Below are 57,671 nucleotides of genomic sequence, written 5' to 3'. Positions count from 1 at the left end.
AGGCTATAAATGAGATCCAACAAAAAGCTGGTTTAATCATATAAAAAAAATCATTTGAAATCTCAAAAGAATACTATGCGATAGAATCATTTTTGTTGCATCACATGGTATCTTATAACGCTATGAAAAAAGACACTCCATTTACTATAGCAGGCAGAACTTTTAACTCTAGACTCCTCGTTGGCTCTGGAAAATATAAAGATTTAGAAGAAACTAAGCTAGCCACTGAAGCCTCTGGTTCAGAGATTATTACTGTGGCAATTCGTCGCGTAAATATTGGTCAAAATCTAAACGAAGAAAGTCTTCTTGACGCTATCTCACCTAAAAAATATACTATTCTTCCAAATACTGCAGGCTGTTACAACGCAAAAGATGCAGTTAGAACTCTCCTTCTAGCAAGAGAATTGTTAGACGGACATAACCTCGTTAAATTAGAGGTTCTGGGTGATGAAAAAACACTTTATCCTAATATTGTAGAAACTCTTGAAGCATCTAAAATACTAATAAAAGAAGGTTTTGATGTCATGGTTTATACTTCGGATGATCCTATAGTAGCTAAAGAACTTGAAGAGATTGGTTGCTGTGCAATTATGCCATTAGCCTCTCTTATTGGATCAGGCCAGGGAATAGCTAATCCTTTTAATATTAAGCTAATTAAGGACCAGGCTAATGTTCCTGTCCTAGTTGATGCTGGGATTGGCTGTGCCAGTGATGCAGCAGAAGCAATGGAACTCGGGTGTGACGGCGTACTTATGAATTCTGCAATTGCAAATGCAGAAAACCCTATACTAATGGCAAGCGCAATGAAGCATGCTATTATAGCTGGGCGTGAATCCTATCTTGCAGGCAGAATGATTAAGAAAAGTTATGCAAGCGCTTCCTCACCTATGGAAAATTTAATATAGCCTTAAGATGTTAATGCAATGAACTTCTCAAAAAAAATAAGTGATATTGCGCAGAATCACTTATTACGTTTAAGAAGAATTGCTAATAGTGCCCAGGGCGCTATTATGGAAGTTGATGGCAAGAAAATTGTCAATTTTTGCTCAAATGACTACCTATCTCTTGCCAATCATCCTAAAATTAAAGAGGCACTAATTGAAGGAGTAAAGCTATATGGAGTTGGATCTGGAGCGTCTCATCTAGTAAGTGGTCACTCAAAATCACATCATATATTTGAAGAAGCATTAGCTGAGCATACTGGCCAGCAAAGAACACTGCTTTTTTCATCGGGCTATAGCGCAAATCTAGGAATATTTTCTGCTCTAAGGGATGAAATCAAATGGTCACTTCAAGATAAATTAAATCATGCATCATTAATCGATGGCGCCAGGCTAGTTGACCTTCCAATTCAAAGGTATCTCCATAAAAATCTTGTCTCACTTCAAAAGAAGTTACAAAAACAAACTGGTCCTGGTCTGGTTGTGACTGATCATATTTTTAGTATGGATGGAGACGAGGCAGATATTTCAGAAATTGATAAAATTCTAAACCAAACTGATGCAATATTAATGCAAGATGATGCTCATGGATTTGGCGTTTTTAACCCAACAATCCCTAAGCATTCTATTTACATGGCTACGCTAGGAAAATCTGCTGGTGTTATGGGGGCCTTTGTAGCTGGAGATGATGACTTTATAGAATTTTTAATCCAAAAATCAAGGCCATATACCTACACTACTGCAATCCCTCCTAGTTTTTGTCATGCAGGCCTTATGAGCCTAGAGTTAATTAAAAAGGGTGAGCAAAAAAATAAGTTATTAGCTAATATTAGTCACTTTAAGAATATTTATAGGCAGTTAGGTCTTCAATTTGAAGACTCTGATAGTGCAATTCAACCGCTTGTTGTAGGCTCAAGTAATGAAGCTCTCAAGCTAAGTAACAAGCTATTTGATGAAGGTTTTTATGTTAGTGCTATTCGGCCTCCTACAGTTCCTCCTAACACCGCCCGACTTCGATTTACATTATCAGCGGGGCATAGTGAAAAGCAAATTGAAATACTTTTAAAAAAGGTAAAAGATGTTATGGCATAAAACTATTGGCGATGGCCCAAGTCTAGTTTTATTGCATGGATGGGCCTTTAATAGCGATATATTTCAAAGCTTGATAGATAAATATAAGGCAAACTATCGAATAACAGTTATTGATCTTCCTGGCCACGGAAGAAGTAGAGATATAGATGGAAATATTGAAAGCTGGTGTAATGAACTAACTAAGTTAATCCCAGAGCAATCAATCTTACTTGGTTGGTCTTTAGGTGGCTTACTTTCAACCTATATTGCAAGTCAAATTGAGATTAGAAAGTTAATTCTAGTTGCCGCAACCCCCTGTCTTGTAAATAATGAAAACTGGAACTATGGAATAAGTAGTGAGGTATTTGATCAATTTGCAATTAATTTAAAAAATGATAGTACTAAATCACTCAAACGTTTCGTAAGCCTTCAAAGCAAAGATAAGTCTCAACTTCAAGAGCTTTACAAATCAATTCAAAAATATCCAGCCTCACATAGTGCGCTAAATACTGGATTAGAAATAATCATTAATTCTGACTTACGAGATATTTATAAAGATATTGCAGTACCTAAAACTACTATCCTTGGCTCACTTGATACTCTAGTCCCAGTAAAAATTAAAGAATGGTATGAGGCAGTTGGCTCAAAAACCTCTATTATTCGCTCTGGTCATCTTCCTTTTATTGATAAAGACTTTAAACTTTAATCGCCAGCTCTTTCCAGATTAGTTTCAATTCTAATAACTATCTTGTTTTTGGTATAATTCAAACAATTTCCTCACCAAAATCAAAATGAGTGCACTAGTTGGAGTTATTATGGGCTCAAAGTCAGATTGGCCCACAATGAAAATTGCCACAGAGATGCTTGACGAATTAGGTGTTCCTTATGAAGTCAAGGTTGTTTCAGCCCATCGCACTCCTGATTTAATGTTTGAATACGCCGAAACAGCTCAAGTAAGAGGCCTTGAAGTAATTATTGCTGGCGCTGGTGGTTCTGCCCACTTACCAGGGATGGTTGCTTCAAAAACAATTATTCCAGTCTTAGGAGTGCCAATTCAGTCTAAAGCATTAAGTGGTCACGACTCTTTATTATCCATTGTTCAAATGCCTGGTGGAATTCCTGTGGGCACGCTTGCCATAGGGGAAGCTGGCGCAAAAAATGCTGGAATTTTAGCAGCCCAGATCGTTGGCAATCATAATGAAGAAGTAAGACAAAAGGTTGCTAAATTTCGTTTAGAGCAGACTCAAAGTGTTCTCAACAATCCTAATCCTGACAAATAACTTATGAAAATTGGGGTTCTTGGTGCTGGTCAATTGGGAAGAATGCTTGCGCTATCGGCCTATCCTTTAGGTCACCAAATGAGATTTTTAGCGTTATCTGAAGAAGACCCGTCTTCACTGCTTGGAAAAACATTTATCCATAATAATAATCCAGAAATGGTTAGTAATTTTGCTGATAGTTCGGACATTGTGACCTATGAAAGCGAAAATACTGACGTAACTATTGTTAATGAAATTAGTAAAAATACCAAAGTTTTTCCTAGTGATAAATCTCTATATATTTCTCAACATCGCGGCAGAGAAAAAGCACTTCTAGATGCATTAAAAATACCTTGTGCGCCCTATCAAATGGTAAATAGTCTTGATGATTTAAAAAGTGCAATTAAGAATATTGGAATCCCCTCCATACTAAAAACAGCAACAGATGGCTATGATGGTAAAGGTCAGTTTTTAATTAAATCTGAAACTCAGATCCATGAAGCTTGGGAAAAGATGGCTGGTGCTGACTCAATCCTCGAGGGCTTTATAAATTTTAAGCGAGAGCTATCTTTGATTGCAGTTAGAGGTATAGATGGTAGCCTTAAATATTATCCTTTAGTTGAAAATTCTCATCATGAGGGAATACTAAGATTGACAATAGCGCCTGCACAAAATATCTCAGCGTCTCTTCAAAAAAAAGCAGAAGTATATATGAGCTCTATTCTTAAAGAAATTAAACATGTTGGAGTTTTAACCATTGAACTCTTTGAATCTGATGATCTTCTAGTTAATGAGATAGCTCCAAGAGTTCATAATTCTGGCCATTGGACCATTGAAGGCACACAAACCTCTCAATTTGAGAATCATATAAGAGCTATTACTGAATCTCCCTTAGGGCAAACAACTATTACGTCAAAGTTCAGTGCTATGATCAATATAATTGGAGTCCATGGACCAATCCAAAAAGTACTTAAAACTAAAAATGCTCATCTTCATTTATATAATAAAGAAGAGCGAAATGGAAGAAAGTTAGGCCATATAACTTTAACTTCTAACTCAATTGATGAATTAAATAAAACGATAGAAAGCTTAAAAGAGTATTTACCTTAATCCTCTTTTAGATCTGAAAGACTTCCATTAATACTACCGCCTAGCTCTTCTTGATAAAACTGCTCTGCTAGCTCCTCTTCATAGTGATATGCTGATTGCTCACTGACTTCAACACCTGCTAAAAATTGACACACATGTATCATTTCATGACACAGGGTAATAATGAATTTTTTTCTATCTAATGATTCTTCAATTTCTATAAAGAACTTACCGTCGCCCTCATAGTCTGTCCAAGCAAGCGCATCATCTACTTTTTGGATAGTTAGATCAATATTTGGAATATTATTTGCTTGAAACAAGCCGTTACTGCAGAAACTAAATAACTGCTGCGAAAGCACTATTTGCTCTTTATTACCGCCACGAATATAAAGCATTTTTATAAAAAATTAAATGGTTTATGAAAAGCGCTCATCCAGGTACTTAATAATATCATTCGATTCATAAATCCAAGTAGCTTCACCAGCACCCTCTAGCTTTAAGCATGGAACCTTAATCTTTCCACCACTTATTTCCAGCTCTTTTCTGAATTTCCCGGCAGTTTGAGCATCACGAGTCTCAACTTTAAGATTTAAACGTTTAATTGCTCTTCTAGTCTTAACGCAAAATGGGCAAGCATAGAACTGATAAAGCTTTAGAATTTTTGTTTCCTGATCAACCTTAGCTTGCTCTTCATCATTTCTTTTTACTACTGAAGGCTTAAATAACCAGTCAATTAATATCAATACTCTGCCAGAGCCTTCTCTTAATAATCTTAGAAAAAATCTCATAAACTTTGCCTGTAAGCTATCAATGTATTTTCTAAAAGCGTTGCAATAGTCATTGGCCCAACTCCACCAGGAACTGGCGTTATAGCTCCAGCTTTATCTTTGACTGCATCAAAGTCTACATCTCCAACTAGAGAGCCATCTTCCAATCGATTAATACCTATATCTATAACGATAGCTCCATCTTTAACCCAGTCACCTTTGACCATTTCTGGAATTCCAACACCTACAACAACAATGTCAGCTTGCCTAACTTTTTCAGCTACATTTTTAGTTTTACTATTGCAAATAGTTACAGTTCCTCGCGCATTTAGAAGCTCCATTGCCATAGGCCGACCGACAATATTTGAAGCACCAATAACTACACAATTCATACCTTCCACCTTACAATCAACTGATGCCAACATAGTCATAACGCCCTTTGGAGTGCATGGCCTTAAATGGGATTTATTTTGCATTAACTTTCCAATATTTTCACTGTGGAATCCATCAACATCCTTATATGGTGAGATGTGCTCAATAACCTTATTTGCATCTATATGTTTAGGCAACGGAAGCTGCACTAAAATGCCATCTATATAAGGATTATTGTTAAGTCTCTCCACCTCTTCTAATAACTGTTCTTCTGTGATATTCTCTGATTTAATAATCTTATCTGAAAAAAATCCTGCCTGCTTACATGCCAGCTCTTTATTTCTTACATAGACTGCTGAAGCAGGATCTTCACCTACTAGAATTACAGCTAGACCAGGAGGTCGTTCAAGCATTTTTACTTCTTCAGCAATTTTTAAACGCAGATTTTTTGCAATCTCTTTTCCATCAATAATATTCATTTTTTTAATTCCTCTTTAACTTTTTTCAAATCAAATTCTGTATCAACACCATAGCCTGTTGGAGCGCAAGAAATATCAACATTAATATCGATTCCTTGGTTTAATATAGTTAACTGCTCCAATTTCTCAGCTAGTTCTAGCTCAGATTTACCCATTTGCAAATATTGCTTTAAAAAACTAACTCGATATGCATATAAGCCAACATGGCGAAAACAAAAATCCAAATTAATCTCACTACTATTCCTAAAAGCAGGAATCGGTGATCTTGAGAAGTACAATGCTTTGCCGCGCGAATTATATACGACTTTAACGCAATTAAGATCAAAGTAAGATTCTTCACTTTCAATTTTTTCGCACAATGTTGCAACACTCATTCCACTTTTAATCAAGTTAGAGGCAACCTGATTTATTGCATTAGGACTCATCATGGGCTCATCACCCTGAACATTAACAACCACTTCATCCTCATTAAAATTTAGAGAGGTGACTGCCTCTGATAAGCGAGAAGTACCAGATGTGTGACTTGAGTCAGTCATACAAACCTCAGCACCAAAATCCTTAGCAACCTTACTTATTCTTTCATCATCCGTTGCAATAATTACACGTTTGGCAGAACTCATAACTGCATTTGAATAAGTATGCTCAATAAGTGTTTTGCCATTTATTTTTTCTAGTAGCTTTGCCGGTAAACGGCTTGAGGCATATCGAGCAGGAATAATTACTGAAAATTCCATTACTTTTCAGAATTAGTTTTTCGAGCCTCTTCTAAAAGCAGAATTGGAATGCCATCGATGATAGGATAGGCTAACTGACTTTTTTCACACACTAATTCTTCACCAACTAACTTAAGAGGCGCTTTACTTTCTGGGCAAACTAACATTTTTAATAAATTTTCATCAATCATAATTTAGACTCGAGTTGCTGATAAAAGTCAGAACTAATTTTTGCATCCACAGACAAATACCACATTTGGCTTGTTGCAAACTGTTTACATTTTACACAATCCTTGGCTGTCATTAAGATTGGATAACCACCTTTAAATTCGAAATCCTTCTCAATAAATTTATGATGATCTGCAAATGTTTTAGTAATTAAATTAACTCCAAGCTCCTCAAGCAATGAATAAAAATTATCTGGATTTCCAATTCCAGCGATAGCAAAGCATTTTTTACTTTTAAAAAAATCAAGATCTTTTTTTTCATTGGTAGCTAGATTAATATAACAGTTTGCTTCAATTTTGCTTGATATCTCTCCTTCCATATGAGAGCCATTATTGATAATAAAATCAACTGACTTGAGCCTTTTTTTTGTCTCTCTTAGAGGTCCTGCTGGAAGAAACCACCCATTTCCTAATCGATTGTGTCCATCTATAACTGCTATTTCAATATCGCGTCCCATAGCATAATGCTGAAGACCATCATCACTAATAATTAAATCTACTGAATAATTTTCAGTTAAAAACTTTACTGCATTGCTTCGTTTTTTAGCCACTACAACAAAAGCTTCAGTTTGTTGCTTTATTAACAAAGGCTCATCACCGCAATTAATTGGATCACTTGTCAAAGTAACCTCTAATGATTCTTGGGTGTATTCTCCTCCATAGCCCCTGGAAACAACTCCTACTATTTTATTGCGAGATGCAAAATAATTAGCGACTGCAATTACAATTGGCGTCTTTCCAGTTCCACCTGCTGTTATATTGCCTATAACAATAACTGGAACTGATGACACGCTTACTTTTAATAACCTTACTTTGTAAAGACAAAGACGTATATAACTAAAAATGAAGAAAATAGCGGAAAAAGGCAAAAGCAAAAAATTAACCAGGCCAAACTTACTGTGATTGATAAAACTTGTAATACTTAGCATTTTGATAATTTTAATCACTTTTAAAACATTAATTATGACAAAATATTCCGACCATGAGTGTTGAATTTCATATTTCTAACCAATATTTAAGATCCAATCGAAAAAAAGGCTTTGTTTCTTTTATTTCTGGCGTCTCTATGGTTGGTCTTGTTCTAGCTGTTATGTCTCTTATTACTGTCTTGTCAGTAATGAACGGCTTTCATGAAGAGTTAACAAATCGAGTTTTAAACACGATTTCTCACTCCTACATAACAGAAACTGATGATACTCTTGATAATTGGCAAGACCTTAGAAAAAAAATTGACACGCAGGACCAAATTATTGCGTCCTCTCCTTTTGTTGAAGACTTTGCCTTGATGACTTCAAAAAATGCATCGCAAGGAGTAAGTGTTAGGGGCATCCTTATAGATTTAGAATCAACAACCTCTGCCTTATTAGATGATATTAAATATGGAAGTCTTAGCCTTAATGAAGACGATTCATCAATATTAATTGGTGTTGGCCTAGCAACACTTATGGGAACAGGAATTGGCGATAAGCTTACTCTGATAGCCCCCTCTAGAAATTCAATTGGCAAACTAGTTCCCCAGTCACAATCTTATACAGTGAACGGTATATTTAATGCTGGTGTAAATGATTTCAACAATAACCTTGCATTTATTCACCTTTATGATGCTCAAGATTTATTCGCTCTTGGAAATCAAGTATCTGGAATTCGTCTTAAAGTAGACAACTTATTTGAAGCTAATAAAATTACAGATAGTGTTATTAAATCCCTCGGTAATGGTTATTATGGGGTTGATTGGATGCAACAACAGCGAAACTTTATCAGAGCTTTAAATCTTGAAAAGCAAATGATTGCAATTATTCTTTCTTTGATAATTGCTATTGCTGCTTTTAATATAGTCTCTATGATGGTTATGGTGGTTACTGACAAAAAGTCTGACATTGCGATCCTAAGAACCATCGGGATGACTCCAAAAAGAATTGTTAGAATATTCTTCTACCAAGGGCTCAGTATTGGCTTTATTGGTATTACTATAGGAACAATTCTTGGGTTAATATTAGCTCTTAATATTGAATCTGTAATTTCTGGAATTGAAAGTATTATTGGCTTCCAATTTTTCCCTAAAGATTTATTTTATATTAGCCGATTTCCATCAAAAATTCTACTTAGCGATGTGGTTAGTATAGTCCTGGGAGCTTTTACATTAGTAATCATTGCCGCTATTTATCCAGCAAAACGTGCTGGAAAAGTTAATATTTCAGAGGTTTTAAGGCATGAGTAATATAATTGAATGTCGCTCTGTTAGCTTTTCATATAATGAGGGCAGTAATCAAACATCTGTTTTAAAAAATTTAAATTTTGAAATTAAGTCTGGAGAAACAACTGCAATTATTGGTCAATCAGGATGTGGAAAATCAACGCTACTTAATTTAATGGCTGGCCTTGATACTCCTACTGAAGGTGATGTGCTCATTGCTAATACCAATATTTCAAAAATTAGCGAAAAGGATAGGACAGAATTACGAGCGAAAAACCTTGGCTTTGTTTATCAATTTCATCACTTACTAAATGATTTTTCATCAGTATATAACGTTGCCTTACCATTGTTAATTATGGGTGTTGATAAAAGTGATGCACTCTTAAAATCTAAAAAAATATTAACAAAGGTTGGGCTAGAAAATCGATTGAATCATAAGCCGTCAGAGCTGTCAGGTGGAGAAAGGCAAAGGGTTGCAATTGCAAGAGCTATGATAACTGAACCAACTTGTCTCTTGGCAGATGAGCCAACAGGTAACCTAGATGCGGCAAATGCAAAAGACGTATTAGAACTTATCATAGAGCTAAATACAAACAAAACTACAACACTGTTAATTGTTACTCATGACCTGTCTATTGCAAATAAAATGAGTAGAAAGCTGACCTTAACCAATGGCGAAATAAGCGAAACATAAAGCTGGTTTGTTTTATGGGGTTAAAAACGTAAGGGTTCTAAATTATTTACTAGCCTAGAAATTGAATCATTATACCTGCAGCGATTGCTGACCCTATAACTCCAGCTACATTAGGTCCCATTGCATGCATAAGAAGGAAATTATTTGAATCAGCTTCAAGGCCAACTTTATTAGAAACACGAGCAGCCATTGGAACTGCTGAAACTCCTGCAGAGCCAATTAATGGGTTAATTTTATTTTTACTAAACACATTCATCAATTTTGCCATCAACAAGCCGCACATTGTTCCAATAGAAAAAGCAACCAAACCTAAAAGCAATATTCCTAAGGTATCAAGTTGAAGAAACTTATCGGCCATCAATTTTGAACCTACTGCAAGGCCAAGAAAAATAGTTACTATATTAATCAAAGCATTCTGAGTAGTATCACTAAGGCGATCAACAACTCCAGATTCTTTCATTAAATTACCAAAAGCAAACATACCTAATAAAGGAGCTGCTGCAGGCAGAAGAAGAGCAACAAGTAATAACAAAATAATTGGGAATATAATTTTTTCAACCTTAGAGACCTCACGTAACTGAACCATCTTAATTTTTCTTTCTTTTTCAGTAGTCATCGCTCTCATAATTGGCGGTTGAATAAGAGGAACTAATGCCATATATGAATAAGAAGCTACAGCAATTGCTCCGAGTAATTCTGGGGCAAGAATTGAAGCAACATAAATAGATGTTGGACCATCAGCGCCCCCAATAATTCCAATTGCAGCAGCTTGCTTCAAACTAAAGTCAAATACACCAATTACTGATAATCCTACCGCCCCTAATAGTGTGGCAAAAATTCCAAACTGAGCAGCAGCTCCAAGTAAAAGAGTTTTAGGATTTGCAAGAAGTGGGCCAAAATCTGTTAAAGCACCAACACCCATAAAAATGATCAAAGGAAAAGCGCCAGACTCAATACCAACAACGTAGAATAGATTCAAAATTCCACCATCAATAGCTAAATTAGCGCCTGGAATATTGCTTAAAAGAGCGCCAAACCCAATAGGCAGAAGTAAAAGAGGTTCGAATTTTTTTACAATTGCTAGATAGATTAACAATATGCCTACAAGAAGCATAAGACCTTGGCCCCAATCCATCTGATAAAGGCCTGTATTAACCCAAAGGAGTTTTAGTTGTTCCATAGTTAACCTAAAGAAAGAAGGAGTTGACCAACAGTTACCGAATCACCCTCTTTAACACCAACATTTAAAACGACACCAGATCGTGTTGCTTTGATTTCAGTTTCCATCTTCATAGCCTCTAAAATAAGCAAAGTATCACCTTTTTTAACATTCTGATTAGGACTAACTAAGATTTTCCAAATAGTACCCGATAGTGGCGCTGAAATATCCTCTTTTCCATTCATCAAAGGCTCTGAACTCACTTGTGAGTCTTCGGAACTTAATTCTAAAGTATCTGAGGAAGTGCCCACAGATTTTATTGTGCCACCCGCTGAAACGTTAACTGTGTAAGACTGCCCTTTAAATGAAACAGTATATATTCCTTCATTTTCCTCGGTAGTTGAAGAACTGATTGGCATCTGAGGAACTGGCTCAAAGAAATCTGGATTATCTCTATTTTCTAAGAACTTAATTCCCACTTGAGGAAATAGAGCATAAGTCAATAAATCATCAATTTTCTCATCTGCTACTCTAATACCCTTCTCTAAAACAAGCTTATCAAACTCAGATTCAAGAACATCCAGCTCAGGCTCAATATTATCTGCAGGCCTGCAAGTAATTGCTTCTGAGCCCTCCAAGACTCTCTCCTGAAGCTCTTTGTTTACTGGGGCAGGAGCAGAACCATATTCACCTTTAAGTATTCCAGCTGACTCTCTGGTAATAGTTTTATAGCGCTCACCAGTTAGAACATTGAGCACGGATTGAGTACCTACAATCTGAGAAGTAGGAGTTACTAAAGGTATGTAACCTAAATCTTTTCGAACTCGAGGTATCTCCAACAAAACTTCGTCCATTTTATCAAGTGCATTTTGCTCTTTTAATTGGCTTTCCATATTAGTCAACATACCGCCCGGAACTTGAGATGTAAGAATTCTTGAATCGACACCCTTAAGTGACCCCTCAAACTTAGCATATTTAGCTCTGATTGGCTTAAAGTACTGATCAATTTCTTCAAGTTTTTTTAAATCTAGACCAGTTTTACGTGGGCTCGCCTCTAAAATAGAAACAACAGAGTTAGTTGCAGAATGGCTGTAAGTCATACTCATCGAACCAATACAGGTATCAACTCGATCAATCCCAGCCTCAACTGCTTTGATAATGCAAGCAGTAGAGAGGCCAGTAGTTGCATGAGCATGCAGCTGAATAGGAATATCAATCGCTTTTTTTAATTTTTTAACTAAATCATATGCAACATAAGGCTGTAATAAGCCAGCCATATCCTTAATGCACAATGAATGTGCGCCCATATCTTCAATTTTTTTAGCCATCTCAATCCATAATTCAGTTGAATGGACTGGACTCACTGTATATGAAATCGTGCCTTGAGCATGCTGGCCAACTTTAACTGTTTGATCAATGGCAGTTTTAAGATTGCGCGTATCATTCATAGCGTCAAATATTCTTAGGACACCAACACCATTATCGGCGCATCGATCAACAAATTTTCTAACTACATCATCACTATAGTGGCGGTAACCCAACAAATTTTGAGCCCTAAGGAGCATTTGTTGAGGAGTGTTAGGCATAACCTTTTTGATTTCACGAATTCTTTCCCAAGGATCCTCTCCAAGAAAACGAATACAAGCATCAAATGTAGCACCGCCCCAAGATTCCATTGACCAATAACCTATTTTGTCTAGTTTTTCTGCAATAGGAAGCATGTCATCAATGCGCATTCTAGTTGCAAAAAGTGATTGATGCCCATCCCTAAGGACTAGTTCAGTTATTTGGACTGGTTTATTATTTTCTTTGATAGACATATATTTATCTCTGTGTATGCATTTTTATTGCTGCCTCAATAATTGCTCTTGTTTTTTCGTCAATCTCAGTTATTGGGTCAGAATCTAATGCAGAAGTGTTATTAGATGTAGGCTGGATTTTTGCTACAAGTAGCGACATTACTTTTGTGACAACAACCATCAGCGCAAGAAATACAAAAACAAAACCCATACCAAACATGGTCAAAGTTAGTGCATCAGTTACAAAGTTGTTATCCATTTCATTTCATCCTAAACAAGTTTGGTACCAGTGGCCGGGCTCGAACCGGCACTCCCGTGAAGGAACCGGATTTTGAATCCGGCGTGTCTACCAATTCCACCACACTGGCTTATCTAAGGTTTATTTATGTCTGAAAGTAATTCTTCCTTTAGTTAGATCATAAGGAGTCATTTCAACAGTTACCTTGTCGCCAGGTAGTATGCGTATGTAGTGCTTACGAATCTTTCCAGAAATATGAGCAAGAACGCTATGTCCATTTTCTAATTCAACTTTAAAAGTTGTATTAGGTAATTTTTCTTTTACGACGCCTTCTAACTCAATGTAATCACTTTTTGACATATTTATTTAATAAGAATATTAATTTAAAAACCAAGTAGCATTATACCTAATTACTCTTCATTTTTACAAAATGAAACAACTCGAGAGCGACTCATCAATAGTCATAAAAACTAAAAATTAAAGATTAATGGAAGTGTCTTTTTGAATGAACCCAGCCCTGGAGCTTTTGAAAGTCAGTTTTCTTACTAGGCTGTACGATTTTTTCTAACTCAACTAACCTCTCATTTAACTCATTAAAAGCATTCGTGTAATGCTTGCTTTTAATAGACTCTTGATATAATTTTGATTTCAAAGTAGCAATTACAGATACTAGATCTTGATCATTAGTGGCATCACTAACTTGCTCTCCATGACTTAATTTGACCTGAGTATCTTGAAAGCGCTTTAAGTGAAGTGTAGCTTCTGAATCATCAAAATCATGAACAGCTAAATTGTTAGGATTAAAAGGAATAATTCTTTCAGAAATATTTAAATCTTGGAGGGAACCACGAGTTGTTGGTTGTTGTACGGTAAAACCACTGACGCCTAATAAGCGTGCTACCCATGAAATACCGAATCTAATCACTTGAACTCCCGATATAGTTTAATGTATGTTACCCAATCATTTTCTACTTGTGAGTTTTTTTTAAATTATTAATTCATTTATTAGATCTTGGTCAGAAGGATTTAGTGTGACTTTTATATTTTTAAAACCTAGACTCTCTGCCAAAACCTTAATTTTTTGACTAAAAACAATAAGTTTTCTAGTCTTAAATTTATTAAAAGTATCAGATGAATCAAGATTCAGTAGGCGAACAATGTTAGCAAGGCTTTCATTACTTCCTGCCATTAGCACGCCATTTGTAGAATTTAAAAATACTTCAATCGACTGCGCATGAAGTGATGAAAACTCACAAGGCACTCGCTCATAAACTTCGAGATAATCAACCTGATTAAATTTTCCCAAATTATCCTTTAATATTTCTGATCCTCCCCTTCCTCTTACAATTAAAATTTTCTTATCGATCAATTCTGAGCACTCTTGCATTGCCAATAATTCCAAACTTGAAGCATTAAATTTAGGAAAGCAATCAACTTTAATATCTTTATCAATTAATCTTTTTGCTGTAACAGGTCCTACTGCAAATACCTTAAATATTCCAGTAAAGATTTTATTAAAGTAATCTTCAGCAAAGTTAACCGCATTAACACTTATAAAAATAATAACATCATAATGCTGCTTTAAAACTTCAGAACTTATTTTTTTAACTTCGAAAGTGGGGAAAAACACATACTCAATATCAGACGCCTCTAAAAGCATTTTAAGATTTGCAGTCTGAGCTAATGGTCGAGTTATAAGTATCATTGACTCATTATAAATACATGCTTTTGAGATTGTCTTTAATGTTTCTTAAAAAACTTCTAATCTAATATTAGTAAATTAGAAGTTCTGTTTTCTAAATTTTAACTTAGATAACTTTATAATAGACACCATAATCATTCTATATAACTAAATGTTACTATCAATTTTATCTCTACTAGCAGGCTTTATCTTACTAATGTGGAGCGCAGATGCTTTCACTGATAATGGAGCCAAAATTGCACGAATATTTAACATCTCGCCTCTAGTAATTGGCCTACTCATTTTTGGATTTGGCACGTCGGCTCCTGAAATGTTAGTCTCTGGCCTTGCAGCATATAATGGTCATCCTGAGATGAGTATAGGAAATGCATTCGGTTCGAACATTTTTAATATAGGCTTGGTTTTAGGAGTTACATCAATTATTCTTCCAATTACAGTTGAAAAATCTGTATTAAAAAAGGAATGGTTATTCTTATTTTTATCAACTCTAATTGTAGGTTTTTTATTATTAGACGGTTATTTAAGCTTTACCGATGGCTTGATACTCTTATCCTTATTACTGCTATTCCTTATTTATGTATTTAAAGAATCTAAGAAAAATATCCTAACAGATAGTGATAGTCTCGAAATTAACTCCCAACAAAATGGCAAGGGAAGGACTTGGCTTCTCTTAATTGTGTCTCTTATAATATTAGTTTCTAGTGCACGTCTTGTAGTATGGGGCGGAACTAATCTTGCTCTATCCTTTGGTGTTGGCGACCTAATTATTGGCCTAACCGTTGTAGCCCTTGGAACAAGCCTCCCTGAACTTGCAGTTTCTATAAGTAGCGCATTGAAAAAGCAACATCAAATGGTTATTGGAAATATTATTGGATCAAACCTTTTTAATACTCTTGGAGTCCTTGCAATTCCAGGTTTAATTCTGCCTTTTCAAATTCCAACAGAAATAATGAGTCGTGACTTCTTCTTTATGCTAATGTTTACTCTTCTAGTTCTCATTCTTTCGATGAGACTTAAAATTAGTCGTTTTGGTGGCTTCATTCTATTAACTGCATTGACTATTTACTTATTTCAATTGTTTTGGATTTAGACCTTAAAAATCTTCAAGGAACCCAAGAGCTTGCTAAAAAGCTTGCTCAATGTTGCTCTGACTTACAAAGCTCATGCGTAATCTACTTAATTGGTGATCTTGGGGCTGGAAAAACTACGCTAGCGCAAAGTTTTATTGGGCACTTTGGGTTTGATAAAGTAAAGAGTCCCACTTATACTTTAGTTGAAAGTTATCAAAATGAATTAATAGATATTCATCATTTTGATTGCTACCGACTTAGTGATCCTGAGGAATTAGAGTACATTGGTATTCGTGAATACCTTAAACCAAAAAGCCTTCAACTAATCGAGTGGCCAGAGTTAGGCAAAGGTGCTATTGCACACTCTGATTTATCTATCAATATTAGTGGAAATGGCGACATAAGAACAGTAAATATCTCGTCTCAAACTAAAATAGGAAAATTAATTTTAGAATGCGCTATTGGATAAGTTTGATTATTGCTGTATTTGCTACCTCTTCATTTAGTGAAGATAAGACTACACTTTATGATTTTAGGTACTGGACAGCGCCAGATCAAACTCGAATTGTTATTGATAAAGAGCAGGACACCCTCTTTAATATAACCAACACTGACAAGGTGGTGATTATCAGTTTTGATGATGCTGAAGTATTGTCTAAAACTTTTTCAAATATTTTTTTTAAGGATGACAGGATACAAAAAGTTCTTATAAAGCGTGATAAAAAAACTATTAAGTTAATCGTGCATATTAATAAAAAATTCAGAGTAAAGCACTTCACCCTTAAGCCTAACACAAAATATAAGTTTCATCGACTCGTAGTAGATATTATTGACCTCGAGTCTCAGATAAAAACACAAGACATAAAAGTTACAAAAGCAGTAAAAAATGTAAAAAAATTAGCTCAAATAAGTCAAAAAATTATCTTAGTTGATGCCGGTCATGGCGGTGAAGATTCAGGAGCTATTGGTAAAAATAAATCACAAGAAAAGTCTGTAAATTTAGCAATTGCCAAAAAACTTGTAGCAATCATTAATAAAAATAGCAATCTAAAAGCTGTTCTAACTAGGAGTGGTGACTACTATATACCGCTGACTAAAAGAATAACAATAGCGCAAAAAGAAAATGCCACCATGTTTATTTCTATTCACGCAGATTCTGTAGAAAGTACAACTGCGAAAGGTGCTTCGATCTATACCTTAAGCGAAAAAGGAAATAACAGCAAACTAGCTCAGCAATTAGAACAATCGCAGAATCTAGTAGATCAGTTTGGAGGCGTTGAAACTGTAATTGATAATGATCAATTTTTGAAAAATATTTTGACAGATTTTTCAAGAAAAGATCGAGACATGCAATCATTTAACCTTGCCAAGGAGATAATCAGTGAACTTGAAAAAATTGGGCCAATCCATAAAAAAATACCTCAAAAGGCTAACTTTGTAGTTCTAAAATCTCCCGCCATACCTTCAGTTTTAGTTGAAACTGCCTTCATATCAAACCCAACTCAAGAGAAGCGTTTAACCAATAACAAGCAGCAGCATAAGATTGCGGCCTCAATATATCAAGGAATACTTAATTACTACCAAAAACTAGAATAGTTATTTATAGCTTCTAGCTTAAGTTTCTGAATCTTTAGTTAAAATAATTGCATCACTTACCAATTGATGAACACTTACAATCATGTATGGATCAAAATCATAATTTGGCAATACCTTAGAAAACTGTGATTTACATATAGCGCAGATTGCTGCCAATGTGTTTACGCCATTGTCTTGTTCACTTTGCTTTAGGGCATGCATTCTTGGTTTTGCTCCCTTTATTCTTAAATCAATAAGATCATCGGTAAGAAGTCCACCACCTCCACCACAACAAAAGGTAGCAGATTTTATTGTGGATTTATGCATATCTGAAAAGTTATTACATGCGGCCTTAATGACCTCTCTTGGAAGAATAAACTGGCCATTTTCAATATCGCCCATATTACTTCCACGCGCAACATTACACGAGTCATGGAAAGTTACAACTCGATGGTCATTCTTGGACTTGTCAAATGACAATTTATCTCTTTGGATTAAATCATACGTAAATTCAATCATATGTTGTGGCTGAGGATAATTACTATCTAATTGGTTTTGAAGTTTTAATGAATATTCATCACTTCCTCCACTACCCAAGCCGGTAAGGGTATTCCAAAAACTGTAAGCTACTCGCCATGCATGTCCACACTCACCAACCACAACACGTTTAACGTTCAAGTCAAGTGCTGCCTTACGAATTCGCAATGCTCCCTGCCTCATAACATCATAGTTACCAATAAACATCCCAAAATTTGCAGCCTCAGAGGCATAAGAACTTAATGTCCAGCTTACACCGCTTTGATGAAAAACTTTAGCATAGCCAATAAGCCCATCAATATGAGGTTCGGCAAAGAAGTCTGCTGAAGGAGTGACCATTAAAACTTCAGAATTTTTAATATCAAGAGGCAACTTAACACATACTCCAGTCTCCTCTTCAATCTCCTCCTCTAAGTCAGCTAAAGTATCTCTAAGAGCTGGCTCTGGCATCCCTAAATTATTTCCAATTTTATTAATTTTTCCTAGAATTTGATTCGGGTATTTTTGTCCCACACCAATTGCATTCATTACTTCACGAGCTGCCATTGAAATTTCAGCAGTATCAATTCCAATCGGACAGAATACCGCACATCTTCGACATTGCGAGCACTGATGAAAATAGTTATACCAATCATCTAGCATATCCTCATCAAATTCTTTAGCACCTACTAGTTTTGGAAAATACTTCCCAGCAAAAGTAAAGTGTCTCCTATAAACGCTTCTAAATAAATCTTGCCTAGCAACTGGCATATTTTTAGGATCAGCCGTTCCTAAATAATAGTGACACTTATCAGTGCAAACACCACACTTCATGCAGGAATCCAAAAATACTTGAACAGACCGATATTTGGATTTAGTTTCCGCAATTTTATTGATTGCTACTTGCTGCCAGTTATCTATTTTTTTGCCTGGAAATCCTAGGTCTTTTTGAATATCTATACTCGCCTTAAAAGGCCCTTTACCAGCCATTGAGTCTTTTTTTAATGGCGGAATCGCAAGATACGTAGGAAGTTTTTCGATACTATTTTTAGACATAATTAGCTCCCGTTATCCTTATTGTGCTCGAGATCAATTTTGGTATTTTTTTCTTTTTGCATAGCCCACTGAGAGATATGCCTAGTTTTACGTGCATCATCTACTTGATTAAGCGTTGGAGCAAAAAATATACCTGGGCCATGTAATAATTTTGATATTGGGAAAATAGCTATAAGAAAGAAGACTGGAGCAATATGAACTAAGAAAATTACTTCTGATGGCAATTCAGACCACTTAAAAGTAATTAAACCTTCTGCAAAATTTTTCACAAGGAGCATGTTTGGATGATTATTTGCAAAGGTCATTAACATTCCACTTGCACCAATCAAAATTATTAATAGCAACATAAGATAATCTGATGGCGCTGAAATATATCTAACCCTATCAACAAAAATCCTTCTACCTAGTAATCCAAGTAAACCAAAAATAAGTGGATAAGCAGCGTATTTTAATGGTTCAGTTTTAAGCAATATTAACGGAATTTCGCCAGGCCAAAAATAAACCAAATGACGAAAAAAAAGAATGACTAGAGCAAGGTGAAAACTCCAGCCAAAAAGCCAAGTCCACTTACTTGATTTAAAAAGAGTTGCAAATAAAAAAACTTCTTTAGTAAACCTTAAAAATACTCCAGATTTTGTTAATGGAGCAGGTGCAATAGGTATTTTAAGCGGTGCAGGGGTATTCCAATATTGAACAATCTTATAAGAAAGTCCTGTAATAAAGATTAATACAGAAAAGTAGAAAAAGAGTGTAAAAAAAATGCTGATTAATGACATATGACTTATTTTTTATCTCAAAATGAAAGCTAAGATTAATTTTTCATCTTAAACACAGCCTGTTGGTTTAGGGAGGCCAGCGAATCGACATCCCTGCTTCGCAGGACCATATGGAAAAAGCGAGTAGAGGTAACGAGAATTTCCTTTATCATTACCCAGTTTTTTAGCTATTGCCTTTGTAAGAACTCTTACTGCAGGGGCAAACTCATATTCTTTATAATACGCCTGAAGAAAATTAATAACTTCCCAATGCTCAGTGGAGAGATTTATACCATCCTCTTCAGACATCGCATTCGCAATCTCAACACTCCAATCTGAAACATTTAATAAGTAGCCCTCTTCATCTACTTCCGCGCCTAGTATTTCAGCCATAGTATCTCTCAATCCTTTAAGAGTTTACTAGAAAATTATTTACACTATTTGCAACACCACGACCTTCATTGATTGCCCAAACCACAAGTGACTGACCTCTTCGGCAGTCTCCAGCAGAGAAGATTCCTTTTTGAGAAGTAGTATACTCACCATGCTTAGCTTTATAGTTTCCGCGTTCATCAATATCAATATTTGCATCTTCACTTAAATAGTGCTCGGGAGAAAGAAAGCCCATTGATAGAAGAACCAGCTCAGCATCCCAGGTTTTTTCAGTTCCATCAATTTCATTTAATTTACCATCTACAAGTTCAACATTAACTGTTTTAATTCCGCTCACATGTCCATCCTTGTCTTTAATAAAAGACTTTGTGAGTAGTTGATATTGCCTTGGATCTTTACCAAAAACTTTGTTAGACTCTTCATGACCATAATCAATACGAAAAATTACTGGCCACTCTGGCCAAGGATTAGTTTCAGAGCGAACCTCTGGGGGCTGACTCATTAATTCAAAATTGGTTATAGACTTAGCACCCTGGCGAAGAGAGGTGCCTATACAATCAGTTCCTGTGTCACCGCCACCAATTACAATTACATTTTTGCCTTTAGCAGAGAGCTCACTGTTGTCTGCATAGCCCTTATCCAAAAGACTTTTAGTATTGGAAGTCAAGTACTCCATAGCAGGATAAATCCCAACAGCATTTCGATTTTCAGCTGGCAAGTCTCTTGCCTTTGTTGCGCCAGTTGTAAAAACAACAGCATCAAATGATTTTTTCAAATCTTTCGTTGAAATATCTTTACCAATATCAGTATTAATAATAAACTCAACACCCTCTTGTCTTAATAAATCTACCCGGCGATCAACAACATCTTTGCCTAGCTTCATATTAGGAATGCCATACATTAGAAGACCGCCAATTCGATCACTTCTCTCATAAACAGTTACAGAGTAACCTATTTGATTAAGCTCATCAGCAGCAGCTAAGCCTGCAGGCCCAGAACCTACTATTGCCACTTTTTTTTCAATTCGAGTATTAACTGATCTCGGCTTTATCCAGCCCTCTTCAAATCCTTTGTCAACAATAGCTAACTCAATATTTTTGATTGTAACCGCTGGATTATTTAATCCAAGAACACATGAACCCTCACAAGGAGCAGGACAAACTCTTCCTGTAAACTCTGGAAAGTTATTTGTCTTTTCTAATCTTTGTAATGCCTCTTCCCATTCATTATTGTAAACAAGGTCATTCCATTCAGGAATCAAATTATCTATTGGGCATCCACTTGAAGACTGGCAGAATGGAACACCGCAATCCATACAACGAGCCCCCTGTTCTTTAAGCTGATCTAAATTATGGGTATCGGCAAATATCTCACCAAAATCCTTTATACGAATTTCTACTTCACGATAGGATTCAACTTGCCTATCTAGCTCTAAAAACCCCGTTACTTTGCCCATTTTTTGTTTTTTAAAAATATTATTTCGATTATCTCATATTATGGTTAAAGCATTTAAAAAATAATATGATTAATATCTATTTAATAGCCCTTAGCTTCTTGTGTAGGATAGAAAAAATATGTATAATTACGGCTTTTTCAGAAACCCTTAAAAGGTAGAAACGTGAATTTAATTGATCAAATCGAAAGTGAACAACTAAGATCAGACATTCCTGAATTTTCTTCAGGAGATACTGTAGTAGTTCAGGTAAAGGTCCGTGAGGGAACTCGTGAGAGATTACAGGCCTTTGAAGGTGTTGTTATTGCAATAAAAAACCGTGGTATAAGCTCTGCGTTTACTGTCCGGAAAATATCTCATGGTGAAGGAGTTGAGAGAGTCTTTCAAACTCATTCCACTATGATTGATAGCGTAACAGTTAAACGAAGTGGTAAGGTTCGCCAAGCAAAATTATATTATCTTAGAGGACTTACTGGAAAAGCTGCCCGTATTAAAGAAAAACTTAAAAAGAAATAAACATATTATTTAGTTCTAAATGCCAGTTTTACTGGCATTTTTTTTGCCCTATTTACAAAATACTCACGTAGAATAATCCCTTATGAATAGTGATCTGATAGACCAATTTATTGATTTCTATTGGCTAACAACTGGTGCCAGTAAAAATACCTTAAGTGCGTATCGCTCTGATCTTAAAATTTTTAGTAAGTGGCTTAATAATAATTCGCTTATAGATGTTGATAAGAAACAGATACAAGATTATTTTTCATATAGAAAAGATTCAAATATAAGTGCCTCAACTCAGTCTAGAATGCTAACTTGTCTTCATTCTTTCTATCAATATTTATCTGACAAACAGAACTTAAAAATTGACCCAACTGAACAATTAGATTATCCAAAATTAGAAAAAAAATTACCTGTGTTTTTAAATATTCAAGAAGTTGAACGCTTGCTAGAGGCGCCAAATAGTAAATCATTATTTGGTCAGAGGGATCGAGCAATGCTTGAATTGTTATATTCATGCGGGCTTCGGGTTTCTGAGCTAATTAATTTAAGTTATCATAACATTAATCTAAAAGATGAATTTATACGCATTCATGGGAAAGGGAATAAAGAAAGATTACTGCCAATGGGTGAAATTGCAATTGATTATTTAACAAAATATGAGCTCAATTCAAGGCCAACACTATTAAAAAATGGTCAGAGTGATAGCTACTTTTTATCAAATAGAGGAAGGGCAATGTCTCGACAAAATTTCTTCTATATTATTAAAGATTATGCATCAAAAGCAGGAATAGATAAGCCACTCTCGCCTCACTCTCTAAGGCATGCTTTTGCTACCCACCTTGTTCAAAAAGGAGCTGATCTTCGCTCTGTTCAATTGATGCTTGGACATAGCGATATTTCAAGCACTCAACTCTATACACATATTCAAAATGCACAGCTTAAGACGCAGCATCAAAAGCATCACCCTAGAGGATAAATCATTAGACTAAAGTTTACGAGCAATCAAGATTATCTAGCTTGTATAGCAGGGGCTTTGTTAAAGCTGAAAGTGAGACTATTGGCCGCCCTTGTTTATCAAAATTGCTACTGGATAGGAACTTTTTAAAGCAATCTTCAACTTTTTTCCACTCCTTATCTATAAGTGCAAACCAAGCCGTGTCACGATTTTGACCCTTTACGATGGCCATCTGCCTAAAGACACCCTCATATGAAAAACCGAGTCTTTGAGCTGAGTTACGTGATCTTAGATTAAGAGCATTACACTTCCACTCATACCTTCTATAGCCATTATCAAATGCCCACTTCATCATTAAAAACATTGCTTCAGTGGCTTCAGTCGTCCTTTGAAGAAGCGGAGAATAGTTTATATGGCCAACTTCAATTAAACCATCAGCTGGATTAATTCTTAAATAACTTGCAATACCAGTCGCTTTATTGAGTTTTTTACTAATAATAGCAAAAAAAATAGGATCATCATTTTTTTCAAATGACTCTATCCATTTATGATATTCAGGCTCAGTTTTAAAGGGTCCATAGGGAAGATAAGCCCAGTTAATATTCTCCTTATCTAATGCATTAGACAAAAAAAGTTCTTTAGAAAACTGGTCTGCAACCAAAGGCTTTAAACTAACCAATTTTCCTTCAATTGAGATGCCTTTTGGATGTGGAGGCACTGAAAAATTATTTACAATTTCACCAAATTTCATGAATAAGTCCTTGAAACTATTTTGACTGCATTTGATAAGTTACAAAATCTATTGTTCCTGAAATCTTATCATAAACTGCTCGCGCCCTCTGATTATCACTTGCAGTTATCCATCTAACATATGGCCAATCATTCTTTTGGGCAAGTGATTTAAGCTCTTTAAATAAGGACTGAACCATGCCAGAACCCCTGAACTCTGGATGAACATACAAGTCATCTAAAAAACCAATTAGTGTGCCCCTTAATGGCGATGGCATTTCTCTAAAATGCATAAAACCAACTAATTTTCCCTGGGAAGATCTAACACCAATAGCATAAAATTTATTTTCTTCATCAAATATCCAAGACCAGACTGTGTCAAGAATATCTTCATTCATAGGCATTTTATAAAAGTCAGCATAACCTTGATAAAGTTCGCACCATTGTTCTTTGTCATCTATTTGTAAACTCTCTACTATCATTAAGCCATTAATTGTTTAAAGGCGACCTCAAGTCTACTCAATGCAGCATCAACATCTTTAAGTTTGTCTAGTCCAAACAAACCAAGTCTGAATGTTTGATAATCATCTCCTTCATCACACTTTAGAGGAACACCAGCTGCAATTTGTATACCCATATCTTTAAATTTTGCACCATTGTGTATTTCTTTATCAGAGGTATAACTCACAACAACTCCTGGAGCAAGAAAGCCATCAGCTGCAACGCTAATAAAATTATATTTACTAAGTAGGCTTCTTACTCTATCTCCAAGCTCTTGTTGTTTTTGACGCGCAGTATCAAAACCAAATTCAGCAGTCTCATTAATGGTATCTCGAAAGTGCTTAATTGCATCTGTAGGCATTGTCGCATGATAAGCATGCCCTCCATTTTCATAGGCCTGCATAATCTGAAGCCACTTAAGAAGGTCGCATGAGTAGCTTGTGCTTTGTGTCTCATGTATCTTTTTAGAGGCATTTGATGAAAGCATTACCATTCCAAATGATGGCGATGCACTCCAACCTTTTTGAGGGGCACTCACTAAAATATCAACTCCAAGTTTCTCCATATCGATCCATATAGCGCCTGAAGCAATACAGTCTAGAACAAACATTCCACCAACTGAGTGAACCGCTTCTGCAACAGTTTGAATATAGTCATCAGGAAGAATAATTCCGGCTGATGTTTCTACATGAGGCGCAAAAACCATAGCTGGTTTTTGACTTTTAATTTGATTTACAACTTCATTGACGTCAACAGGCGCAAATGGAGCTTGAGATCCATCACTAATTTTGCGAGCTTTTAAGACTACTTGCTCAGAAGGAATATCACCCATTTCAAGAATCTGTGACCAGCGATAGCTAAACCATCCATTTCTTAAAACTAGACAACTTTTATCTGTTGCAAATTGTCGAGCTACAGCTTCCATTGCATAGGTTCCGCCGCCAGGAACTAAAACAACTGCTTCAGCGCTGTAGACCTTCTTTAGTGATGCAGAAACCTCATTCATTACGCTTTGGAATGAATTAGACATGTGATTAAGAGATCTATCAGTATAGACTACTGAGTATTCTAAGAGTCCATCAGGATCAATATTTGGTAATAAACCTGGCATTTTATAACTCCATTAATTGTAATTAAATAAAAGAATACAACAATTCTACACAGAATTGAAAAAAAAATATGAGGAAAAAACTGAAATAACTAGAGAGCTAAAAGATGAATTAAACTATATATAAAGAACTTCAAGAATTTCATAAAGAATGTCACCTTTAGGGGCCTTTACAGTTACCTCATCACCCTCTTCATTTCCCAATAGAGCATTAGCTATGGGTGAATGACAAGAAATTTTACCAAGCTCAATATCAGCCTCATCCTCACCAACAATTTGATAAGTAATTTCACTGTTATCTGACAAATTTAAAAGTTTAGTGGTCGTTCCAAAAACACATCGACCATCCTGGTTGAGTTGCTTAACATCTATAACTTGTAACCGAGATAATTTAGATCCGATATCTTGAATTCTTCCTTCAATGAAGCCTTGCTCTTCTTTAGCAGCGTGATATTCAGCATTCTCTTTTAAGTCACCATGCTCCCTGGCCGTAGCAATATCACTCACTATTCTTGGGCGCTCTTCATCTTTAAGTCTTAACAACTCAACTTCAAGAGCTTTGACTCCACTAACTGTTATAGGTATTGTATCCATAAAGCTTATTTGTGAATTGATTGTAAAGAGCGAACTTCAAGTTTATTTGGAGACATTAAACCATCAAGCATAGCAAAAGCTGCTGCAACTGTTGTCGTACATGGAATCTTATGAATCAACGCTTGACAACGAATAACTGAGGCATCTTCTATTCCTTGGGAGTCATCAGTTGAATTAATAATTAAACTGATTTCATCATTCTTAATCGCATCAACAATATGCGGCGAACCCTCTGAAACTTTATTAACCATTGTACATTCAAGGCCGGCTTGTTTGAGAATTTCTTGATTTGTGCGTGTTGCAACAATTTCAAAATTTTGATTAATTAGTCTTTGGCCTAACTCCACAAGCCAACCCCTATCAAGAGTTCGAAGACTTACTAACACTTTACCACTAGTAGGAATTATATCGCCCGCTGCAAGAAATGCTTTATCAAATGCTGAAGGAAAATCTGGACCAACTCCCATGACTTCTCCAGTTGATCTCATTTCTGGGCCTAAAAATGGATCGACTCCTAGAAATTTATTAAATGGAAAAACTGACTCTTTAACTGAGTAATGCTTGGGAATGATCTCTGTTGTAAAGTTTTGTTCTTTCAAGGATATTCCAGCCATTACACGTGCTGCAATATTTGCAATTGAAGCTCCAGTTGCTTTAGAAACAAATGGAACAGTTCTTGAAGCTCTTGGGTTTACTTCAATTACGTAAATCTCACCATCTTGATATGCAAGCTGAGTATTCATTAAGCCAACTACATTAAGTTCCTTAGCCATTAGCTTAACTTGCCTTCTCATCTCATCAAGAACGTCATCAGGAAGTGAGTGAGGTGGTAATGAGCATGCAGAATCTCCAGAATGGATTCCCGCCTGCTCAATATGTTCCATAATTCCGCCAATAACAATATCTTTGCCGTCACTTATTACATCAATATCAACTTCGATTGCATGATCTAAAAATGAATCTAGCAATACTGGAGAATCATTAGAAACTTGAACCGCAGTTTTCATATAGCGCTCTAAACTCTCCTTGTTATAAACAATCTCCATTGCGCGGCCACCAAGAACATATGAAGGCCTAACAACCAGAGGAAAACCAATAGAGTCTGCAATCTTAACTGCTTCATCTTGTGATCGAGCAGTTCCATTAACTGGCTGCTTAAGACTTAGTTTTTGAATCATTTTTTGAAAGCGCTCTCTATCTTCAGCAAGATCTATTGAGTCTGGACTAGTGCCTATAATTTTTGCTCCGCTTTTTTCGAGTGCTGCAGCAAGTTTTAGTGGTGTCTGTCCACCATAATGAACAATAACACCTTCAGGCTTCTCAATGTCTATTACTGCCAAAACGTCTTCAAGCGTTAGTGGCTCGAAATATAACCGATCTGAAACATCATAATCCGTAGATACAGTTTCAGGATTACAGTTAACCATAATAGTTTCAAATCCATCTTTTTGAAGAGCAAGGGAGGCATGAACACAACAATAATCGAACTCTATGCCTTGTCCAATTCTATTTGGACCGCCACCTAAAATCATAATCTTTTTATTATTGGTAGGTTTTGCCTCACACTCTAACTGATAGGTGGAATATAGATAAGCCGTTTGTGTATCAAATTCTGCAGCGCAACTATCCACCCTCTTAAAAACTGGCTTGATATCTAAAGATAATCTTTTATCTCTAAAAGCTCCTTCAGTACATTGAAGGAGATCAGATAATCGTTTATCCGAAAAACCTTTTTGCTTTAATTTATATATTGTTTCAGAGCTAAGTTTACCTAAATCAGAGCCTTCGATTCTTTTTTCTGATAGGACAAGATCTTCTACTTGGGATAAAAACCAAGGGTCAATTTTAGAAAGATCAAATGTATCTTTTAAACTCATGCCAATCCTAAATGCATCAGCTAAATAAAATATTCTATCTGCTCCAGCAGACAAAAGCTCACTTCTAATTTTTCCCTTAGCATCTTCAGCATTAATATCTACAATTGGGTCTAAACCTGATTTGTCTGTCTCAAGACCTCTTATGGCTTTTTGAAAAGACTCCTGAAAATTTGAGCCCATTGCCATCACCTCGCCTACAGACTTCATTTGAGTTGTAAGCCGATCATCAGCTTGAGGAAATTTTTCAAAAGCAAATCTTGGGATTTTTGTAACAACATAATCAATAGATGGCTCAAATGACGCTGGTGTTTTACCGCCTGTAATATCATTATCTAATTCATCCAGCGTGTACCCAATTGCTAGTTTAGCAGCTACTTTTGCAATAGGAAATCCAGTTGCCTTTGATGCAAGCGCTGATGACCTTGAAACTCTTGGGTTCATCTCAATAATTGTTAACCTTCCATTCTCAGGATTGACAGCAAACTGAACATTAGAGCCTCCTGTATCGACTCCAATTTCCCTAAGAACCATGAGTGAAGCGTTTCGCATTACTTGGTATTCTTTATCAGTTAGAGTTTGGGCTGGGGCAACTGTGATTGAGTCACCTGTATGGATTCCCATTGGGTCAAAATTCTCAATAGCGCAAATGATAATACAGTTATCCTTACTATCTCTAACAACTTCCATTTCAAACTCTTTCCAGCCTAAGATTGATTCTTCAATTAAGAGTTCATTAGTGGGTGATAAATCAAGTCCTCGCTGACATATTTCTATAAATTGCTCTTTATTGTAAGCAATTCCACCACCAGACCCGCCCATTGTAAATGACGGCCTAATAATGGTTGGATAGCCAACTTGCTCTTGAACCTTAAGAGCTTCATCAATAGTATGAGCAATTGCTGCCTTTGGCATATCAAGGCCAATTTTTAACATGGCTTGGCGAAATAATTCTCTATCTTCTGCCTTATCAATGGCCTCTTTATTTGCACCAATCATCTCAACATTATGCTTTTCTAATACGCCATGACGATCCAGATCTAGGGCGCAATTAAGTGCTGTCTGGCCACCCATAGTTGGTAACAAGGCATCAGGCTTTTCTTTTTCAATAATTTTTTCAACTGTCCTCCACTCGATTGGCTCGATATAAGTCGCGTCAGCCATTTTAGGATCAGTCATAATGGTTGCAGGATTTGAATTTACCAAGATTACTCGATATCCCTCTTCTCGAAGAGCCTTACATGCTTGGGCTCCAGAGTAGTCAAACTCACAAGCTTGTCCAATAACAATTGGCCCTGCTCCAATAATTAAAATACTTTTAATGTCGTGTCTTTTTGGCATGTTTATTCAAATGTAAGATTTAATTTCATTTTGCCATGAGTCCTATAAATTCATCGAACAGGTAACTTACGTCATGGGGTCCAGGTGATGCCTCGGGATGACCTTGAAAGCTATAGGCAGGTTTATTCTTTACCCTTATACCTTGAATGCTTTTATCAAACAATGATCTATGACTTACTTCAATATTATCTGGAATGCCCTTTTCTGAAACCGCAAAGCCATGATTTTGGGATGTGATCATCACTCTTTTTGATTTAAGGTCTTGGACTGGATGGTTTGCCCCATGATGACCGAATTTCATTTTCTCTGTTTTAGCCCCAGACGCAATTGATAAGAGTTGGTGACCTAGGCATATTCCAAAAATTGGAATATTTTTTTCTAATAATTGTTTAATACTTGTAATCGCATAATCGCATGGCTCAGGATCTCCAGGACCATTTGAAAGAAAAACACCATCAGGATTTGTTGCTAGTAAGTCCTCAAGAGGAGCCTTTGCATTAAAGACTGTAAGTTCACAACCTCTATCAACCAACATTCTTAAAATATTTTTCTTGACTCCATAGTCATAGACTGCAACTTTAAATTTTGAAGATGTCTTGTTAAAAGTAGAATTTTTTATGTTGAAAGATCCTTGATTAAAGGAGTAAGTTTTAGGAGTGGATACCACTTTAGCCAAATCCATATTTTTAAGACCAGAAAAATCTTTTGCTTTTTGAATGGCCTTATTCGAATCTATTTTATTAGAGGCCATTATGCAGCCTTTAAGGGCGCCATGTGTTCTTAGGTGGCGAGTCAATGCCCTTGTATCAATGTTTGAAATTGCAACTAAATTATTACTCGATAGGTAGTTATCAAGACTCATCTCAGAGCGCCAATTGCTATAAGCAAGTGGTAAGTTTCTAATAATTAAACCAGAGGCATAAATGCTTGATGATTCTTCATCAACTATATTTATTCCAGTATTGCCAATATGAGGATAAGTGAGTGCAACGATTTGTTGACTATAGGATGGGTCAGTTAGTATTTCTTGATACCCCGTCATTGCAGTATTAAAGACCACCTCACCAACTGTTTCGCCAATAGATCCAATAGATTCTCCCCAGAAAACAGTACCATCTTCGAGAGCTAATATGGCAGTTTGAGGCAAAACTTTACTCCTAATAGAGGTCAAAAAACTTCGCAAATTTTACCATGTGTTTAAGCTTAACTTATCCTGAATTTTGTAATCCAATGTTATAATTAGCTTGCCTATAACAACTTAATGTATTTGTGGAAATTTTAGTAAACGGTGAAAAAATATCACTCCCTGAAGATTCAAATATTGAAGATCTAATTGTTCATCTAGGTTATCAAAATCAACGAATTGCAATCGAAATCAATGAATCAATTATTCCAAAATCTAATCATTCTTCTTTTCTACTTAAAGACCTAGACAAGGTTGAAGTGATTAATGCAGTTGGTGGTGGCTAGGCAGCCGTGATAAATTTAACGATGGTTTTTATTTTCTTTTTCCGGAAATTCTAAACCATTCACCCTTATTGGCAACTTCAATATTAGAAAAATTGGTTGAATAGCATTTAACCACCCTATCAACTTGTTCTTTTAAAATTCCAGATAGTAGAAGCATTCCATTAGTATGAACTAAATCGGAAAATAACGGCTCCAATTCAACCAATGGATTGGCCAAAATATTAGCTATTAATAAATCACATTTCCTATCATTCCCCTGGTTTATTGACTGAATTGTTGTAATTGTATTTTCACACTTATTTTTAGCTACATTTTCTTTGCTTGAAAGTACCGCTTGAGGGTCATTATCAATAGCGATAACACTTTTAGCACCGAACTTTGCAGCTGCTATTGCCAATATCCCAGTACCACAACCAAAATCAATAACATGAAGATTTTTTGGTGGATTTGAATCTAAGTATTCGAGGCATAGACTGGTTGTTTGATGTGTTCCAGTTCCAAAAGCCAGCCCTGGATCCATATGAATTACAATAGAGTCATTTGAAAGGATAGATTCAGTATCCCATGAAGGGCAAACCCAAAGTCTTTTACCAAAGCGCATTGAAGGAAAATCTTTTTGGCACTCCTCTTCCCATACTCTATCTTTAAGCGTTATAGTATCTATAACAACAATATTACAGATGTCTGAAATTGAAGTTTCAATAGATTTTTGATTTACCTCTGAAGAAAATAAAGCATTTACTTTAACGTTATCCCACAAAGGCGTTTGCCCAACTGGAGGCTCATAAATTGCATCATCAAGAGCGTCAGAGTAGGTTATTGATAAACTTCCCAAACCCATCAAAACCTCTGAAACACGATCTGTTTCAGATTTTTTAACTTCAAAAGATATTTGTTTCCAAATCATAAAAAAATTATATCTAGCATTATGTTTGGCTTAATTAATCCGCTTAGAGTAAATCTTTAATTGAACTTAATGCCATTGGCAATTTTTCAGGCTCTGTGCCGCCGCCTTGAGCCATATCCGCTCGGCCACCACCTTTACCGCCAACCTGAGTAGCAACATGGTTCAAAATATTACCCGCTTGGTATTTATCCGTCAGGTTTTTTGTAACTGCTGCAACAAGAGACACTTTTTTGTCAGAAACAACTGCCAATACAACTACAGCTGAACCAAGCTTATCTTTTAGTTTATCTGCCAAATCTCTTAAATCTTTTGCAGGTATGCCTTTCACTTCAGTCGCTAAAACCTTAACACCATTAACTTCTGTAGCTTTGGATAAAAGTGAGTCACCTTGATCACTTGCTAATTGTTTTTGAAAAACTGCTATCTGCTTCTCAAGACTTTTTTGATTACTAATTAACTGCTTTACTTTGTCTAAAGCCATCGAATTACTTGATTTTGTAAGACTTGCAATCATACTAAGAGTATTTTCATTTTTTTTATCAAGCTGATAAGCGTTAATCCCTGTAACTGCCTCTATTCTTCTAACTCCAGAAGCAATGCCGCTCTCAGAAATAACTTTAAACCTACCAATATCTCCTAGCCTTTGAACATGGGTGCCCCCACAAAGCTCAACTGAGAAGTTATCATCACCCATTGAAAGAACCCTAACTGAATCTCCATATTTCTCCCCAAAAAGAGCCATTGCGCCCTTCTTCTTAGCAGTCTTGATATCAGTTTCCTCAGTGATCACTTGTGTGTTGCCTAAAATTTGCTGATTAACTATCGCCTCAACCTTATCTAATTTAGCTCTTGATACGACCTCATCATGTGAGAAATCAAATCGTAGCTTTTCAGATTCAACCAGAGAGCCTTTTTGGTTTACTTGATCACCAAGAATCTGCCTTAAAGCTTCATGTAAAAGGTGAGTTGCAGAGTGATTATTCATGATTTTCTTGCGTCTATCTTCATCAATTGATGCTTCAACCTCGTCCCCAACTTGGAGCGCGCCTTTTGCTTGAATGCCATGATGTTCAAATGCATTTGAGGCCTGCTTTTGAGTATCAGTAACTTTAAACTGTGCACCATTTTTTGACAAAGTTCCATGGTCACCACTTTGACCTCCCGATTCGCCATAGAAGCTACTTTTATCGATCACTAAAATGGCCTGTTCACCTTCATTAAGAGAATCTACAGATTTATTGTCTTTAATAATAGCACTAATAATTGCGCTATTTTTGAATTGCTCATAACCTAAAAACTCAGTTGAATTTTCGATAGTTATAGTGGATTTTTTAGAGTCAAAATCACCCGCTTTACGGGCACGCTCTTTCTGGAGCGTCATTTCAGTCTCAAAGCCGTCCATATCGACAGTAAGGCCTCGCTCTCTTGCTACGTCTGCCGTTAAATCAACTGGGAAACCATAAGTGTCGTAAAGTTTGAAGGCCACGACTCCGCTTATTTCCTTTCCAGAAATTCCCTTGATTACGGACTCAAGAATTCCCATGCCCGTGTCTAAAGTCTGTATAAATCTGTCTTCTTCCTTTTTGAGAACTTTTTCAACGTGAGATAGATTAGCACTCAATTCTGGATAGGAGTTCTTATTTTGACTTGCTAAGAATGAAGCGAGTTTATAAAAAAATATTTCTTCAATTCCTAATTTATGGCCATGCCTTATCGCCCTTCGAATTATTCTTCGAAGTACGTAGCCTCTACCTTCGTTAGAAGGAATGATGCCATCAACAATCATAAATGCAGTAGAGCGGATATGATCAGCAATTACTCTAACGGATGCATGACTAGCTTGGATTTTTTGAACCTTGGGTATAAGATTTACAATCGCACTTGTTAAATCCTTAAAAATATCAATATCATAATTATTATTCTCGTGTTGCAAAACAGCGGCTAGTCTTTCAAGGCCCATTCCTGTATCAACTCCTGTTGACTTAAGGGGCGCCAATTCTCCATCTTGCTGGCGATTAAACTGCATAAAGACTAAATTCCAAATCTCAATAAACCGGTCTCCATCTTCCTCAGGTGTACCTGGGGGGCCGCCCTGTATATGTTCACCATGGTCATAAAAAATTTCACTGCATGGACCGCATGGACCTGTATCACCCATCTGCCAAAAATTATCTTTAGCACCGCACCGTGAAATTCTCTCTCTAGGGAAGCCTATCTCGTTGACCCAAATATCAGCTGCCTCATCATCATCCTCAAAGACGCTAACCCAAAGCTTATCTTTTGGGAGTCCAAGTTCTACTGTTAAAAAGTCCCAGGCAAAGCGAATCGCCTCACTCTTAAAATAATCCCCAAAGCTAAAATTACCAAGCATTTCAAAAAATGTGTGGTGGCGAGCTGTATAGCCAACATTATCTAAATCATTGTGCTTTCCACCTGCCCTAACGCACCTTTGAGATGATACCGCGCGATTGAATGAGCTTTTTGTCGCTCCAGTAAAAATGTCTTTAAAGGGCACCATCCCGGCATTAACAAATAACAAAGTGTTATCGTTATGCGGCACCAATGACGCGCTCTGCTGAATTGAATGGCCATGACTTTCGAAGTAGCTTAAAAATTTCTGTCTTATTTCAGCAGTTTTCATTTCAAAATTGATTTACTAAAAATAAATATTATTATACTCATGGCTCTATTAGAGGGCAAAAAACTCTTGAAGACAGTCACATAGATTTACCTGAACACCTAATTCAAGCTTACCTAATTTCTTGATGAAGCAAAATTTTTCTACAGCTCTAATCTGATCAACCATAATATACCCTTTTAAGTCTTCAAATTGGCATTCAACTCTGCTTGGAAGCTCTTCACTCGAAGTCGTCATTGGAGCCACCATAAGGCTTGGTAAGTCGATTAGTTCTTCTGGAGTTACAATTGCACATAAACCAAGATTGTCAACTACTCTTCCATGTTGAGGATTTTTCATAACTAACCAAACATCAAAGCGTTTCATGAATTTTTAAGCCACTCCCAATCGGCAGTTAAATCATCTGGGTTGGAAATATTCTTCCAACCTATGCGTGCTTTTTTATCAGGAGTAATAAGTAAACCACTATCTAGAACAACAAAATCTAACTCTATATTCTCAAGATTAGCCAGTGCAATTATTGGTTTAGGAATTCTAATTCCCTGTGAATTGCCTATTTTGATTATTTTTGCCATAATGTAATTATATTGTAATTACATTATAAAAACAAACAATATTAATCTAAAAAATCAATACTACCAGCGCCCTCTCTTAAGATGACAACACCATTACCTGTCAAGTCAATTACAGTAGTTGGCTCTGGTGGGCAATGACCTGCATCAATTATAAGGTCGGTCGAGCCATTAAGCGCAACCTTAACATCATTACAATTATAAAACTCATAACCTTTTATTATTAATGAAACACTCATCATAGGCTCCGTCAACCCCTCGATTATCGCTTGCACTATGGCATTATTTGATACTCGAATGCCAATAGTTTTGCTTTTCCCATTTAATAATCGATTTGGAATATCTTTTGATCCTTCCAAAATAAAAGTATAGGCGCCAGGTAATATTTTTTTTAATAGTCTAAAACCTGAATTGTTTAATTTCGCATATTCACCAACATGAGACAAGTCTTTAAGCATCAAAGTAAAGTGATGATGCTTACTCAACTTACGTATATTAACAATTTGGTCCATAGCTTTTTTATTTCCAAGAGAACAGCCTAAGGCATACCCTGAATCTGTTGGATACGCTATAGTACCGCCCCTTTCCAAAACATCAATAACCTGGTTAATAAGGCGTAACTGAGGATTTTCAGAGTGAATACTAATGATAGATGACATTAGAGGTATCTCCAAATAGCTTTTTCAGGGTCCGGTAAATCTCTTAAATTCCCTATACGAACTCTTTGATTTGGCCATCCATGAAAATCAGAGCCACATGTAGCTAGTAAATTATATTTACCTGCCCACTGACTCCCAAGTTGAATTTCTTCATCAGAACTCGTTCCTGTTACTACCTCTATACCATCACCTAAAACACATTTAAAGTCATTAAGCATGGTTTGAATTTTTGTATGAGTCATTCGATACCTAAAAGGATGAGCTATAAGAGCCTTGCCACCAGCTGCATGAATCCACTGAACGACCTCATTAAAATCTTTCCACTCAACACGAACACCACCAGGTTTTTTTCCTGTCAAATAGCGCCTAAATACAGACCTCATATCCTTGCAGTAGCCTTCACTAATAAGCATCTGTGCAAAATGCGTGCGAGTCAACATGTCCGTTTTACTAAAACTTTGCGTTTTTTCTAGTGCATCTTTAATTCCAGAACGCCAAAGACCAAGAGCTATTTTTTCTGCTCTTTCTTTTCGTAGTTTTTGATTATGCTCTAAACCAGTTTGCAATATATCATTATTAATATCAATACCTAGACCGAGAATGTGGATAGCCATATTTCCCCAAAGTGCTGATATTTCAACACCATTTACAAGGTTTAAGTTTAATGAATCGGCCTCTAATTGAGCTTCAACAATTCCGTCAGTAGTGTCATGATCTGTTAATGAAAATAAATCACATTCAGCTTGGCAAGCTAGCCTAACAACATCAGCAGGTGATAGAACACCATCTGAATAGTATGAATGATTATGTAAGTCTGCTTTCATTATGTGCTTTATTATAATCTAAAAGTTGATTTAGCTCTAAAGCCCCTTTAATTTCTTAGGATATAGCTAAAAAACAAAAAAACTTTAAGTTAACTTACAATAGCTCCAAAACTTATTATTAACTATAATACTAGTCATTATTTTATTTATAAGTGCTTATGTGTGGAATTGTTGGTGGCGTTACAAATAATGATATTACAGCGCTATTATTAGAAGGGTTAAACTGCTTAGAATATAGAGGTTATGACTCATCTGGACTTATAGTCTTATCTAAAAATAATTCTTTTGATAGGGTGCGATCAGTTGGTAAGGTTAAAAACCTTGAAGATAGTTTAAAAGCAAGAGAACAAAAAATTAGTGGAAACATTGGAATTGCTCATACTCGTTGGGCAACTCATGGTGAACCTACTATTAATAATGCTCACCCTCATATTTCGATGAATTCAGTAAGCTTAGTACATAACGGTATTATTGAAAATTATATTGAGCTGAAAAATAATCAGATAACTCAAGGGTATGAATTTACCTCTGAAACAGATACAGAAGTTATCGCTCATGCAATTGACTTTGCTATGAAGTCATGCAACACTTTAATATCATCAGTTCAACTAGCAATCAAATCTTTTTCTGGATCTTATGGACTAGGAATAATTTCATCTAAATATCCAGATCAAATTATTGCTACTAGGAAAGGATCTCCATTAGTAATAGGAATTGGAAATAACGGAAATTATATTGCTTCAGATCAAATGGCTCTTTTCTCTATAACTAAAGAATTTATTTTTCTGGAGGAGGGAGATGTTGCTGAAATAAAAATAGACAAAATTACGATTTATGATTTAAATGGTAATTTAGTTGACCGTCCAATCAAAACTTCGAAATTAAAGAAAGGTCAAATTGGTTTAGGAAATTATAGCCACTATATGCAAAAAGAAATTTTTGAACAGCCACAAGCTATTAGGGATACATTGGAATCTCGTATTACAAATAATTCGGTTCTAATTTCGTCTTTTGGGCATAAGGCTAAAGAAAATTTTATTAAAATTAAACAAGTACAAATTATTGCTTGCGGCACTAGCTATCATGCCGGATTGATTGCCAAATACTGGCTTGAAGATATAGCAAAAATATCATGCAATGTTGAAGTTGCAAGTGAGTATCGCTATCGTCGCCCTATTATCTTGAATGGTACCTTATTTATTACACTTTCTCAAAGTGGTGAAACTGCAGATACGATTGAAGCCCTAAAAGCTGCTAAGATAATTAATAGTGATATTTGCAGTCTTTGTATTACAAATTCTGCGGAATCCAGTCTAACTAGAATTTCTGATCTCACTTTTTTAACGCATGCAGGCCCTGAAATTGGAGTTGCAAGTACAAAAGCATTCACAACTCAACTCGTTTCGCTAGCGCTCTTAGTTTGCTCTATTGGCAAATTAAAGAAAACGATTAGCAAAAAACAAGAAAAAGGAATTGTTGATGGATTGAAACGTTTACCAGGACTAGTTAATGAGGCATTACTTCAAGAAGCACAAATTAAGAAATTAGCAAATCGTCTTAAGGATACTAATAGTGCACTCTTTCTTGGAAGAGGCACAATGCATGCTATAGCCATGGAAGGGGCCCTCAAACTAAAAGAAGTTAGTTATATTCATGCTGAAGCATATCCTGCTGGTGAATTGAAACATGGACCAATCGCACTTATTGATAAAAATATGCCAGTAATTGCAATTGCACCAAATGATGAGCTTTTAGAGAAATTAAAATCTAATTTACAAGAAGTAAAATCTAGAGGCTCGCAAATGATTGTCTTTGAAGATGAAAACTCAAAAATTCAGGAAATGCAGGCAATGGAAGTCATTCCTGTTACATCAAACCTTGGACCAATAACAGCACCTATCATTTTTACTATCCCTCTTCAATTACTTAGCTATCATGTCGCCTTATTCAAAGGCACAGATGTTGATAAACCAAGAAATTTAGCCAAATCAGTTACAGTGGAGTAGTTTTGCTTCTACATGTTTAGAGGGAACAGTTCCTCATCTCGAGTTCTCAATAGAAATACAGTCAAACAATCTTACCTATCAAGGTAATCCATACACTGCCTATCAACAATATCTCTATACACTCATCAAATGTCTTCATGACAAGGGATATGGTTATAGAAGAATCGCCCACAAGTTAAATACATGGCAAGTTAAAACTGCAAGAGGGAACAGATGGTATAACACTAGTGTGACTTCTGTATTAAAGAGGAAGCATCAGCGAGATGCACGAATAGAAAAGATAAGGCATAAAGAATATCCAATCAAAATAGGTAAGTTCAAACTGAAATACTATACTTATTGAATAGTCCGCCCTCGACTGAATATAAAACTTATAACAGTTTAAAAAATACTCCAAAAAAAATGATAATAAAATCTATTTACATTTTTTATATATTTTATAAGGGTCATATCCTCTGATTAAAACATTCTAATTTGAATTCAAGGGTTAAAATGATTTAAATTAATTATATTTTAAATCAATATGGGAATCTTAAAACATCATGTAGAAACTCTTTTTCTTGAAGCGGCAAATAAAAATTTATTTAAGGGACATGTTCTTGTTCTAGGTCAACAAGCAGTTTATATGACACTTAATGAGTTAGAAATAATCGCTAAAAATCATGAAAAATTAAATCTTTCAGAACTTCCTAAGGATTTTGATACTAAAAATAAAATTCCCACTTGGTTTGGAACAAAGAATGATTTAAATACAAATGTTCAAACTATTTTTAAACTTCTAGGCGCAAATAAAGTTAGCATTTGTGATATATCATCATATGAAAACCCAGACTTTCTTATTGATCTCAATGATCCAATAGATGAAAAATTAAAAAATAAATTTGATGTTATCTTTGATTGTGGCACCCTAGAACATATTTTCAATTTCCCTACTGCAATGTGGAACTTAGTTTCAATGCTTAAAACTGATGGTGTTTTATATCTTGCTCTGCCATCATCTAATGCCATTGATCATGGTTTTTATTCATACAGTCCTGGACTTTTCTATGACTATTTTAATGAGAATGGATTTACAGTTCTCTCTTGCTACTTGAGAGAAGGCAGTCCTCTTTTTTATGGGAAAAAAGGCAAGTTATTTAAATATTCTCATAAAATAAATGAAATTCCTTTAATATCAAATACTGGTGTAGAAGTAATAGTAATTGCTCAAAAAAATACTAATTTATCAAATCCAAATAATCCAATTCAATCAGTGTATAGAAATGAAGTTATTGCTAAATCATCTCAGGATACATCAAGAAAGAAGAAATTTATGAATTTTGTTTTAAATTTATTAATATTTTTCCAAAATTTTATACCTTACAGTTTTGAAAGACTCATCGCCAAAGTTAAAAATAAAGTTGGTCGAAATAATCTAACTTTTATTAAAAAATTATAGTGTAATTATTTAAAAATCTACTTTTTGACAACTTAGCAACTTGAGATGAAATCAAAAAACAACTTGGTTCACTCGAAATACTTAAAGGTGAGCAAGGCAAGTCTGCTAGAAAAAAAGCACAGGTTTTAAAGAGTGAACAAACTTGTAGAAGCAAAACTAATCAGTCACGGTGGAGTAGTATTGAATAGTTTCAAACAGAGAATTAGAGTTCATAGAGAATAGAAAATGAAAGATTTATTAGAAGAAGTTAATTTGTATTTTGAAGGTATTCACTAGTGTGATGTATCTAAATTGACAGAAGTATTTCACCCTGAATCCAGTCTTTTTGATGCAAACAATGGAAATATTTATTTCTCATGGGTATGACAAGCTGTAATAATTAAAAACTATCATTTGACAAATGAAAGCGCATACCTAAGAATCTTCTTTAACCAAGAATCTGAATAATAATAATTAGTATGTAATTTTATTTTATTAGTTGAAGTGGACTTAGTATTTGCCATTTTTGACATCAAATTAAAAATATTATATTCGTTTAAAACTTGATTTCTAGCAATTTTTATTGAATCAATTTTTTCATCATATAGGCCCTCTTCAATAGCTTTTTTTATTGATAAAATTGATTGATCAAAGTCATTAATATCAATTAGTAATAGCGATTCTTCAGAAAAATAATCCAAAACATTTGGACAACCATAATAGATAGGAACAGCAAAACCCAGAAAGGAGTCAGCCAGCTTTTCTGACCAATAATCCTTGATATTAGAATTCTCTATTACTAAATGATATTTGTATTGAGATATAGCATTCCATTTATCGGGAATTTCCTTATATCCATCACCATAAACATCAATGTATTTGGCGATTGAAGAATTTATTAATCTATCTATAAAATTTAATCTTTTTTGATGGCCAATTCCTAAATTTTTATTTGATACAATTATTGAAAGTTTATTTTCTTTAGCAATTGGCTTCATATTTATAAAATCATCATAATTTAAATTATGCTTTTTTGACAAAAAGCTAGTATCCTTATCTTTATTTACAACTATTCCTACCCACCAAGTCAGCCAGTTCATGTAAGTAATATTTGGATGACGAATTGTTCTGTCACAAATTACTAAATTAGAAAATTGGTCAATAAATTTACTTGAAACCATGCTTATTATTTCAGTTGGCTCCATAGAGACATAAACTAGATGCTTAGGGTCACAGAAACTCTCTTCAGTACGTGTAAGTCCTGATCCATGTAATACAAACCACCAGTCACATTTTTCAACATCAGTATTAATAAGAAACTTACAATCCCCCCAAATTCCATTCATCTTAGGAGAGTGTCTTAGCAATAAATTATCAGGCAACCCTGTTGAAATTTTAATTATTTTCATTGATGCTTTAACTTAATAGAATCATATTCAAAAGATTTATTTTTTATTAATGTATTTAGACTAAACCAAAAATGATTTAATAGTTCTCGAAAAACCCTCTCTTAGACCTATAGATGGCTTCCATCCAATTTTAGAGACCTTATCAATTGAAGGGTAGGCACGTAAAACTTGACTTCTCATGTACTTATCGCCCTGATTTTTCACATCGAACTTCACACTTAGATCTAAATCCGGCCGTAAATCAACAATTTTTAATGCCAAATCTTTCATTGAAATTTCAGTTTCTGGATTTCCGATATTATAAGCCTCTGCATCCTTTCCAGAAAGAAGTACTATTAAAAATCCGATAGTCGCATCACTAATATAACAAAATGACCTTTTGGTCAGTCCATTACTTTTTAATATAATATCTTTGCCTTCTACTGCATTTGCAACAAAATCAGCAAAAACTCTTCCATCATTTAAAGCTATGCCTGGGCCATAAGTGTGGAAAGGTCGAACTACGTTAACATGGACCCCATATTGCTTACCCCAAGACACACACATAGTTTCTCCTATACGTTTACTTTCTGCATAGCATGACCTAATATTCATTGGATCAATATATCCATAGTCATCTTCTTTAATTAGTTCATTTGGGTCAATTGGATTACCGTACACTTCACCACTACTAAAAAAGAGGAATCTTTTCGATTTATTTTTTACTGCGTAATTTAATAAATTTGCCGTACCTGTTGAATTTGCTAATATCGTTCCGACAGGATCTATTCCATAATATTTAGGACTTGCTTGACTTGCAGCATGAATAATAAAGTCAGCATATGGAAGATCATTTGGAATTGGCTCTGCAATATCATGCAAGACAAGCTTAAAATTTGGCTCATCAAGATACTCTATCAACCTTTCGTTTACACTATCAATGTTTCTATAAGTTCCAATTACCTTTAAATTCAAATCAAATACATTATTAGCATATAACAATGATTTAACAAGGTATGAACCTAAAAGACCACTGCATCCAGTTATCAGGATAGATTGATTGCGTAAATCCTCCCATAAGGCTAAAGATTTAGAAATAAAGTCTAAATCTTCAAGAATAATAATATTGTTCTCTTTAATCATAACTATTTAAATTGTAGTTTTCTAAAACATGTTTTCCAAAAATATGAGGTACATATAACATTGATTGCCTTAAAAAAAATAAACTTTATAACAATTTGATATCGCCAATTTGAAAGATTAGACCACAAAAACTCTTGTTGCCTTATCCAGTTTAACCAAAAGAGATAGCGATACAAAAAAACTGGCTTAGAGGCTCTATCAATTCCAATCATAAACATATATCTTAAAAGTCTTAGTCTTGCAGACACATCTTCATTATTGCTATCACCGCCAAGTCTATAAAACATTAAAGTTTCAGGAAGCCATATAATGTCACCATAATCTAGCAAGGAAGATAATATTGAAACGTCAAAATGCTTCCATCCAATTTGAGAAACCTTACCAATAGAATCAAATGAAACTTTTTGCAAAAAACTCGTATTATAGACATAACCAGGATAAGGCGCTATACCTCCATTACCCACAAGATATTGCTCTAAAAAACACTGTTTATTATTAAATCTTTTTATAGACTTAAAATGATGCATTAATTTTTTGCCATCAGTAATTTTATTTTTAAATATTTTTGCATTACAACTTATTGCAGCAGGAGGGTTATTCAAAATAAATGGACCAATAGTTTTTAAGTAATCGGGATGCAAAATATCATCATCATGAAAAATAACTGCAAATTTAGAATTTAATTCAGATATGACCAGTTCGTTGTGATGCTGTGCAGAAACTGGAGGCACTCTCCTTATATATTTAATTTTTTTACTTGTTGAATAAAACTTATTTATTAATTCATTTACATCATTTTGCTCTGAATTATCAGAAATAATAATCTCATAATCTAACTCTACATCATTTTGTGCAAGAACTGATTCAATAGACTCTTGAAGATATTCAGCTCTGTCTCTGGATAAAATAACAATTTGTAAAAATTTAAACATAAAGAATTACTAATACACCTTATTAAGTAAATATCTTACATTTTTTTTTATTAAAGACTCTAAAAAGAAATAATTCATTTGTAATTTTAATTTTTTTTAGTTGAGAATCTTGGGTTGAAAGTATATCTTCCATAAGTGGGAAATTAATCCTTAAATACTAATTACAACATTATTTGGTTATATCAATATTTATTTTATTCTTGTAGTGGATTTATAATCATCTCATTATAGAACTCTTCTCTAGATAAATATGGATACATATCCTCTATAGGCTTTGATGTCATTGATCCATCATTATTTTTTACTGCACTTACAGTAGGTAAAATTTCTTGGCTTTCTGAACAAATAACTTCACAAATAACTGGACCAGTGAGCTTAATAGCATTTTTGAGCTTTTTAGCTAACTCATTAGAGTTATTAATTTTAAGGAAAGGTATTTCATATGCCGCTGCAATTTTTTCTATACTAGGAAATGAAATACCTGAGTCATAATCACTTCCTATTCTTCGACTATCAAAAAATTTATTCTGAGTTCCACGTATTGAGAGATAACCTTTATTATTCATAATCATAATTTTAATTGGAAGATTATGATGTTTAATTGTTTGCAGCTCTTGAATATTCATCTGAAATGAACCATCACCTGTAATAGCTATTACTGCGTCTTTAGATGCTATGCATACCCCTATTGCTGCCGGCAAAGAGAAACCCATATCACCTTGAGCCCCAGATGTAATATATCGTTGATTAAAATGGTTTATTAAAAAAGACTGAGCCACAACATAGAAATTAGAGCCAGCATCAGAAACTACAATTGAATTTTCACCTAAAATCTCTGATAAAGTATTTGTAAATTCATACATATTTACATTATTTAAATCATAATCACCTTGATAAACTGGCCATTTATTTTTCCAGTTAAGGCATTTTGAATGCCATAAATCTCTTGGCTTTGGTAAAACTTTATTTATAATTTTTTCAAGAAAAAAACCTATATCAGCATTAATAAATTCATCAATACGAACAGTATTTTTTTGATGTTCGTCTTTATCAATGTCAACAACTAAAATAGTTGCTTCTCTGCCAAATAAATCATACTCAAATCCAGTTTGAGTAATACTCAACCTAGAGCCTAGGCAAATAATAAAGTCACTATTTTGAATAGCAAAATTTCCTGCTCTATCACCCTTGATACCAATTCTACCGACATAATTAATATCATCTTGCTCAAAATAATCTACTCCAAGATAAGTTACAACACATGGCAAGTTATTGGTGCCTATAAACCTTTTGAGTAAGCCTATTGAGTCTGAAAGTCGAACACCATTTCCAGCTAAAACAACTGGTCTCTTTGATTGTTTATAACATTCAATAAATTTATCAAGACCTTTAATTTCTTCAACAATCTCTTGAGAAGGAGGATCAAAATGACGCAAATTCTCTTCATCTAGTGAAAACCCTTGAACATCAAGAGGAATATCAATCCACACAGGCCCAGGTCGACCATTCAAAGCCAAATAGATAGCTTTTTCTAAGTGAAATATAATATCTTCAGGCTCATTAATCATTACTGAATACTTTGTGATTGACTGAACTATTGAAATTATGTCGGCCTCTTGAACCCCAAATTGACGTAAATTTGTTTTAGAATTCCTTGAAGTCTCTTTTCTTTTGATTTGGCCAGATATAAAAATTACAGGAGTATTATCGCCCCAAGCATCTAGTAAACCAGTAATCGCATTCGTAGCGCCACAGCCTGAAGTAACCATTACAGCAGATAAATCATTTTTATACTTAGAATAACCTACGGCGCTCATTGCACAAGCTTGCTCATGATGATTACAAATATAATTTAAACTTTGATTTGAAGCGACTCCATCATTTAAAAACATTGCCCCACCACCAGTTACTGTAAATATATCCTTAATGCCTTTCTGAACTAAAAATGATGCAACAATATCAGCTATTCTTTTTTTCATATTATGAACCCAGACTATTTGTAATTCTTTAACGTCTTTTTAATGAAGAAACAACATCTTGATAGACTTGTTGAACCATTTGACAGTCAACAGAATGAGTAATATATCTAACTTTATTTTCCGCTAAGTAATTTAACTGGTCAATATTGTTCGAAATTGAGCCTACAATTTTTCCAGCTGATAATATTTTAGATGAAAGCAATTTAAAAAGTTTAAGAACCTCTGGATGGTCTATTTCACCCGGTCGACCTAGAAAATTTGAAATATCAAATAAACCTATAAAGCAGACATCAATATACTTATTTTCTAAAATTTTATCTATATTATCTATCCCATCTTTTCCTTCAATATGAATATTTAACAACGTGTTGCTATTTGCTTTTGAAATCATCTCAATTGAATTATTTGAACTATAGCCACATGCCCTAGTAAAAGGAGAGAATCCACGTTTTCCAATAGGTGGATATTTTGAATATTCCTGAAGCTGATTCACTTGCTCTAAATTATCAATATTTGGAACTTGAATTCCATGCACACCAATTTCCAAAGCTTTTAAAACATTTTCTTTACTTAAATCAGGCAATCGAATTACAGGAGAAACTTTTTTAGACTCACAAGTTATAGTCATTTCTTGCGCACTTTCAAATCCTATTGACCCATGCTCTGAATCCATAATGATAAAATCTAACTCTGTGGAGCATAAAACATCAATTAAAGTTGTATTAGCAATAATTGACCAAGTACCTATACAAATCTCATTAGTATTTTTAAGTTTTTCGAGCAAATGATTTCTATTTAGCATATTTACCTTAAAATTTATCTTTTAAAATTAAATCCTCTTGATACCACTCTATTGACCTTTTAATAGCGACATCAATATCCGTATAATGAGATAGCTCAAAGTCTATTTTTGCATTTGAAATATCTGGTAGTAGAGAAAGATTATTTACTTTAGAAGTAAGCGATGTATTTAGTAAAACACTTGGAGAAGGTTGGAAGTAATGAGAAACTTTTTTAGCTATTTCAAATATCGAAAAACCATGATCATTGCCAACATTATATGTTTTCCCATCTTCTGAATGCAGCATAATGACAAGGATCCATGCTGCTAAGTCAGCACCATACATATAGCTTCGAATTGCACTACCATCTCCCAATATACTTATTGGTCGATCGTTTAAAGCATCATTAATAAAATTGTTAAGTGCCCAAGGTGAATCTATACTCCCATATGCCCCACAAAAAGTAAATGGTCTAATATTAACAAAAGGTATTCTAAGTTCATTTCTAGCAGCAAGGCCTAAAAGTTCACTATATCTCATCGACTCGCCAAAGCAACTAAATAGCTGATGATTAAATGATAGACCTTGATTTTTTTCAGAAAAATTTTCTTTATTATTTTTACCCAATGAATAAACCCTACTTGAGCTAAGATTAATAATTTTTTTCAGATTAGGTACAAAAGATGCAGCCCTTATAAGTGCTCCCATTCCCTCTGCAACAGTCGTCATATTTTCAAAAGGCCTTGAAGAATGAAATCGATTATCTGGACTATTTGCTGCATGAATAATATAATCAACATCAGCTGGGACTTCAGTAACATCACGAATGTCGCTAGAAATAAATTGAAGAAAATTTGAATCTACAAGATGAGGAAGTTTAAGCTTAAAACTATCATAATTTCGAGCAACAATTATGAGTTTAATACTCATACTATGTTTTATATTCAAGTAATATAATAACTCAGATAACCAACACCCAATGAAGCCAGTGCCTCCTGTAATTAATATAGTCTTCCCTTTTAATTCACTAAGCTTATCAGAAACATTTGGGAAAACTAATTCAAAATCACTACTAATAGCTTTATTTTGCGCATGCATTTCTATTGTCCTTTTGAAATCTCAGAAGCAACATTAATAATAAGGTCTTCCTGACCTGCTACAACTTTTCGCCTACCTAATTCAAAAAAAAGATCACGTGGATCAATATTAAAATCATTCGCAATCCTAATTACCGGTCGAAGATATCCAGAAAAAACCCCAGAAAGACCACTTACAATGCTAGTGGAGGTAATTGATGGAAGTATTTTTATTAAATCTCTTTCAGCAATATCACTTGCATCAAGCATTTTGTATAAATCAATGCCTAAATCATACCCCATACGCTCTAATACTGCTACAAGAACCTCTAACTGAGCATTTCCAGCACCTGCTCCAAAGCCCCTTGAACAGCCATCAACTATCGTCGCTCCAGACTCAATTGCAGCGACAGAATTAGGTATTGCCATACCAAGATTATTATGAGCATGAAAACCAACAGAAATATTTAAATTTTCTTCAAGAAAACTAACTTTTTCTTTAACATCATTTGGGAGATAATTACCTGAAGAGTCCATAAGAATAACCGCTTCTGCACCATATTCTTGCATTTTGCTACCTTCATCAGAAAGCACTTCTTTCCCAGCCATATGGCTCATCATAAGAACCCCAAAAACAGTCTTTCCCTGCATTTTACAAAAACGAATATGACTTTCAGTTATATCTGCCTCAGTACAATGAGAGGCAATACGAAAAACATCAACACCACAATCTATTGCAGGCTTAAGATCATTTTCAATAGTAGCAAAACCAGGTATTACATGAACACCGAGTCGTGATTTTTTAAGATTTTCTCTAGCAATAGTCAACATATCTATATCATCCACCAAAGATCTGCCTACTTGAAGAGAAGAAGCTCCTAGACCATTTCCATGACCCACCTCAACAATAGGAACCCCAGCCCTATCTGCAGCCAAACAATAGGATGAAATTTGCTTCTCTGTCATTTGATGAGATATAGCATGATTTCCATCCCTAAGTGTAGCATCGCTTATCAGTACTTTATTCTTTTTCATTTATTTTATTATTTGCATACTCTTCTGCCATAGCAATTGCTGCAGAATTAATGATATCTAGATTACCAGCATATTTAGGTAAATAATCTCCTAATCCTCTTACTTTCAACATTACTACAATTCTATCATTTTCTAACTTCGGACCAAAAATTAATTCATACCCTGGAACATAAGCTTGAACTTTATCAACCATCAAGGTAACTTCTTTTTCTAATTTTTTAATATTAGGTGTTTTTACTTTGGCTAAAATAGTAGTAACCATATTGATGTGGGGTATGGCAGGATTTAGGTTAAGAATTGATTTTGTTTTTCTAGCCCCAGAAAAATACTTTAACCCTTCTGATGTAGTTTTAATATATTCATCAAGATTTCTTCGTGTTGCTGGTCCTGCACTTTTTGAAGCAATACTTGATACAACCTCAATATATTCAATATCTTGATGAGTGTTAGCTATAGCTTTTGCAATAGGAACTGATGCTTGCCCACCGCAAGAAACCATATTGATATTCATTTCATTTAAACACTCTTCTGAGTTTACAGAAGGAACACACATAGGGCCAACCTTTGCAGGTGTAAGGTCAATACAAACAATTCCAAGTTTTTTTAAAATTTTGGAATGCATTTCGTGGTCTTTAGCTGATGTCGCGTCAAAAACTAAATCAATTTCTTCAGGGTTATCAACAATATATTGAATACTTTTATCTGAGATTTTTATACCAGACTCAATCGCCCTCATCATGCCTTGTGAATTATTAGTTCTTCCAATAAATGCAACACATAATAGATTTTTTGATTTTTGCACTTTCATCATCAAGTCAGTACCAATATTTCCTGACCCAAGAATTGCTACTCTATATTTTTTTTTGATAAAGCTCATTATATTTAAAGGAATTTCATAGTAATTGATAGTTTAATAAAATATTAAATATTCCTAAAAACCAATACCAAAAAATTCTTCGATTTTTTCAACAATAAAATCTAAGTGAGCCTTATCTAGTCCAGGATAAACACCAACCCAAAAAGTTTGGTTCATTGTTATATCAGTATTATTTAAATCACCTACAACACGATACTCTACATTTGAAAAATATGGTTGCTTAGTTAAATTACCTGCAAATAGTAAGCGTGTATTAACCTGATTACTATCCAAATATTTAAGTAAATCAACACGACGAAAAATAGAAGATTTTTTTATTGTTATTGGAAAACCAAACCAAGAAGGCTGTGAGTTGATTGTTGGAACTGTGAACTCTAAAAAACTAGATAATGTTGACATTCGTTTAAGTAAATATTCAAAATTTGAATTTCTTTTTTTGATGAATTCAGGTAAGCGTTTTAATTGGGCGAGGCCACAAGCAGCTTGCATATCACTTATTTTTAAGTTGTATCCTAAATGTGAGTAAGTGTACTTATGATCATAACCCTTAGGCAAATCACCCAAGTTTTGATCAAATCGCTTACCACAAGTATTATCACATCCAGGATCACAATAACAATCCCTTCCCCAGTCTCTGAAAGACTCTGCAATAGAAATTAATTCTGAGCTATTAGTAAAAACAGCCCCACCCTCTCCCATAGTAATATGATGTGCTGGGTAAAAACTACACGTTGCAATATCACCAAAAGTTCCTACATGAACTCCACCATATGTTGCACCTAATGCATCACAACAATCTTCAATTAACCAAAGATTATACTTATCACATAATTCTCTAATCTTTTGGAGATTAAATGGATTACCCAAAGTATGGGCCAGCATAATTGCTTTAGTTTTAGAGGTTATAGCTGCCTCAATTAAATCAGCATTTATATTATGCGTATTTAATTCAACATCTACAAATACAGGAATTGCACCGAATTGAACTATAGGGTTAACAGTTGTTGGAAAACCGGCAGCAACTCCTATTACCTCATCTCCTTTTTTTATGGCCCTGTCACCTAATTTAGAAGAAGTTAAGGTTGAAAAAGCAACTAAGTTAGCAGAAGAGCCTGAATTAACGGTAATCAAGTGCTTTATTCCTATAAATTGTGCCAACTCACTTTCAAATTTCTTATTAAAACGCCCTGAAGTTAGCCAACCATCTAATGATGCATCAACCATATATTTCAGCTCAGTTGAGCCAATTACTTTTCCGGATGCAGGAATTGCAGTTCTTCCTGGCTTAAAAGATTGATCTTGGTACTTGATAGCTGCAAACTCACCAACAAGTTCTGCTATTTGATGCCTTAACTCATTCTCAGTTTTCACTACTCATATCCCTCATATAATCATTAATTTCAGTAAGACATAAATATTGCATATCATTTTTATTTGCCCATGCTTTATGCCAACTTACAATTTTTTCTAAGATTTTATCTAACTCCCAAACTGGCTGCCAATTTAATCTTTCTCTGGCCTTGGATATATCAAGCTTTAAAAAGCCTGCCTCATGTAAATTCACCTTATTATCAAGAGCCCAAGTAGCATTTGGCCAGCTAGAAATCATTTTATCCAAAATCCAATGAACTGGCTTAATATCTTTCTCATTAGGACCAAAATTCCAACCTTCTGAATATTTTTTAGGATCAGTATATATTTTTTGAGCCAGAAGAAGGTATCCTGATAATGGCTCCAGCACATGTTGCCATGGTCGTGTAGCATTAGGATTTCGAACTATAACTGCTTTATTTTGCTCAAAAGATCTTAAAATATCTGGAATCAGTCGGTCACTAGCCCAATCGCCCCCACCAATCACATTACCTGCACGAACTGTCGCAATACCAATACCTAAATCAGCCAGATAAGAACGTCTATATGATCCAGCAACTAACTCAGCACAACCCTTACTAGAACTATAAGGATCATAACCACCCATAGGATCAGTTTCTTTGTAACTTTGGCCTAAGCCATCATTTTCATAGCATTTATCAGTTGTAACATTAATTATTACTTTCAAGTTATTACAGCTTCTTGCAGCTTCTAAAACTTTTGCAGTTCCGATCACATTTACCTCATAGGTTTCTACAGGATTGTCATAAGAATATCTAACAAGTGGTTGAGCTGCCATATGAATTAAAATTTCCGGATCAAATGAAACCATACTTTCTAATAGAATCTCTTGATCTCTAATATCTCCAATTGTAGAGTAAACCAACTCTTCAACTCTTGCTTCAACAAATAATGATGGACTTGTGGGGGGTAATAGCGAGTATCCTTTAACCTCGGCTCCCAATGAAGTTAGCCACATGCAGAGCCAGCTTCCTTTAAATCCAGTATGGCCAGTTAAAAAAACACGCTTACCCTTCCAAAAAATTGACTCAACCATGCCTTTATTTCCAAGTCTTCCATGGAGCAAGATTTTCATTCCATAGTTTTTGTAAATAATTCATTTCTCTTAAAGTATCCATAGGTTGCCAAAATCCATCATGTTTATAAGCTGATAATTCGCCTTTATTAGCTAATGCCTCAAGCGGACCTTTTTCCCAAATTGTTGAATCATCTTCAATCAAATCAATGACTTTTGGAGATAGCACAAAAAAACCTCCATTAATTCGAGAATTATGGTTTTGAGGTTTTTCTTGAAAATTTTCTACCATATCTCCATTAAGACCTAGTACTCCAAATCGACCAGGTAGTTGAACAGCTGTCAATGTTGAAAGCTTTCCATTTTTTTTATGAAAATCAAGAAGGTTTCTGATATTTACATCACTTAAACCATCCCCATAGGTCAGACAAAAAGCTTCTTCATCTTTTACATATCTTTCAATTCTTTTAACTCTACCACCAGTCATAGTTTCACCACCTGTCTCAACCAATGTAACATTCCATGGTTCAGCTCGCCTCTGATGAACCTTAATTTTATTTTCTTTCATATTAAAAGTTACATCTGAAACATGTAAAAAATAATTTGAAAAATACTCTTTAATCACATAACCTTTATACCCACAACAAATTACAAAGTCATTAATCCCATAACTTGAATAGTGTTTCATTATGTGCCATATAATAGGCATTCCTCCAATACGAATCATTGGCTTAGGAATATTGTCAGTTTCTTCGCTAATGCGAGTACCAAGGCCCCCTGCTAAAATTACTGCTTTCATATTATTCCTTGTGCAAGTTAGTTATTTTTTGAATCAGAATTAAAATTAAAAAGTTTTCTTTAATTATTCCTGGAACTAACTCTATAGAAAAAAACAAAAAAAGAGTTATATTATTTCGAAATTATATAGTCTTAACCCTGAATGTGTTGTCAAAAATTAGCTTTATATTTAATATTAATAGGCATCACTCAGGTCTTAATCAGTTTAGTTATAATATAATTTTAAAAACAAAGGTGAAATCAATTGATAAAAAAATGTCTTTTCCCCGCTGCAGGCTATGGAACTCGTTTTTTACCAGCTACAAAAGCAGTTCCTAAAGAAATGCTCCCAATTCTCACAAAACCTTTACTTCAATATGGAGTAGAAGAAGCTTTAGCAGCTGGTATTAAAAATATGGCAATAGTAACTGGAAGAGGAAAGCGCGCAATTGAGGATCACTTTGATAATGCATTTGAATTAGAATCTCAGCTCCAAGGCACTGAAAAAGAACATTATTTGAAAGAGATAAAAGATATTATAAAAAGTTCAACTTTTACTTATGTACGTCAACAAAAAATGCTAGGCCTTGGTCACGCAATTCTTACAGGAGAGCCACTTATTGGAAATGAGCCTTTTGCTGTAATCTTAGCTGATGACTTATGTGATTGTAAAGAACAGAGCACACTATCGCAAATGATAGACACATACAACAAATACAAATGCTCAATTATTGCAATTGAAGAGGTACCTATGAGTCAAGTAAGTAGGTATGGCATTATAAATGGTAACTTAATTTCTAATTCAACTGATACTTATCAAGTTACTAATATGACTGAAAAGCCTCAAAAGTCAGATAGCAACCTAGCTATTATTGGTCGTTATATTCTTACGCCAGATATTTTTAAAATTCTTAGACAAATACAGCCTGATAAAAATGGTGAGATACAAATCACAGATGCTCTCCTTTCTCAAGCTAAACAAGGTAAGGTAATCGCACTTAAATTTAAAGGCAAACGGTTTGATTGTGGAAGCATAGAAGGATTTGTTGATGCAACAAATCATTTTGCTAAAAAGTTCAAAATTATTGATAATTAATGTCTTATTTAAAATATTTTCTAAATTATCTAATTTTTTTATACAACAAGTCTACAATTTTAGATTGAGGGGAGAATTCTGGCACAATATTTATAAGAAGCGCTTGAGTTTTTTCATATTCACTTGCAATTAGAGAGTCCTTAAGCCCATCTAGAAGAGAACTTAAAGTCTCCCAGCTAATCATATCTTCCTGAGCACGCATGATTAATTCATTGTCAGTCTTTGAAGTATTTTTACCAACCAAAAGCTCTTCATAAAGTTTTTCGCCTGGCCTTAAACCAGTAAACTTAATTTCAATATCACCTTCTGGATTCTCTTCATCAAGGACTTGAAGTCCACTTAATTTAATCATTTCTTTAGCTAAATCATAAATTTTCACAGGTTTACCCATATCTAATACAAATACATCCCCACCTTCTGCCATTGCTCCAGCCTGAATAACCAGTTCAACTGCCTCAGGGATAGTCATAAAATAACGAACAATATTAATATCAGTAACGGTTACTGGTCCACCTTGTTTAATTTGATTTTCAAACAATGGGATGACGGATCCACTTGATCCAAGAACATTTCCAAATCGAACCATACTTAATAAAGTGTTATCTTGTTCAGATGACAAGGCCTGAATAATTAACTCAGCACAACGCTTAGAGGCTCCCATTGTATTTGTTGGCCTAACTGCTTTATCAGTAGAAATAAGAACAAAAGTTTCAACTTTTGCATCTATAGCAGCTATTGCACACTTTAATGTACCAAATACATTATTATAAATCCCTTCAGTGATATTAAATTCAACCATTGGAACATGCTTGTATGCTGCAGTATGGTAGATGGTATTAACACCATAGTGATTAAGTACATTTGTAAATCGAGACTGATTATTAATACTCCCTAGTATTGGATAAATTTTAACATCTGAAAAATTAAGAGTAGCTAACTCATTTTCAATGGTATAGAGAGCCAGTTCATTAATCTCATAAAGTATGATTGCCTCTGGTTTTAAAAAAATAATTTGCCTTGAGAGCTCCGAACCAATTGAACCACCAGCACCAGTAACCATTACAATCTTTTTAGAAATATTCGCCCCTAATAATTTTTTATTAGGCTCAATAACATCTCTACCTAATAAGTCTTTAATACTAACTTTCCTTAAATCTCCAATACTTACTTTTCCTTGAGCTAACTCAGACATACTAGGAAGTATCCTTACTACAACAGAATATTGCTCTAATTTATTAAGAATAGAACGTTTTTTAGCTCTTGAGACTGATGGCATTGCAATTAAGATTTCATCAACTTTCAGTTTATTTATTAAGCTTCCAATTAATTCTACTGAAAAAATATTCAATCCAGAGACCTGATTATTTTGCAGCTCTTTTGAGTCATCAATAAAACCAACTGGGTTGTATTGAGACGAGCGCATCAATGCAGAAACCAATTGAAGTCCTGCATCACCTGCCCCATAAATTAATACATTGATACCATGGCTATTTTCAATTTTTAATTTTGATCCATAAAGTACCCATCGAGCTATTATGCGAAGGGCACCAATAACAAAAATTGCCTGTACCCAATTAATTAAGATTACAGAACGAGGAAGGTCATAAGCTCCACTCATTAATCCAATTACCCCCCAAATTAATGCATAAAGTGAAGCAGCTTTTGCCACACGCCATAAAGCATCAAAGCCGATATATCGAATAACTGCAGTATATAGACCAAAATATATAAAAATAGGTATAGCAATTATTGGAGAACCAAATATTAACCAAATTAAATCATTATTAGGGAAATACCAATAGCCTAACCTAACAGAAAATGATGCTAGAAGAACTAAGATAATTACTAAAGAGTCAACTAAGCACATGATTAACTGCTTACTCAATCTAGATAGAGTTTTGAACTTATTAAGCATTATTTTAAATTGATGCCTTTTTCATGACAGACATAATTACATCACAAGTTTTTTGAATTTCATTATTAGTAAGCGTTGGATGAACTAGAAACATTAAAGAGTCATCACCTAATTTTTTTGCATTAGGCAAGCTATCTTTAGGTTTAAGTCCAGACTTGTCAAAAGATTTTTCTAGGTAGACTTCTGAGCATGAGCCAGAATAACATGGCACTCCTAGAGCATTTATTTCCTCAATAATTTTTGCCTTTGACCAGTCAATTTTTAAAAGAGCATGTTCAATAAATACATAACACTTATATGCCGCATGATCTATATAATTATTAATTATTGGGACTCTTAGCCCTTTACATTTTCTAGCTGCACTCCAAATTCTATTTGCATTTTTGAGGCGCTGATCATGCCACTCATGCATTCTTTTAAGCTGGATTTGGCCAATTATAGCTTGCATTTCAGTCATACGCCAGTTTGTCCCAAAAGAATCATGGATATAACGAAATGCACCTGAAGGAGCACTTTGGAATGTTGACTTATAACTCTTACCGTGGTCTTTATAGGACCACATTTTTTCCCATAAAACCTCACTATTAGTAGTCACCATTCCACCTTCACCTCCTGTAGATATTATCTTATCTTGGCAAAAACTCCAACAACCAATATGTCCAATAGAACCTACAGACTTTTCTTTATACTTAGCTCCATGAGCTTGGGAACAGTCTTCAATTACAAATAAATTATGCTCATTAGCTATTTCCATTATTTCGTCCATTTCGCATGGCCAGCCAGCTAAATGAACACAAACAATTGCTTTAGTATTATTTGAAATATTATTTCGAATTGAGTCGGGATAAATATTTTGAGAATCAAGATCAACATCAGCAAATATCGGTGTTGCTCCAGCATTCACAATCGATGAAACAGAAGCAATAAATGTGCGTGAGGTTACAATAACTTCATCACCAATCCCGATATTTATGGCCTTAAAAGCACTATCCAAGGCAATAGTTCCATTGGCTAAAGCAACCGAATATTTCACATTACACCAATCAGAAAAATCTTTTTCGAATTTACGGCATATTGAGCCTGTCCAATAATTTACTTTATTAGATAAAAGTACATTGCTTACTGCATCAGCTTCTTCCTTAGTAAAAGATGGCCATGGTGAAAAATTAGTATTTAACATTGTAAATCAATCTTGGCAGGAACACCAAAAGCAACAACATTATCAGGAAGATTTTCAAGCACAACAGAACCAAGACCAACTATAACATTACTCCCAATTGATATATTTTGCTTAATTGAAGAACCTATTCCAATCCAGCTCTCTTGGCCAATAGTGACACTACCTGCAATATTTACACCTGGACTAATATGGACATAATCACCAATTAAATTATCATGCTCAATAACTGAATTAGTATTAATAATATTAGAAATACCAATTGAAGAAAAAGGATTAATTATACTCCCCGCCATAACAACTGAACCAAGCCCTACTTTTGATAATTGACTGATAATAGAATTAGGATGGATCAAGGTCACTAAATTATTTTTACTACTAGAAAGCATGAGTTTAACTATTTGTAGTCTTATTTGATTGTCACCAATGGCAACAAAACTGCCATCATAATCCTTCGAATGTGACAAGAATTTTTTTAAATTTCCCTGAATTGACCAATTTTCTAATTTAGTGATTCTATCATTATCATCAAAAAAGATAATATCAGACCATCCGCTAAGTTGTGCAATTTCAGCCACAACCTTCCCATGCCCCCCAGCACCAAATATAGCTAGACGTTTCATTTATTAGAACCTTGAAACTTACTCATCGTAGCCACTCCTTCTTTAGAAATATCTTGACGCATTATCACCTTCTTAAATGTTATTAATAAAATTTTAATATCAAGCCAAAAAGAAAAGTTATCAACATACCATATATCTAGAATAAATTTTTCATCCCAGCTAATTGAATTTCGACCATTAATTTGAGCCCATCCAGTTACTCCTGGCTTAACCTCATGTCGACGCAACTGTAAAGAAGAGTATAAAGGTAGATACTCCATCAATAAAGGTCTTGGACCAATAAAACTCATGTCACCTTTTAAGACATTCCAAAGCTCTGGTAGTTCATCTAAGCTAGTTGATCGCAAAAATTTACCAAAATCAGTCAGTCTCTTTTCATCATCCAGAAGATTTCCTTTATCATCAAATATATTTGTCATTGTAGTAAATTTAATCATATTAAAAGGTGAGCTATGAAGTCCTGGACGAGTTTGTCTAAATAAGATTGGCTTGCCTATATTTAGATATACCAAAAAAGCTATAACAACCATAATTGGGGCAAATAAAAATAAAAATAACATAGAAAATACTATATCAAAAACACGTTTTATCATAAATTATTACTCAAGTTACTTTTAGAATTATAAAAATTCAAAACTCTGGATAAATGTTTTTTCTTTTCAAACTTCTCTTTGACAATATTTCTACCATTCTCACCCATTAGATTTAATTCATTTCTTGAAAATTTTGAAGCATTTAAAATGGAATTAACCAAAGCTGTTTTATCTTGTTTTGGAATTAACCAGCCGTTATAACCATCATCAATGATCTCATTACACCCATTAATATTTGTAGCAATAACCG

At 34.6% G+C, this 57,671-nt stretch carries 62 protein-coding genes and 1 tRNA gene (2 of these 63 only partly in view); 18 read left to right on the top strand and 45 right to left on the bottom strand.

Going from position 1 to position 57,671, the window contains the following annotated elements:
* The 6 genes from ABXT51_RS02290 to ABXT51_RS02265 all read left to right on the top strand — a co-directional run.
* Positions 1-44, top strand: the final stretch of a protein-coding gene (locus ABXT51_RS02290; protein WP_416695966.1) for a Gfo/Idh/MocA family protein. 898 nt of this gene lie to the left of the window's left edge; only the last 44 of its 942 coding nucleotides appear in the window; the start codon falls outside the window, past its left edge; the stop codon is at positions 42-44.
* A gap of 78 nt (positions 45-122) precedes the next feature.
* Complete coding sequence (locus ABXT51_RS02285; RefSeq protein ID WP_416695965.1) at positions 123-905, top strand: thiazole synthase; 783 nt, start codon at positions 123-125, stop codon at positions 903-905.
* An 18-nt stretch (positions 906-923) separates the two neighbouring features.
* Complete coding sequence (locus ABXT51_RS02280; RefSeq protein ID WP_416695964.1) at positions 924-2,033, top strand: aminotransferase class I/II-fold pyridoxal phosphate-dependent enzyme; 1,110 nt, start codon at positions 924-926, stop codon at positions 2,031-2,033.
* Positions 2,020-2,718, top strand: coding sequence for an alpha/beta fold hydrolase (locus tag ABXT51_RS02275; RefSeq protein ID WP_416695963.1), 699 nt, complete (start codon positions 2,020-2,022; stop codon positions 2,716-2,718). Before ABXT51_RS02280 ends, ABXT51_RS02275 begins: the two co-directional genes overlap by 14 nt.
* A gap of 85 nt (positions 2,719-2,803) precedes the next feature.
* Positions 2,804-3,292: a 5-(carboxyamino)imidazole ribonucleotide mutase gene (purE, locus tag ABXT51_RS02270; protein ID WP_416695962.1), complete on the top strand. Its 489-nt coding sequence runs from the start codon at positions 2,804-2,806 to the stop codon at positions 3,290-3,292.
* Between the two features lie 3 nt (positions 3,293-3,295).
* Positions 3,296-4,381 (top strand): 5-(carboxyamino)imidazole ribonucleotide synthase, encoded by a 1,086-nt coding sequence (locus ABXT51_RS02265; RefSeq protein WP_416695961.1) that lies wholly within the window; start codon positions 3,296-3,298, stop codon positions 4,379-4,381.
* On the opposite strand, the gene ABXT51_RS02260 is transcribed toward ABXT51_RS02265, so the two are convergent.
* From ABXT51_RS02260 to lpxK, 6 genes are read right to left on the bottom strand one after another with little or no spacing between them, the layout of a single operon-like run.
* Positions 4,378-4,755: a hypothetical protein gene (locus ABXT51_RS02260; protein WP_416695960.1), complete on the bottom strand. Its 378-nt coding sequence runs from the start codon at positions 4,753-4,755 to the stop codon at positions 4,378-4,380. The two genes, ABXT51_RS02265 and ABXT51_RS02260, sit on opposite strands and share 4 nt — an antisense overlap.
* Positions 4,756-4,776: 21 nt before the next feature.
* Positions 4,777-5,148 carry a glutathione S-transferase N-terminal domain-containing protein gene (locus ABXT51_RS02255; RefSeq protein WP_416652796.1) on the bottom strand — a complete coding sequence of 124 codons (372 nt, stop codon included), beginning with the start codon at positions 5,146-5,148 and terminating at the stop codon, positions 4,777-4,779.
* On the bottom strand, positions 5,145-5,978 hold the full coding sequence (gene folD / locus ABXT51_RS02250) for a bifunctional methylenetetrahydrofolate dehydrogenase/methenyltetrahydrofolate cyclohydrolase FolD (RefSeq protein ID WP_416652795.1): 834 nt from the start codon (positions 5,976-5,978) through the stop codon (positions 5,145-5,147). The genes ABXT51_RS02255 and folD overlap by 4 nt, the downstream gene beginning before the upstream one ends.
* Entirely contained in the window at positions 5,975-6,712 is a 738-nt protein-coding gene (gene kdsB, locus ABXT51_RS02245; protein ID WP_416695959.1) for a 3-deoxy-manno-octulosonate cytidylyltransferase, read from the bottom strand. The genes folD and kdsB overlap by 4 nt, the downstream gene beginning before the upstream one ends.
* Complete coding sequence (locus ABXT51_RS02240; protein ID WP_416652793.1) at positions 6,712-6,882, bottom strand: Trm112 family protein; 171 nt, start codon at positions 6,880-6,882, stop codon at positions 6,712-6,714. Before ABXT51_RS02240 ends, kdsB begins: the two co-directional genes overlap by 1 nt.
* Positions 6,879-7,847 carry a tetraacyldisaccharide 4'-kinase gene (gene lpxK, locus ABXT51_RS02235; protein ID WP_416695958.1) on the bottom strand — a complete coding sequence of 323 codons (969 nt, stop codon included), beginning with the start codon at positions 7,845-7,847 and terminating at the stop codon, positions 6,879-6,881. The genes ABXT51_RS02240 and lpxK overlap by 4 nt, the downstream gene beginning before the upstream one ends.
* Positions 7,848-7,900: 53 nt before the next feature.
* On the opposite strand from lpxK, the gene ABXT51_RS02230 reads away from it, so the two are divergent.
* Complete coding sequence (locus ABXT51_RS02230) at positions 7,901-9,136, top strand: lipoprotein-releasing ABC transporter permease subunit (protein WP_416695957.1); 1,236 nt, start codon at positions 7,901-7,903, stop codon at positions 9,134-9,136.
* The gene (locus ABXT51_RS02225) at positions 9,129-9,806 is read left to right on the top strand and encodes an ABC transporter ATP-binding protein (RefSeq protein ID WP_416695956.1); all 678 of its coding nucleotides are present in this window, start codon (positions 9,129-9,131) and stop codon (positions 9,804-9,806) included. The genes ABXT51_RS02230 and ABXT51_RS02225 overlap by 8 nt, the downstream gene beginning before the upstream one ends.
* 49 nt (positions 9,807-9,855) lie before the next feature.
* Here the strand turns inward: ABXT51_RS02225 and ABXT51_RS02220 are convergent, their stop codons facing one another.
* From ABXT51_RS02220 to ABXT51_RS02190, 7 genes are all read right to left on the bottom strand, one after another.
* Positions 9,856-10,986: a sodium ion-translocating decarboxylase subunit beta gene (locus ABXT51_RS02220; protein ID WP_416695955.1), complete on the bottom strand. Its 1,131-nt coding sequence runs from the start codon at positions 10,984-10,986 to the stop codon at positions 9,856-9,858.
* Between the two features lie 2 nt (positions 10,987-10,988).
* Entirely contained in the window at positions 10,989-12,785 is a 1,797-nt protein-coding gene (oadA, locus tag ABXT51_RS02215; RefSeq protein WP_416695954.1) for a sodium-extruding oxaloacetate decarboxylase subunit alpha, read from the bottom strand.
* 4 nt (positions 12,786-12,789) lie between these two features.
* Positions 12,790-13,023: an OadG family protein gene (locus ABXT51_RS02210; RefSeq protein ID WP_416695953.1), complete on the bottom strand. Its 234-nt coding sequence runs from the start codon at positions 13,021-13,023 to the stop codon at positions 12,790-12,792.
* 22 nt (positions 13,024-13,045) lie between these two features.
* A tRNA-Leu gene (locus tag ABXT51_RS02205) sits at positions 13,046-13,132 on the bottom strand.
* Between the two features lie 11 nt (positions 13,133-13,143).
* A complete protein-coding gene (gene infA / locus ABXT51_RS02200) occupies positions 13,144-13,362 on the bottom strand; it encodes a translation initiation factor IF-1 (protein ID WP_018402165.1) in 219 nt (72 codons plus the stop codon).
* Between the two features lie 124 nt (positions 13,363-13,486).
* Entirely contained in the window at positions 13,487-13,927 is a 441-nt protein-coding gene (locus ABXT51_RS02195) for a hypothetical protein (protein WP_416695952.1), read from the bottom strand.
* A gap of 60 nt (positions 13,928-13,987) precedes the next feature.
* Positions 13,988-14,707 carry a uroporphyrinogen-III synthase gene (locus ABXT51_RS02190; RefSeq protein WP_416695951.1) on the bottom strand — a complete coding sequence of 240 codons (720 nt, stop codon included), beginning with the start codon at positions 14,705-14,707 and terminating at the stop codon, positions 13,988-13,990.
* 148 nt (positions 14,708-14,855) lie between these two features.
* On the opposite strand from ABXT51_RS02190, the gene ABXT51_RS02185 reads away from it, so the two are divergent.
* Genes ABXT51_RS02185 through ABXT51_RS02175 form a run of 3 tightly spaced genes read left to right on the top strand, consistent with a single transcriptional unit; the run spans position 14,856 to position 17,370 of the window.
* Positions 14,856-15,794, top strand: a complete 939-nt coding sequence (locus ABXT51_RS02185) for a calcium/sodium antiporter (protein ID WP_416695950.1) — start codon at positions 14,856-14,858, stop codon at positions 15,792-15,794.
* Positions 15,785-16,243, top strand: a complete 459-nt coding sequence (gene tsaE / locus ABXT51_RS02180; RefSeq protein ID WP_416695949.1) for a tRNA (adenosine(37)-N6)-threonylcarbamoyltransferase complex ATPase subunit type 1 TsaE — start codon at positions 15,785-15,787, stop codon at positions 16,241-16,243. Before ABXT51_RS02185 ends, tsaE begins: the two co-directional genes overlap by 10 nt.
* On the top strand, positions 16,228-17,370 hold the full coding sequence (locus ABXT51_RS02175) for an N-acetylmuramoyl-L-alanine amidase family protein (RefSeq protein ID WP_416695948.1): 1,143 nt from the start codon (positions 16,228-16,230) through the stop codon (positions 17,368-17,370). Before tsaE ends, ABXT51_RS02175 begins: the two co-directional genes overlap by 16 nt.
* A gap of 18 nt (positions 17,371-17,388) precedes the next feature.
* Here the strand turns inward: ABXT51_RS02175 and dsrK are convergent, their stop codons facing one another.
* Genes dsrK through ABXT51_RS02155 form a run of 4 tightly spaced genes read right to left on the bottom strand, consistent with a single transcriptional unit; the run spans position 17,389 to position 21,525 of the window.
* Positions 17,389-18,921, bottom strand: a complete 1,533-nt coding sequence (gene dsrK, locus ABXT51_RS02170; RefSeq protein ID WP_416695947.1) for a sulfate reduction electron transfer complex DsrMKJOP subunit DsrK — start codon at positions 18,919-18,921, stop codon at positions 17,389-17,391.
* A gap of 2 nt (positions 18,922-18,923) precedes the next feature.
* The gene (locus tag ABXT51_RS02165; protein ID WP_416695946.1) at positions 18,924-19,697 is read right to left on the bottom strand and encodes a respiratory nitrate reductase subunit gamma; all 774 of its coding nucleotides are present in this window, start codon (positions 19,695-19,697) and stop codon (positions 18,924-18,926) included.
* A gap of 48 nt (positions 19,698-19,745) precedes the next feature.
* The gene (locus tag ABXT51_RS02160; protein WP_271541570.1) at positions 19,746-20,069 is read right to left on the bottom strand and encodes a TusE/DsrC/DsvC family sulfur relay protein; all 324 of its coding nucleotides are present in this window, start codon (positions 20,067-20,069) and stop codon (positions 19,746-19,748) included.
* 16 nt (positions 20,070-20,085) lie between these two features.
* Positions 20,086-21,525, bottom strand: a complete 1,440-nt coding sequence (locus ABXT51_RS02155) for a glutamate synthase subunit beta (RefSeq protein ID WP_416695945.1) — start codon at positions 21,523-21,525, stop codon at positions 20,086-20,088.
* A gap of 162 nt (positions 21,526-21,687) precedes the next feature.
* Here ABXT51_RS02155 and rplS point away from each other — a divergent pair, with 162 nt between their 5' ends.
* Both rplS and xerD read left to right on the top strand, forming a co-directional pair.
* On the top strand, positions 21,688-22,038 hold the full coding sequence (rplS, locus tag ABXT51_RS02150) for a 50S ribosomal protein L19 (protein WP_271541566.1): 351 nt from the start codon (positions 21,688-21,690) through the stop codon (positions 22,036-22,038).
* Positions 22,039-22,120: 82 nt separating this feature from the next.
* Complete coding sequence (gene xerD / locus ABXT51_RS02145) at positions 22,121-23,002, top strand: site-specific tyrosine recombinase XerD (protein ID WP_416695944.1); 882 nt, start codon at positions 22,121-22,123, stop codon at positions 23,000-23,002.
* A gap of 16 nt (positions 23,003-23,018) precedes the next feature.
* On the opposite strand, the gene ABXT51_RS02140 is transcribed toward xerD, so the two are convergent.
* The 6 genes from ABXT51_RS02140 to carA form a co-directional block, all read right to left on the bottom strand.
* A complete protein-coding gene (locus ABXT51_RS02140) occupies positions 23,019-23,732 on the bottom strand; it encodes a GNAT family N-acetyltransferase (RefSeq protein ID WP_416695943.1) in 714 nt (237 codons plus the stop codon).
* Positions 23,733-23,748: 16 nt separating this feature from the next.
* Complete coding sequence (locus tag ABXT51_RS02135) at positions 23,749-24,192, bottom strand: GNAT family N-acetyltransferase (protein WP_416695942.1); 444 nt, start codon at positions 24,190-24,192, stop codon at positions 23,749-23,751.
* Positions 24,192-25,322 (bottom strand): aminotransferase class V-fold PLP-dependent enzyme, encoded by a 1,131-nt coding sequence (locus tag ABXT51_RS02130; RefSeq protein ID WP_416695941.1) that lies wholly within the window; start codon positions 25,320-25,322, stop codon positions 24,192-24,194. Before ABXT51_RS02130 ends, ABXT51_RS02135 begins: the two co-directional genes overlap by 1 nt.
* A gap of 114 nt (positions 25,323-25,436) precedes the next feature.
* The gene (gene greA, locus ABXT51_RS02125) at positions 25,437-25,913 is read right to left on the bottom strand and encodes a transcription elongation factor GreA (protein ID WP_416695940.1); all 477 of its coding nucleotides are present in this window, start codon (positions 25,911-25,913) and stop codon (positions 25,437-25,439) included.
* Positions 25,914-25,918: 5 nt separating this feature from the next.
* On the bottom strand, positions 25,919-29,128 hold the full coding sequence (gene carB / locus ABXT51_RS02120; RefSeq protein ID WP_416695939.1) for a carbamoyl-phosphate synthase large subunit: 3,210 nt from the start codon (positions 29,126-29,128) through the stop codon (positions 25,919-25,921).
* 25 nt (positions 29,129-29,153) lie between these two features.
* Complete coding sequence (gene carA / locus ABXT51_RS02115; RefSeq protein WP_416695938.1) at positions 29,154-30,275, bottom strand: glutamine-hydrolyzing carbamoyl-phosphate synthase small subunit; 1,122 nt, start codon at positions 30,273-30,275, stop codon at positions 29,154-29,156.
* A gap of 122 nt (positions 30,276-30,397) precedes the next feature.
* Here carA and thiS point away from each other — a divergent pair, with 122 nt between their 5' ends.
* Positions 30,398-30,598, top strand: coding sequence for a sulfur carrier protein ThiS (gene thiS, locus ABXT51_RS02110; RefSeq protein WP_271557052.1), 201 nt, complete (start codon positions 30,398-30,400; stop codon positions 30,596-30,598).
* A gap of 28 nt (positions 30,599-30,626) precedes the next feature.
* On the opposite strand, the gene prmA is transcribed toward thiS, so the two are convergent.
* The 6 genes from prmA to ABXT51_RS02080 are packed head-to-tail and all read right to left on the bottom strand — an operon-like array spanning position 30,627 to position 36,198.
* Positions 30,627-31,505: a 50S ribosomal protein L11 methyltransferase gene (gene prmA / locus ABXT51_RS02105; protein ID WP_416695937.1), complete on the bottom strand. Its 879-nt coding sequence runs from the start codon at positions 31,503-31,505 to the stop codon at positions 30,627-30,629.
* A 43-nt stretch (positions 31,506-31,548) separates the two neighbouring features.
* On the bottom strand, positions 31,549-34,146 hold the full coding sequence (alaS, locus tag ABXT51_RS02100) for an alanine--tRNA ligase (RefSeq protein ID WP_416695936.1): 2,598 nt from the start codon (positions 34,144-34,146) through the stop codon (positions 31,549-31,551).
* A 48-nt stretch (positions 34,147-34,194) separates the two neighbouring features.
* The gene (locus tag ABXT51_RS02095) at positions 34,195-34,509 is read right to left on the bottom strand and encodes a type II toxin-antitoxin system PemK/MazF family toxin (protein WP_416695935.1); all 315 of its coding nucleotides are present in this window, start codon (positions 34,507-34,509) and stop codon (positions 34,195-34,197) included.
* On the bottom strand, positions 34,506-34,718 hold the full coding sequence (locus ABXT51_RS02090; RefSeq protein ID WP_416695934.1) for an AbrB/MazE/SpoVT family DNA-binding domain-containing protein: 213 nt from the start codon (positions 34,716-34,718) through the stop codon (positions 34,506-34,508). Before ABXT51_RS02090 ends, ABXT51_RS02095 begins: the two co-directional genes overlap by 4 nt.
* Positions 34,719-34,759: 41 nt before the next feature.
* The gene (locus tag ABXT51_RS02085; RefSeq protein ID WP_416695933.1) at positions 34,760-35,374 is read right to left on the bottom strand and encodes an L-threonylcarbamoyladenylate synthase; all 615 of its coding nucleotides are present in this window, start codon (positions 35,372-35,374) and stop codon (positions 34,760-34,762) included.
* Positions 35,374-36,198, bottom strand: a complete 825-nt coding sequence (locus tag ABXT51_RS02080) for a PHP domain-containing protein (RefSeq protein ID WP_416695932.1) — start codon at positions 36,196-36,198, stop codon at positions 35,374-35,376. Before ABXT51_RS02080 ends, ABXT51_RS02085 begins: the two co-directional genes overlap by 1 nt.
* Positions 36,199-36,356: 158 nt before the next feature.
* On the opposite strand from ABXT51_RS02080, the gene glmS reads away from it, so the two are divergent.
* From glmS to ABXT51_RS02065, 3 genes are all read left to right on the top strand, one after another.
* Positions 36,357-38,204, top strand: coding sequence for a glutamine--fructose-6-phosphate transaminase (isomerizing) (glmS, locus tag ABXT51_RS02075; protein ID WP_416695931.1), 1,848 nt, complete (start codon positions 36,357-36,359; stop codon positions 38,202-38,204).
* Positions 38,205-38,253: 49 nt separating this feature from the next.
* Positions 38,254-38,547, top strand: coding sequence for a recombinase family protein (locus ABXT51_RS02070; RefSeq protein WP_416696288.1), 294 nt, complete (start codon positions 38,254-38,256; stop codon positions 38,545-38,547).
* A gap of 180 nt (positions 38,548-38,727) precedes the next feature.
* Positions 38,728-39,642: a hypothetical protein gene (locus tag ABXT51_RS02065; protein WP_416695930.1), complete on the top strand. Its 915-nt coding sequence runs from the start codon at positions 38,728-38,730 to the stop codon at positions 39,640-39,642.
* Between the two features lie 389 nt (positions 39,643-40,031).
* Here ABXT51_RS02065 and ABXT51_RS02060 read toward each other — a convergent pair whose 3' ends face one another.
* The 11 genes from ABXT51_RS02060 to rfbF all read right to left on the bottom strand — a co-directional run bounded on the left by ABXT51_RS02060 (position 40,032) and on the right by rfbF (position 52,039).
* Entirely contained in the window at positions 40,032-41,030 is a 999-nt protein-coding gene (locus ABXT51_RS02060; RefSeq protein WP_416695929.1) for a glycosyltransferase family 10 domain-containing protein, read from the bottom strand.
* Between the two features lie 60 nt (positions 41,031-41,090).
* Entirely contained in the window at positions 41,091-42,152 is a 1,062-nt protein-coding gene (locus ABXT51_RS02055) for an NAD-dependent epimerase/dehydratase family protein (RefSeq protein WP_416695928.1), read from the bottom strand.
* A 2-nt stretch (positions 42,153-42,154) separates the two neighbouring features.
* Positions 42,155-43,084 (bottom strand): glycosyltransferase family A protein, encoded by a 930-nt coding sequence (locus ABXT51_RS02050; protein ID WP_416695927.1) that lies wholly within the window; start codon positions 43,082-43,084, stop codon positions 42,155-42,157.
* A 194-nt stretch (positions 43,085-43,278) separates the two neighbouring features.
* Positions 43,279-45,063, bottom strand: a complete 1,785-nt coding sequence (locus ABXT51_RS02045) for a thiamine pyrophosphate-binding protein (protein ID WP_416695926.1) — start codon at positions 45,061-45,063, stop codon at positions 43,279-43,281.
* 28 nt (positions 45,064-45,091) lie between these two features.
* Positions 45,092-45,865: an HpcH/HpaI aldolase family protein gene (locus ABXT51_RS02040; protein ID WP_416695925.1), complete on the bottom strand. Its 774-nt coding sequence runs from the start codon at positions 45,863-45,865 to the stop codon at positions 45,092-45,094.
* A 7-nt stretch (positions 45,866-45,872) separates the two neighbouring features.
* Positions 45,873-46,943 carry an NAD-dependent epimerase/dehydratase family protein gene (locus ABXT51_RS02035; RefSeq protein ID WP_416695924.1) on the bottom strand — a complete coding sequence of 357 codons (1,071 nt, stop codon included), beginning with the start codon at positions 46,941-46,943 and terminating at the stop codon, positions 45,873-45,875.
* Between the two features lie 2 nt (positions 46,944-46,945).
* Positions 46,946-47,956, bottom strand: a complete 1,011-nt coding sequence (gene dmpG, locus ABXT51_RS02030; RefSeq protein ID WP_416695923.1) for a 4-hydroxy-2-oxovalerate aldolase — start codon at positions 47,954-47,956, stop codon at positions 46,946-46,948.
* Positions 47,943-48,833 (bottom strand): acetaldehyde dehydrogenase (acetylating), encoded by an 891-nt coding sequence (locus tag ABXT51_RS02025; protein WP_416695922.1) that lies wholly within the window; start codon positions 48,831-48,833, stop codon positions 47,943-47,945. Before ABXT51_RS02025 ends, dmpG begins: the two co-directional genes overlap by 14 nt.
* A gap of 54 nt (positions 48,834-48,887) precedes the next feature.
* A complete protein-coding gene (gene rfbH / locus ABXT51_RS02020; protein WP_416695921.1) occupies positions 48,888-50,204 on the bottom strand; it encodes a lipopolysaccharide biosynthesis protein RfbH in 1,317 nt (438 codons plus the stop codon).
* Positions 50,194-51,300, bottom strand: coding sequence for a CDP-glucose 4,6-dehydratase (gene rfbG, locus ABXT51_RS02015; RefSeq protein WP_416695920.1), 1,107 nt, complete (start codon positions 51,298-51,300; stop codon positions 50,194-50,196). The genes rfbH and rfbG overlap by 11 nt, the downstream gene beginning before the upstream one ends.
* On the bottom strand, positions 51,266-52,039 hold the full coding sequence (gene rfbF / locus ABXT51_RS02010) for a glucose-1-phosphate cytidylyltransferase (RefSeq protein WP_416695919.1): 774 nt from the start codon (positions 52,037-52,039) through the stop codon (positions 51,266-51,268). Before rfbF ends, rfbG begins: the two co-directional genes overlap by 35 nt.
* Before the next feature lie 243 nt (positions 52,040-52,282).
* Between rfbF and galU the strand changes: the two genes are divergently transcribed.
* Complete coding sequence (gene galU, locus ABXT51_RS02005) at positions 52,283-53,113, top strand: UTP--glucose-1-phosphate uridylyltransferase GalU (RefSeq protein WP_416695918.1); 831 nt, start codon at positions 52,283-52,285, stop codon at positions 53,111-53,113.
* A 25-nt stretch (positions 53,114-53,138) separates the two neighbouring features.
* Here the strand turns inward: galU and ABXT51_RS02000 are convergent, their stop codons facing one another.
* The 5 genes in view from ABXT51_RS02000 to ABXT51_RS01980 are tightly spaced (at most 4 nt apart) and all read right to left on the bottom strand, a layout consistent with a single transcriptional unit that may run on beyond the window.
* The gene (locus tag ABXT51_RS02000) at positions 53,139-55,028 is read right to left on the bottom strand and encodes a polysaccharide biosynthesis protein (protein WP_416695917.1); all 1,890 of its coding nucleotides are present in this window, start codon (positions 55,026-55,028) and stop codon (positions 53,139-53,141) included.
* Between the two features lie 4 nt (positions 55,029-55,032).
* Positions 55,033-56,208, bottom strand: coding sequence for a DegT/DnrJ/EryC1/StrS family aminotransferase (locus tag ABXT51_RS01995; protein WP_416695916.1), 1,176 nt, complete (start codon positions 56,206-56,208; stop codon positions 55,033-55,035).
* The gene (locus tag ABXT51_RS01990; RefSeq protein WP_416695915.1) at positions 56,202-56,828 is read right to left on the bottom strand and encodes an acetyltransferase; all 627 of its coding nucleotides are present in this window, start codon (positions 56,826-56,828) and stop codon (positions 56,202-56,204) included. Before ABXT51_RS01990 ends, ABXT51_RS01995 begins: the two co-directional genes overlap by 7 nt.
* Complete coding sequence (locus tag ABXT51_RS01985; RefSeq protein ID WP_416695914.1) at positions 56,825-57,421, bottom strand: sugar transferase; 597 nt, start codon at positions 57,419-57,421, stop codon at positions 56,825-56,827. The genes ABXT51_RS01990 and ABXT51_RS01985 overlap by 4 nt, the downstream gene beginning before the upstream one ends.
* Positions 57,418-57,671, bottom strand: partial view of a glycosyltransferase family 4 protein gene (locus ABXT51_RS01980; RefSeq protein ID WP_416695913.1) — the end only. It continues 2,017 nt past the right edge of the window; the window shows 254 of its 2,271 coding nt (coding positions 2,018-2,271); its start codon lies beyond the right edge, outside the window — the gene reads right to left on this strand; the stop codon is at positions 57,418-57,420. The genes ABXT51_RS01985 and ABXT51_RS01980 overlap by 4 nt, the downstream gene beginning before the upstream one ends.

This window comes from Candidatus Pseudothioglobus sp. Uisw_050_01, from assembly GCF_048085775.1.
Lineage (GTDB): Bacteria > Pseudomonadota > Gammaproteobacteria > PS1 > Pseudothioglobaceae > Pseudothioglobus.
This window is presented reverse-complemented; position numbering and strand designations above follow the sequence as displayed.

Coding starts and splice junctions, on each gene's coding strand:
- ABXT51_RS02285 (WP_416695965.1), top strand. CDS start 123: ATGAAAAAAGACACTCCATTTACTATAGCAGGCAGAACTTTTAACTCT.
- ABXT51_RS02280 (WP_416695964.1), top strand. CDS start 924: ATGAACTTCTCAAAAAAAATAAGTGATATTGCGCAGAATCACTTATTA.
- ABXT51_RS02275 (WP_416695963.1), top strand. CDS start 2,020: ATGTTATGGCATAAAACTATTGGCGATGGCCCAAGTCTAGTTTTATTG.
- purE (WP_416695962.1), top strand. CDS start 2,804: ATGAGTGCACTAGTTGGAGTTATTATGGGCTCAAAGTCAGATTGGCCC.
- ABXT51_RS02265 (WP_416695961.1), top strand. CDS start 3,296: ATGAAAATTGGGGTTCTTGGTGCTGGTCAATTGGGAAGAATGCTTGCG.
- ABXT51_RS02260 (WP_416695960.1), bottom strand. CDS start 4,755: ATGCTTTATATTCGTGGCGGTAATAAAGAGCAAATAGTGCTTTCGCAG.
- ABXT51_RS02255 (WP_416652796.1), bottom strand. CDS start 5,148: ATGAGATTTTTTCTAAGATTATTAAGAGAAGGCTCTGGCAGAGTATTG.
- folD (WP_416652795.1), bottom strand. CDS start 5,978: ATGAATATTATTGATGGAAAAGAGATTGCAAAAAATCTGCGTTTAAAA.
- kdsB (WP_416695959.1), bottom strand. CDS start 6,712: ATGGAATTTTCAGTAATTATTCCTGCTCGATATGCCTCAAGCCGTTTA.
- ABXT51_RS02240 (WP_416652793.1), bottom strand. CDS start 6,882: ATGATTGATGAAAATTTATTAAAAATGTTAGTTTGCCCAGAAAGTAAA.
- lpxK (WP_416695958.1), bottom strand. CDS start 7,847: ATGCTAAGTATTACAAGTTTTATCAATCACAGTAAGTTTGGCCTGGTT.
- ABXT51_RS02230 (WP_416695957.1), top strand. CDS start 7,901: ATGAGTGTTGAATTTCATATTTCTAACCAATATTTAAGATCCAATCGA.
- ABXT51_RS02225 (WP_416695956.1), top strand. CDS start 9,129: ATGAGTAATATAATTGAATGTCGCTCTGTTAGCTTTTCATATAATGAG.
- ABXT51_RS02220 (WP_416695955.1), bottom strand. CDS start 10,986: ATGGAACAACTAAAACTCCTTTGGGTTAATACAGGCCTTTATCAGATG.
- oadA (WP_416695954.1), bottom strand. CDS start 12,785: ATGTCTATCAAAGAAAATAATAAACCAGTCCAAATAACTGAACTAGTC.
- ABXT51_RS02210 (WP_416695953.1), bottom strand. CDS start 13,023: ATGGATAACAACTTTGTAACTGATGCACTAACTTTGACCATGTTTGGT.
- infA (WP_018402165.1), bottom strand. CDS start 13,362: ATGTCAAAAAGTGATTACATTGAGTTAGAAGGCGTCGTAAAAGAAAAA.
- ABXT51_RS02190 (WP_416695951.1), bottom strand. CDS start 14,707: ATGATACTTATAACTCGACCATTAGCTCAGACTGCAAATCTTAAAATG.
- ABXT51_RS02185 (WP_416695950.1), top strand. CDS start 14,856: ATGTTACTATCAATTTTATCTCTACTAGCAGGCTTTATCTTACTAATG.
- ABXT51_RS02175 (WP_416695948.1), top strand. CDS start 16,228: ATGCGCTATTGGATAAGTTTGATTATTGCTGTATTTGCTACCTCTTCA.
- dsrK (WP_416695947.1), bottom strand. CDS start 18,921: ATGTCTAAAAATAGTATCGAAAAACTTCCTACGTATCTTGCGATTCCG.
- ABXT51_RS02165 (WP_416695946.1), bottom strand. CDS start 19,697: ATGTCATTAATCAGCATTTTTTTTACACTCTTTTTCTACTTTTCTGTA.
- ABXT51_RS02160 (WP_271541570.1), bottom strand. CDS start 20,069: ATGGCTGAAATACTAGGCGCGGAAGTAGATGAAGAGGGCTACTTATTA.
- ABXT51_RS02155 (WP_416695945.1), bottom strand. CDS start 21,525: ATGGGCAAAGTAACGGGGTTTTTAGAGCTAGATAGGCAAGTTGAATCC.
- xerD (WP_416695944.1), top strand. CDS start 22,121: ATGAATAGTGATCTGATAGACCAATTTATTGATTTCTATTGGCTAACA.
- ABXT51_RS02140 (WP_416695943.1), bottom strand. CDS start 23,732: ATGAAATTTGGTGAAATTGTAAATAATTTTTCAGTGCCTCCACATCCA.
- ABXT51_RS02135 (WP_416695942.1), bottom strand. CDS start 24,192: ATGATAGTAGAGAGTTTACAAATAGATGACAAAGAACAATGGTGCGAA.
- ABXT51_RS02130 (WP_416695941.1), bottom strand. CDS start 25,322: ATGCCAGGTTTATTACCAAATATTGATCCTGATGGACTCTTAGAATAC.
- greA (WP_416695940.1), bottom strand. CDS start 25,913: ATGGATACAATACCTATAACAGTTAGTGGAGTCAAAGCTCTTGAAGTT.
- carB (WP_416695939.1), bottom strand. CDS start 29,128: ATGCCAAAAAGACACGACATTAAAAGTATTTTAATTATTGGAGCAGGG.
- prmA (WP_416695937.1), bottom strand. CDS start 31,505: ATGATTTGGAAACAAATATCTTTTGAAGTTAAAAAATCTGAAACAGAT.
- alaS (WP_416695936.1), bottom strand. CDS start 34,146: ATGAAAACTGCTGAAATAAGACAGAAATTTTTAAGCTACTTCGAAAGT.
- ABXT51_RS02095 (WP_416695935.1), bottom strand. CDS start 34,509: ATGAAACGCTTTGATGTTTGGTTAGTTATGAAAAATCCTCAACATGGA.
- ABXT51_RS02090 (WP_416695934.1), bottom strand. CDS start 34,718: ATGGCAAAAATAATCAAAATAGGCAATTCACAGGGAATTAGAATTCCT.
- ABXT51_RS02085 (WP_416695933.1), bottom strand. CDS start 35,374: ATGTCATCTATCATTAGTATTCACTCTGAAAATCCTCAGTTACGCCTT.
- ABXT51_RS02080 (WP_416695932.1), bottom strand. CDS start 36,198: ATGAAAGCAGACTTACATAATCATTCATACTATTCAGATGGTGTTCTA.
- glmS (WP_416695931.1), top strand. CDS start 36,357: ATGTGTGGAATTGTTGGTGGCGTTACAAATAATGATATTACAGCGCTA.
- ABXT51_RS02065 (WP_416695930.1), top strand. CDS start 38,728: ATGGGAATCTTAAAACATCATGTAGAAACTCTTTTTCTTGAAGCGGCA.
- ABXT51_RS02060 (WP_416695929.1), bottom strand. CDS start 41,030: ATGAAAATAATTAAAATTTCAACAGGGTTGCCTGATAATTTATTGCTA.
- ABXT51_RS02055 (WP_416695928.1), bottom strand. CDS start 42,152: ATGATTAAAGAGAACAATATTATTATTCTTGAAGATTTAGACTTTATT.
- ABXT51_RS02050 (WP_416695927.1), bottom strand. CDS start 43,084: ATGTTTAAATTTTTACAAATTGTTATTTTATCCAGAGACAGAGCTGAA.
- ABXT51_RS02045 (WP_416695926.1), bottom strand. CDS start 45,063: ATGAAAAAAAGAATAGCTGATATTGTTGCATCATTTTTAGTTCAGAAA.
- ABXT51_RS02040 (WP_416695925.1), bottom strand. CDS start 45,865: ATGCTAAATAGAAATCATTTGCTCGAAAAACTTAAAAATACTAATGAG.
- ABXT51_RS02035 (WP_416695924.1), bottom strand. CDS start 46,943: ATGCATGCGCAAAATAAAGCTATTAGTAGTGATTTTGAATTAGTTTTC.
- dmpG (WP_416695923.1), bottom strand. CDS start 47,956: ATGAAAAAGAATAAAGTACTGATAAGCGATGCTACACTTAGGGATGGA.
- ABXT51_RS02025 (WP_416695922.1), bottom strand. CDS start 48,833: ATGAGCTTTATCAAAAAAAAATATAGAGTAGCAATTCTTGGGTCAGGA.
- rfbG (WP_416695920.1), bottom strand. CDS start 51,300: ATGAAAATCTTGCTCCATGGAAGACTTGGAAATAAAGGCATGGTTGAG.
- rfbF (WP_416695919.1), bottom strand. CDS start 52,039: ATGAAAGCAGTAATTTTAGCAGGGGGCCTTGGTACTCGCATTAGCGAA.
- ABXT51_RS02000 (WP_416695917.1), bottom strand. CDS start 55,028: ATGCTTAATAAGTTCAAAACTCTATCTAGATTGAGTAAGCAGTTAATC.
- ABXT51_RS01995 (WP_416695916.1), bottom strand. CDS start 56,208: ATGTTAAATACTAATTTTTCACCATGGCCATCTTTTACTAAGGAAGAA.
- ABXT51_RS01990 (WP_416695915.1), bottom strand. CDS start 56,828: ATGAAACGTCTAGCTATATTTGGTGCTGGGGGGCATGGGAAGGTTGTG.
- ABXT51_RS01985 (WP_416695914.1), bottom strand. CDS start 57,421: ATGATAAAACGTGTTTTTGATATAGTATTTTCTATGTTATTTTTATTT.